Raw genomic sequence first — 45,929 nt, forward strand, 5'->3', positions numbered from 1 at the left:
AACCACTCCATCCAAGAGGAGGGGGATTAGTTTTTGGGTATAATAGGGTATTTGAAGTGGAGAATGTGATGTTTGTGCCCTATCCCTTTGAACGCCTGCGCGCTTTGCTGAAAGATTTAACTCCCCCGCATTGTTTAGACCTTTCCATTGGAGAGCCCCAACTACCCACCCCGCCCAGTATCCAAGAGAGTTTGAAAGCCCATACGGAGGAGTTGCGTTTTTACCCCAAGAATGCGGGCGAGTCTTTTTTAAAACAAGCCCAAATAGATTTTGTGCAAAGGCGTTTTGGTGTGCGCTTGCAAGCCAATCAACTAATCCCTACCTTTGGTTCTAAAGAGGTTTTGTTTAGCTTGCCTGTTTTTTATCTCCATGACAAAGAACACCCCAAGATTGCTTTTTGCAACCCATTTTACCAAGTCTATTTAGCCAGCGCGCAAGTGGCTAAGGCACAGGTGATTGAGATGGAACTTAGCAAAGATAACCACTTTACCCCCACTTTGGACCCCAAGCACAAGCCCCACATGGTGATCTTAAATTCCCCTAACAACCCCACGGGGCGCACACTTAGTCTAGGGGAATTAAAAGAATGGGTGCAAAAGGCCTTGGATCAAAATTTCTTACTGGTCAATGATGAATGCTATAGCAATATCTATAGCGCATCGCCCCCACCCTCGATCTTGCAAGCCTGCTTAGAGGTGGGCAATACAGAATTTAAAAATATCTTGGCGATCAACTCCATTTCTAAGGCTCTAAGTGCTCCCGGACTTAGAAGTGGCTATGTTGCTGGAGATGCACAAATCCTACAGGCTTACCAAGTCTTTAGAAGTTACACGGGTTGTGCCATCCCCCTACCCCTCCAGCATGCCAGTGCGGTCGGCTGGAGCGACACACACGCCCAAGAGCAAATCCGCCAAATTTATGCCCACAACCTCAACCTAGCCCAAGAAATTCTGCAAGTACCCATCTTCCCGTCTAGTTTTTATGTATGGCTAGAAGTGCCAGAGGGGCAACATTTTACGCGTTATCTTTATAGCAAAGGAGTCAAGGTCTTGCCCGGGGATTTCTTGGGGACTCAAGAGAGTGCGCAAACCAAAAACTTTGTGCGAGTCGCCCTAGTTTATCCGCCTGAAGTGCTCCAAGAGGCGTTGCACACGCTTAAAAATGCTCTTAGAAGCTACCAGAGTTGCGCATGCTAGATCGCCCCATCCACACTTATAAAATCCATTTAATCGGCATTGGGGGGATTGGCATCTCAGGGCTGGCTAAATATCTCAAGGCTCAAGGGGCTATTGTGAGTGGTTCAGACATCGTGGAAAGCTCCATCACACGCTATTTAAGAGAGTTGGGTATTCCTATCACCATCCCCCATGACCCCAGTGCCCTTAGCGATCAAGAAGTGGTGATTCACTCAGCTATTATCAAGGTGGATAATGTCGAGATCGTGGCGGCGATGGAGAAAAATTGCATCATTTTGTCGCGTAAAAAAGCCCTAGAATACATCTTGGGCGATAAACGGGTGTTTAGCGTGTGTGGGGCGCATGGCAAGAGTAGCACAAGTGCGATGCTCAGTGCCCTATTACCCCATTTTGGGGCAATCATCGGGGCGACTTCTAAGGCCTTTGGCTCCAATGTCAAAGAGAGCAGTAGTCATAGCTTGGTCTTTGAAGCCGATGAATCCGATCAGAGTTTTTTACATTCCAACCCCTATTGTTCTCTTGTTACCAATGCAGAGGTGGAGCATTTAGAGGGCTACAACTATGATTTGGAAGCCTTTTACAACGCCTATACCCAGTTTTTAAGCTTAGGACAAAAGCGCGTGATCAATGCCGCCGATCCCTTTTTAAAGGGTTTGGACTTGGAGGCTACCCACCTTGATCCCACCAAAGACATCAGCGACATCTCCTATTTTCTCAAAGACGATGAGCCCTATACCCGTTTTAAGTTTAAAGATTACGGCTTTTTTGAAGTTTGGGGCTTAGGGGAGCACACCGCTAGCAACGCCGCGCTGGCGATCTTGGCTGCTTTGGGTGAATTGCCCTTAGAAACCTTGCGGGCTAATTTGCTGGATTACAAGGGCATTAAAAAGCGTTTTGATATTTTGCAAAAAGACGCGCTTATTCTTATTGACGACTACGCCCACCACCCCACCGAAATTCGTGCCACCCTGCAAGCCCTGCAAACCTATGCTAACTTGACCCAGCAAGATAGAGCCATCGTGATTTGGCAACCCCATAAATTCTCGCGTTTATTAGACAATTTAACGGCCTTTCAGAGCTGTTTTACAAGCCCGTTAGTCAGCCAGCTTTATATTTTGCCTGTCTATCGTGCCGGTGAGCCCCCCCAAGAGGTCAATATGCCCCATCTTTTCAAGCACCTCCAGCCCACCTTTATTGATCGCATGTGGCGCACCCAAGAGGGCTTGGGGCTATATGTGGGCGATCGCCTCATTTGCACCCTCAATCAAGGGCTTGTCATTGGTTTTGGAGCAGGGGATATTACTTCTCAGCTAAGAGGAGAATTATAGTGGGTGCTTGGGCTGTCTTACTTTTGGTTTTAGTCCTGCTTTGGCTTTTATTAAGGGATTTTGGCTTGATTGGTTTGAAGCAAAAGATCAGTGCTATTATCCTCTTGGGGGCTTTGGGAGCTTTTTTGATGTTTTATACCTACAAGCAAGATCAGGAGAATCAAAACCAAATGGCTCTGCAACGCGCCTTTTTGCGTGGCGAGACTCTCATTTGTCGCCATGTCCATGTCAATAACAAAGAATTTAATTTTGTGGCGGGTACGCTGAGCTTTTTGGGCAAAAAAAACACCCCCAAGCAGGGCATGCTCTTGGATTTACAAACCTGCATGCTGGCTAAACCCTAATGTCTTTGATTGCCCAATTAGATTTAACACGCTTTATAGAACACTTTAGCACCTTTCTGGCCCGACCTAAAGATTTTGCCTTAAATCCGCTACCCCCTAACATTTGGGAACATTTGCAAGAATTGGAACACTTAGATTGCACACCTCCCCCTACGCTCATCTGTCTTAAAGACGCGCTCAAAGCTTTCAAAAAAGGGGGGTTGTGGCGTTTAGATACGCTGTTTGCTTTCGTGCAAATCGCGCGCTATTTTGCCTACCTCAAAGCCCTAGCCAACCCTAAACAACACCCGCATTTATATGCCTATTTAGATAATATCCACTTCCCCCCAGCCCTGCTAGAACTTGGCACGCACATGCAAGACACCCCCGCGCTTAAAAGCGGATTTTACCCCGATTTAGACGCATTGTCAGAGAGTCTAGCGCGCTTGCAAGCCCAGCAAAAAAAACTCTTGAATCAAATTTTAAGTAAGTCGGGCTTACAGCCCTATCTTGTGGATCGCCAAGTGCATTTTGTCAATGGCGCAGAAAGCTTATTGGTCAAGCCCGGTTTTAGTGTGGCGATCAAAGGGCAGGTGATTTTGCGATCCCACATGGGGTATTTTTACATTGAGCCCTTAGAAGCGCGCGATTTGAGCCGTAAAATCCAAGAGGTGCAGAATAAGATTGAGGAAAACCTAGCGCGCATTTGCGCACATTGGAGCGGACTTTTACGCCCCCATTTTTTATTTTTGCGCTTTATCAACCACGAGTTTGACTATGTTGATCACATCATCGCGCGGGTGCAATTTGCCAAAAGCGCAAATTTGAGTTTTATCAAGCCTAATGACCGCGGGGATTTTGCCTTAAGCCACTTTGCCCACCCTAACCTCAACAATCCTAAACCCATTTCTTTGCGCTTTGATCGATCTCTTCTGCTCATCACGGGAGTCAATACGGGGGGTAAAACGATGTTGCTCAAATCCATTTTAAGCGCGGTGTTTCTAGCGAAACATTTTTTGCCCTTTAAAATCCACGCCCCCACTTCTAGCATTCCCCACATTGAAAATATCCAAGCTATTATCAACGACCCCCAAAATAGCCAAAATGACATTTCTACCTTCGCCGGGCGCATGCTAGACTTCCAACGTGCCCTAAACACGCCCCAACTCCTGCTAGGAGTCGATGAAATCGAGCTAGGCACAGATGCCTCAGAAGCTAGCTGTCTTTACAAGGTGTTATTAGAAAAATTAATGGCACAGGGGGCCAAGATTGTGGTAACCACCCACCATAAGCACTTAGCCTTACTCTTAGCCAAAAACCACGCCGTCCAGCTCCTAGCCGCCCACTTTGACCCCCAAGCCCAGCTCCCCACCTACACCTTTAGCCCCGGGCTCATTGGTAAGAGTTACGCCTTTGAAAGTGCCTTGCGTTATGGCTTATCCCCAGAACTTATTGAGCAAGCCCGTGGGTTGTATGGAGCAGAACAAGAGAATTTAAACGCCTTGATTGAGCGCACCAGCGCGCTAGAACAAGAGCTAAGAGTCCAATACGCCCAGCTTGAAGAGGCTAAAAAGATCCATAGCCAACAAATCCAAGAGGAGCTAGAACAACTCCAAGCTAAGGCCCAAGCCCAGCAAGCCAAACAAAGCGCGCTGGAAAAGAGCTACCAGCAAGCCTTAAGAGCCTTGCAAGACACGCTTAAGGAATTTGAACGCACCCAAAATAAAAGCCACGCCCACCAGCAAATCCAAGTCATCAAGGCAAGCCTGACACAATCCAAGCCCACCCAAACCCTTAAGCCCCCTAAACCTCCAGCCCTCACGCAAGGCGCGTATGTACGCTACAAAAACCAGTTAGGCACAATTATGGGCCTTAATAAAGAGAGCTGTCTAGTGGCTTTAGACAATGGCTTGAAAATCAAGATCAACGCCCAAGAACTCACCTTAGCCACTCCCCCCAAGATTCCCACCCAAGTCAAGCTAGAGCGTAAGCCCACAGCGACAGCCTCCATGCGCTTAGATGTGCGCGCCCTAGAGGTGCTAGAAGCCTTGCAAGAAGCCCAAGACTTCTTAGCCAATGCGCTTTTGGCAGGCTTTGAAGAGGTCTTAATTGTGCATGGCAAGGGCAAGGGGATTTTACGCCAAGCCTTAAGAGAGTGGCTCAAAAAACACCCCAAAGTGATTGCCTTTGAGGACGCACCCTACAACTTGGGTGGCTCAGGCGCACAGGTGGTGAAAATTTAAGGGGGAGTTTATAAAAAAGCCACCTCCTTTCCTAACACTTTGGATACCCCCTCAAACAAACCTAAGGCTTCCTATGCTAGAATGCGCAACCAAGTAAAGCACAAGGGATAATTGATGGGGTATTGCGGGCATTAGTTTTACTGACCCTTCTGGTAGGCTATTCTAGGGCCTATGTTGAATTAGACGATGAAGGCAGAGGGTTGGAGTTAAGTTTTTCTAATTTATCAGTTTTGAGTATCGAGTCGATGATTGCCAGCAAAAAAGAAAGGCGTCTGTTCAATGCCATGGTCGATGCCTTGATTTTGGGAGACATGAATACTGCCATTCAAAGATTGACGGCTTATAAGGGGTTGGGCTTGCGATCGGGTGCGTACGATCGCTTTGTGAGCAAGTGCCAAAAGCATGTCAAAATCCACCTACCCGTTCTCACCAACGCCTCAAGCGTGTTGAGCGGTGCTTACCATGTCAGCTTCCATTGGCGTTTTTGAACTCTTGGTGATCACCCCCCCACCCAACACACAATCTCTTTGATAAACCACTAGGGCTTGTCCTAGTGCCACACCATAAACGGGCTCTTCAAAGTGTGCATAGATGATTCCATCTTTTAGGCTGATGTGTGCTTTTGTGGGCGTGCTCCTATAGCGCACCTTAACAAGATATGTGCCCTCTTGGAAGTCAATGGGTAGGGATTTATTTTGCGCTTCGATATAGCTAATGGCTAAGTCCTCTTTCTTGCCCACAATGATTTCATTTTGCGCCGGCGCAATGCCCATAACAAAATGTGGTTCATGCGCACCCTTGATGGTGAAACCCTTACGCTTACCAATGGTGTAATGCATGTAGCCCTTGTGCGTACCAATAACCTCCCCGCTGGCATTACGCACAAGCCCTGCGGTATCAACCTGCAGATGTTTTTTAAGCGTGTCAATGTAGGAAGTCTCCACAAAACAAATCTCTTGGGATTCTTTGTAAGTTTGCAAAGTCCCTAAAAAGGGCATGGCTTCTAGGGCTTTGGGCTTGATCTCCTCTTTGAGCAAATCGCCCAAGGGGAAGATAAGCGCATTAATCGCTCTTTGGGGCAGGGCATAGAGAAAATAACTCTGATCCTTGCTTAAATCGCGCGCCTCTTGAATGCGTAACACCCCCCGTACTTCTTGCAAGCGTGCATAATGCCCGGTGGCCATTTTTTCATAACCCCGATTGAGGGCAAATTCTAGACCCAGCCCAAACTTCATCAGGGGGTTACACAACGCACAAGGGTTAGGCGTTTGCCCCTGTTGGTAAGAATCGATAAAGACTTGATAGACTTGTTGCTTGAAGGCTTCTTGCAAATCCAGCACTTCAAAGGGGATTTTTAAAAACTGTGCTACTTCTTGGCAGTTTTTAATATAAATGGCGTGCTTTTCCTCTTTGTCATGCAATTTCAAATATAAACCCAAGAGATCATGCCCGGCTTGTTGTAACAAATACGCACTATAGGAGCTATCCACCCCCCCACTCATCAAAACAGCGATTTTCATTTAGGTTCTTTTAAGTTTGATGGGCAAGACTATATTTTTTTAGCTAAAAAAAGGCTTAACACCCAAAGACTCGCGTAAAAATCTTAGCGGTATTGGCTAAATAGTAGGGCAGATCAAAACACGCCTTGATGGCGTCCGGATCGACATGCTTTAAGCGCGTATCAGCTAAAAGATAGGTCAAAAATAAATCGGGCTCTCTACTCTGCCCTTGTTGCAAATGCGCCCAAACCTTTTGGGCACTCTCTTGCACAATGGCATAACTCTCCTGTTTGCTAAAGCCCAGTTTAGGCAATTCTAGCGACACCCGTTGGGAAAAGACCAACCCACCGGTTAAATGCAAGTTTTTCAGCATGTTCTCCGGATAGACCACCAAACTTTTTAATAGCGTGGTCAATCTATCCAACATAAAGTCAGTGGTGGTGAAAATATCGGGAAAAATAAAGCGTTCTACCGAGCTATGGCTAATATCGCGTTCATGCCAAAGGGCGACATTCTCCATCATCGGCACGGCATACCCCCTAATCATACGGCAAAGTCCGGTAATGTTTTCGCTCAAAACGGGGTTGCGTTTATGGGGCATGGCTGAGCTTCCCTTTTGACCCTTGCTAAAATATTCCTCCGCCTCATAAACTTCCGTGCGTTGGTAGTGGCGGATATTCACCGCAATTTTTTCACAACTGCTAGCCATTAGAGCCAAGGTATTGATCACACGAGCATGGCGATCGCGACCGATCACCTGATTGGTGATCTTGGCTACTTTAAGCCCCAAAATTTGGCAAGTGATTTCCTCTAGCTCCATAGGGACATGGGCTAAGTTTCCCATCGCCCCGCTCACCATACCAACGCCGATCTCTTCTAGGGCAATACGCAGGGCATCTAAATGGCGCTGCATCTCCTCATACCACAACGCCCACACCAGTCCAAAGCTCATTGGCTCACCATGGATGCCATGACTTCTGCCGACCATCAAGGTTTCTTGAAACTCATAAGCCCGGGTTTTGAGCACGGCTAGAAGTTCTTGTGTATCTGTAATAATGATCTGCAAACTCTCTTGGAGTAAGAGAGCTAGAGCGGTGTCAATGCAATCGCTAGAGGTGATCCCATAGTGGAAAAAGCGTCCCTCGGGTCCCAAATTCTCACACACTGCATTGACAAAGGCAATCACATCATGTTTGGTGGTCTGCTCGATAGCATCAATACGCTCCAGGCTAAAATAGGCTTTTTGAATCTTGGCACAATCCTCTTCGCTAACAAACCCCAAGGCATGCCAAGCTTGCACAACCGCCTTTTCCACACGCAAATACGCCTCGAATTTATTTTGCACGCTCCAAAGTTGCGCCATCGGCGCACGCGCATAGCGATCGAGCATTAAACTTTAGCTTCTTCGCGACGTTGCAGGTATTCCCAACGCGCATCCACATCTTTTTGCAGAGATTCAATGATATGTTCGTTTTCTTTCTTAAACAAGTGGGCAAAGCGTTTTTGCACACCCAAATAATCGCGCACGGGCAGGACATTGCGTGGGCGGTAGGTGATCTTGAGCTCCTTGCCATCAAAAATCTCAAAGAGGGGGAAGATCAGGCAATCTACCGCCAAGTCGGTCATTTCAATCGCCAAACTAGAATGGTATTTCCACTCAGTTGGGCATGGGCTAAGTGCGTTGATAAAACAAGGTCCCTCTGTGTCTAGGGCTGTTTTGATTTTTTTGTGCATATCCTTCCATTTGTTGGGGGCAAGCTGGGCGGTGTAGGGGATGCCATGGGCTGCCATGATGAGGGGCAAGTCTTTTTTGCGCTCTTTTTTGCCAAAGCTAACCTTGCCTGCTGGCGTGGTGCTGGTGCTCGCCCCCATAGGCGTGCTCCCACTGCGTTGCCCGCCGGTGTTGGCGTAGTTTTCATTGTCCAAGCAAATATAGGTCATGTCATGTCCGCGCTCCAAGCACCCGCTAATGAATTGGAATCCAATATCATAGCTCGCACCATCGCCCCCAAAGGCGACAAATTTGGGGCGTTGCCCCTTGTATTTGCCCTTGTTAGCTAGGGCTTTATACATGCTCTCCACCCCACTAATGGCTGTAGAGCCATTCTCAAAGCCCACATGAATCCAAGGCACATCCCAAGAAGTGTGGGGATAGACAGCCGAACACACTTCCAAACAGCCCGTAGAATTGCCCAAAACAATGGGCCCCTCAATGGCGTTTAGCACTTCTCTAACAATGATTCCATGCCCACACCCCGGGCAAAGTAGGTGCGAACCTTCAAATTTCTCAGCCGATTGGCTAAAACTCTTGAGTGTTTTGACTTCTCTAACCATATTTTACTCCTTAAAAAAAAGACAATTTAGGACCATTGAGTCCGATGAATTGTTGGGTGGGGTGGGTCAGCGTGCCTTTTTGTACATCCTGAACCAATTCGTCAAAAATGCCATCTAAATCTGCTTGGGTTAAGTCGCGTCCACCTAGCCCATAGATGTAATTACTCAGCACCGGATGCTTACACCCTTTTGCCTGATACAGACTGGCGGCCAACTCGTTAAACATCGCGCCCATCGCACCTGAAGGCGAACTTTTATCCATAATGGCTAAGGCTTTGGCGTTTTTGAGCACCTCGCCGACTTGCTCAAAGGGGAAAGGTCTGAGTAAATGCGTGGTGACCACGCCCGCTTTAATGCCCTTTTGTCTGGCTTTCTTGGCAGCCACAATAGCAGATTCGTAGGTCGTACCCAACGCAAAGATCAACACCTCTGCATCCTCTGCCATGAAAGATTCCACAATGTGGTAACGCCGGCCTGTGATCTTGGCAAAATCGCTAAATACGCTCTCTAAAACGGCTTTAGAGTGCATGATGGCATGGTGGAGTTTGGCTTTATGCTCAAAATGCCATTCTTCCTCAGCCTGTGCACCATAGCTTACTGGACGATCAAAATCGAGCATGGGATGCACGCCCACATAATCTCCTACAAATTCATAAGCCACCTCATCGCTTAAGGGGCGGACATTTTGTACGGTGTGGGAGGATAAAAACCCATCTTGATGCACCATGACCGGCACGCGCACTTCCGTGTGCTCAGCCAGCTTAAAAGCCATCAAGGTAAAGTCATAGACCTCTTGGGGATTGCAAGTGCATAGATGGATCCACCCACTATCGCGCCCCAAATACATATCTGAGTGATCGCAATGGATGTTCAAAGGTGAAGCCAGCGCACGGTTAGCCACATTTAAAACGATAGGCAAGCGCATCCCAGAAGCTTGGTAGAGCACTTCAATCATCAGGGCAAAACCTTGCGAGCTAGTGGCGGTGCTCACCCGCCCCCCAGCAGCAGCGGCACCCACACACGCACTCATGGCGGCATGTTCGGACTCCACGAGCACAAACTCACCATCAATGTAGCCATTATCCTTAAAAGAGCCGTAATTTTGGATAATGGGCGTGGAGGGAGTGATAGGGTAGGCAGCCACAACATCTACTTGGGCTTGCCTGAGCGCATGCGCACTAGCGGTACAACCATCCCATGCTTCCACTTCATTCATCGTGTAATTAGAAGCCATTGTAACCCCCCTCAGTGCGGTAGCTTTTCTTTTTAATCCCCTCAGCTTTGCTGGGCCACTTGGTCAGTGCTTCCTCTACGGGTTCTAAATTGTCAAACATCAACAAAGATTTGGGGTTAGTGGGGCAGACATCCACGCACACCCCGCAACCTTTGCAATGCTCATAGTCAATCCCACTCATCTTGCCCTCACGGGACAAAATAGAGGCATCGGGGCAATAGACCCAACAATTGAAACAGTTGATACAAACTTGTTCATTATGCACGGGTTTTTCCACACGCCAATGCGAAACACTCGCTTTAAAAGAACTCTCTTGAGTATAACTACGCTCGTTGTTGTGCTTGCTCAGCTCTTCTTGCCCTTGCTTTTCAAAGGGGAAGAGAACCGCTCCAATCTCAAAATCTTGCCAATTTTTCATGTGAATCCTTTATTTGACTTGTTCGTAAGCTTGATCGATGGCTAGCATGTTGGCATCAATCAAAGCTTGGGGCATTTTCTTACCCAACACTTCTTTAAAAGTGCTTTTAAAAAACTCCAACTCCAACATGCCAGAGACTTTCATCAAAGCCCCTAACATTGGTGTGTTGGGGATGGGGCGTTTGATGGTATCCATCGCGATTTTAATGCAATTTAGCGTGTAGAGTTTTTTATCTGCCAAATTGGGCTTTTTCTCCAGCAACTCCTCACGGCTCAGATGGGTGGTGATGATATAGGTGGTGTCCTCTTTTTCATTTTCGGTGATGTCGGTGATAAAAGTCAAACCCGGGTCGATCACCAACACATAATCTGGCTCCATGAATTTTTCATGGTTTAAAATGGGCTCGGAGTCGATGCGGTTATAAGCCGTCATGGCTGCTCCCCTTTTAGCCGAACCATAGACTGCAAAGCCCTGCACCTCTTTACCTGTCGTGGCCACCACATCGGCTAAACCCTTAGCACCTGTAACAGCACCCTGCCCAGCTCTAGCATGCCATCTAATTTGCAACATCGCTTCTCCTTTGATTAATCATTTTAGTTGTGTTTTGGGATTATACAAGATTCTAGGTAAAATATAGCGATCTTATTGCGGACTAAAGTTTGGTCGTTTCAAAAAAGCGCACTTTTTAAAGAACTCAGAAGAATTTTTAGGGGAGTGGGAAGAACTTAAAACCCACTTGGGGAGCATAATTTTCGGGTCTCAAAAGATCATAAGCGAACAGCTTTGCCACCCCCTGATCAACCTCCCTTGATAGAGGGTTACTTTTTACCAGCTGTGCTAGACCCTTCGTATTCATAAATAAAGGGCACGCCTTTAACCAGCTTGGTATCCAAAACTTGTTTGGTTACCTTTTCGACTTCTTGGAGTTTATCATCGAGTACATCAGAGGGCGAAACTTTATAAGCAGTGGCATAGACCTTGTTGAGCAAATCAATTTTAGCCTCTGTGCTGTGTTTATTTTTGATTTGGCTCAAAATATGAGCTGCTTTGAAATTAGATTCCTTGCCCAAGAATCCAACAAGCACCATATGCACGTTAGCATTTTTAAGCCTCTCATGGACATTGCCCAACTCATTACGGCAATGCGGGCAAGAGGGGTCAGAAATGATGTAAAGGTCTTTTTTGACACCCTTAGTGCTGGATTTGAGCGTGATCACATAATCTTTGGGGATTGCTTGGAATAATTTATTGAGGGCCACACTATGTTGTTGCCTAAAATTATGGACTTGAGAGTCATGGAAAATGCCATCCACCAAGTCCAAATCATCCTTATTCCCACTAAAAAACATACCGGTCAAGCCGACTGCCAAAGAACCACTCCGATTCACCAAAAAAGGGATGTGGTATTTGGTGTCTGGATCTTGGACCACCACTACTTGGAACTCTTTATTGGATTTTAAGGGGAAGGTTTCTAGCACCTCCACTTTCTTATTGATCTGCTTGTTGATGAGTTGCACCACACTTGTAGCCAACTTGCTATCCACACTTGCTTTTGCCCCCATTAAGCTGGCACACACCGCTAACACATACAAGACCTTTTGCATATATCCTCTTTTCAAAAATTTCCGCGCATTCTAACACCAAAAGGCTAACACGCATATTAAAATCTCTACGCTATAATGCAGGTATGTTAGATTGGTTGGCTTATTTAAGCGATCAGAGGGTAGAGGCGTTTTTATTGCTATTTTTACGCCTAAGTAGCGTGGTAGCCCTCTTTCCCTTTTTTGATAACAATTTGATCCCGCTCTCCATTAGGGGGGCTTTGGGTTTCTTTTTGACGTTGGTTTTTTACCCCAATTTGCCCCATACAGCCCTCAATTTGAGTCCGGAAATCTTTTTGATCGCCTGCATCTCTGAAGTGTTGCTAGGCTTATGTGCCTCTTTTTTCTTGCATGTGGTCTTCAATGCGATCGCCTTTGCGACCGATACCATTAGCTTTTCAATGGGCTTGACCATGGCCAGTGCTTACGATCCGCTCTCAGGAGCGCAAAAGGCGGTTGTAGGGCAGGTGGTCTTGCTCTTGGCCATTTTGATCATGCTCCAAACCTCCATGCATCATTACATTATTCTATGGGTGCAACACAGCCTAGAGCAGGTGCCCTTGGGAGGATTTGTGTTGAGCAACCACATGGTGCAAGCTAGTGTAAAAGCCTTAGCCCACCTCTTTATCGTGGGCTTTAGCATGGCCTTTCCAATCTTGGCGATGGTGATGTTAAGCGATGTGATCTTTGGGATGATCATGAAAACCCACCCCCAATTTAACCTTTTGGCTGTAGGCTTCCCCCTTAAAATCGCCATCGCCTTTATTGGACTAATCTTGATTTTGGTCTCCATCATCGATCGCTTCAAAAGCGAGATGTTACACGCCTTCCAAGCGATCAAGAGTCTTTTTTAGACATATAAATTTTGGATATTGTAGAGTCCGGGTTGTTGGGATACTAGCCACTTGGCTGCTTGCAGAGCACCCTTGGCAAAGATGTTGCGATCGGTGGCAATGTGGGTGAGTTCCAAATACTCCCCATCTAAGTAAAAACCCACAGTGTGTTTCCCCACCACATCGCCTCCACGCAGACTCACAAACCCGATCTCGTCTGTTTGGCGTTGATTTTCCCGTTTGGTTTGGGAGACTTGATCAAAAACCAAATCCCGAGCTTGCGCGCAGGTTTGTCCTAAAATCAAGGCACTCCCACTAGGGGCATCTTTTTTGTAGCGGTGGTGCATCTCGGTAATTTCAATATCAGCTTCTTGTAAGTCCTTAGCCACCGATCCCACAATCTTATTTAAAACTGCCATGCCAATGGACATATTAGGCGTGTGCAAGACAGGAACCACTTGACTTAATTTTCTAATAGCCTGCCAAGTTTGCTCCTCAAGCCCTGTTGTCCCCGAAACTAAGGGTTTGGGTGTTTGGAGCAAAAACTCAATGAGTTTAGAAGAAGCCTTGGGTAAGGAAAAGTCAATCACCAAATCGCAATGGGCTAAAAACTGCTCCAGGTCATTGGTAACAAAAGCATCTTCGGGGAGCACTTGGGCTAAATGCATGCTCAGGTTTTGGCGCACAAATACACTTGTTAAACAAAGGTCGCTGTGTTTTTGGATTTCGCGCACCAGCAAGCCCCCCACCTTGCCACTCGCCCCAAATACGCCGATGTTGAGCATCAGTGGTGTGAATCCAAATAGGCAATACAAGAAAGTGCTGCAGTGGCACCATCTCCAGCTGCACACACCACTTGTTTAGGTGCGTTCGTGCGGATATCCCCGGCAGCAAAAAAGCCCGGCAAATTGGTTTTCATGTTCAAATCCACCAATACAGAGCCATAAGAATCACACGCACACAACATGCTCCCGTCCTCTTGCTTTAAAACCTCGTTATTGACATCATAGCCCACAAAGACAAAGATAACGGGCACGACTAATTCTTGGATTGTCCCGGTTTGGGTGTTTTTCAACACCACCGCATTCACCCCGTTACCATCACCCTTAATTTCCTCCACCACGGCAGGTGTGATGAACTCGATTTTGGGGTTGTTTCTAGCGTGTTCTATGGTAACAGGGGCTGCCCTAAAACCATCGCGCCGGTGGATGAGGTAAACCTTGCTACACATTTTGGTTAAAAAAAGTGCCTCTTCTAGGGCTGTATCCCCGCCACCCAAAACCGCCACTTCTTTATTTTTGTAAAAAAACCCATCACAGGTTGCACAGGTGCTAACACCCTTGCCAAAGAACTCATTTTCCCCCTTGATACCTGCCCTCTTGGGCCGCCCACCGGTGGCCAAGATCACGCTTCTAGCCGGCGTAACCTTGCCATCATCAGTGTGAATCAAGTAATGTTTATCTTGGGTGCTGATCTTGCTCACCGCGACCATTTCTTGCTTGAGACCAAAGCGGAAACATTGTTCTTGCCAGGGTTGCATAAAATCAATACCACTGAGCACCTCTTTAATGCCCGGATAATTTTCAATCTCGCTACTAGTGGTGATTTGGCCTCCGGGCATACCCTTTTCAAACAAGATCACATCTTTAACACCGCCCCTAGTGGCGTACAAACCCGCACTCAGACCAGCTGGACCTCCGCCCACAATCGCTAAATCAATCATGAGAGACTAGAGCAACTTATCAATGTTGTCTTTGAGGGCCTGTTTGGAGAGCGCGCCCACGGTTTGATTCATCACCTGACCATCCTTCATGTAAAGCACGGTGGGGATGCTTCTAATACCATATTTAGCAGACAATTCATCTTGCTCGTCTGTATTGACTTTGCAAATCTTGGCTTTACCTTCGTATTCGCTGGCTAGCTCATCAATGATGGGAGAGAGCATTTTGCAAGGACCACACCAAGGTGCCCAAAAATCTACAACAACCGCCCCACTATTGGTAACACTTTCAAAATTCTCATGCGTCAATTCAATATAATGTGCCATTTTTAACTCCTAATTTTTTGTTTGGATTTGAATTTTATTCAAGCTTCCCTTTATATCCGCTAAAACCCGATGTTTTCTAGCCACTCTAGGGTATGTCTGCCTAAAGCCCCCCTGATGACAAGTGCATCGATACAAAAATCATAAGGCATGGGATTTTCTTGCAAAAACACCTGGATACTTTGGTGGATTTTGCCCAGTTTAACGGGCGTGATCGCATAGAGTGGCTCGGCGTGCGTGTGGCTCTTGACCTCCACAAAATGCAACACCTCCTCTTTAAGCGCGATGATGTCAATTTCGCCATAACGGCAATAAAAATTACGCTTGAGGATGGCACACCCATGCGCGCTCAAAAAAGCACAAGCAATCTCTTCGGCTAAGAGCCCCTTGGCATAGCTCATGGATACAAACGCATGGCATAAATGCCTTGCAACTCCGGGATTTGTCGGCATAGCAAAAGAGCTTGCTGGATATGGGCTTGAGTGGCAATCTCTGTGATCACAATGCAGGTTTTATCCTCTTGGAAGTAGGCACAAATTTTAATGTGGCATTCTTCTAGCACAGGGGAGATTAAGGAGAGTGGATTGTTATACTGGCTTAAATCCACGCGCAAATAATAAGCACTTTGGATTTCTTGAGGAGTTTTTAGGGTGTGTGGGGTTGGGCTAGTGGGATAAAATTTTTTATTCAAAACACCCATTAAATCGCCTACCACCGCGCTAGCTGTCGCTAATCCACCCGCTCCTGCTCCATAATAAAAGCTCTCACCCAAACAATCCCCTAGCACACAAACACCATTCATCACCCCCTCCACACGGGCTAAAACGTGGTTTTGATCCAGCAAGACTGGGCACACACTCAAAGCAATTTTATCCCCTTGCTTGTGGGCTAAGGCTAGGTGCTTGATGGTGCGTTCCAATCTCTTAGCGTAGTGCATGTCTATGAGTTTAATCCGCTCAATGCCCTCTATGAACATTTCATCCAAGCTAGGTTGGATATGAAAAGCCAAAAAGGTTAAAATCAACAGCTTGTGTGCGCTGTCCAGCCCGCTAATATCTAGATGGGCGTTGGCCTCTGCATACCCCAAAGCTTGGGCTTGTTGCAAGGCACTTGCAAAATCCTGTCCTTGCTCCATTTGGCTTAGAATAAAATTAGTCGTGCCATTTAAAATCCCTTGAATACCCAACACTTCATTAGCCCCCAACCCCTCTTGAAGTGCGTTGAGAATGGGAAGCCCCCCACACACACTGGCTTCAAAGCCCATCGCCCCTAAATTCTGCAAGCTGTAGTAATGTTGGGCGAGCATGGCTTTATTAGCCGTTACAAACCCCTTCTTTTGCTTTAAAGCCCTTTGCGCCACTTGGAAGGCTTGTTCCACCCCCCCCATTAACTCCACCACCACATCAATACTAGGATCCTCTAAAATATCCTCAAGACGATCACTCAAGGGGAAATCCACCGCCCTTTTTTTGCTTAAATCCTGCACCACGCCCCTTGTGATGACCAATTCATGCCCGCATCTCTTGGCAATGAGCGCGCGGTTTTTCTTTAAAATCTCTACCACACCCATGCCCACACAGCCCAGCCCGATAATGCCGATATTCAAAATTCCCATTGACCTACCACCACTTTATACTACCGATTATTCTAACACAATTAACTCTTGACTTCCTCTTTGCTAGCCGTTTGGGATGGACGTTTATGGGTGAGAAAATCTGCTAAAGCATCTAAGTACTTCAGCATAAAGGGCGTAACCAACATGGAAAACACGATCATCAAAACCAAGAATTGCTGGATGTCTGTAGAAACCACTTGAATAATGCCTTTTTCGCGTAAAAAAACCAATAATCCTTCGTGCTTTTGCAAGGTCAAGAGGTGGTGCTTGCTGGCACTCAAAAACACCACCAGTGCAAACTCGCCAATCTGGGCGAGTGAGAGAGCGGCTCTAATGGCACTTTTGGCATCTCTAAAGATACGCAAAATCCCATAGAGCAACCCCACTTTTAAAGACATGGTCAAGCCCAGCAACAGCACCACCGCAAAGAAGTTGGCGATCAAAAAATTTAGGCGGATTTGCATCCCCACGGTAACAAAAAAAAGCCCCAAGAAAATATTTTTCAAAGGCGCAAAATCCTCTTGAACGCGGATTCGGTAACGCGATTTAGAAATGGCCATGCCCGCCACAAAAGCCCCTAACGACATGGAAAAGCCAAAAAAATGGCTCAGACTTGCTGCTCCAAAGACGATTAGCAAGATTGTCCCCATAAAGAGCTCGGGCAAACGGCTTTCAGCTGCCAAGTTTAAAATCTTGGTGGCGACCTGTCTGCCGGGCAATAATAAGAGCAATAAAATAATGGTGGCTGATATGGCGGTTTTGATCAAGAGATTAGCAAAATTCGCATTCTCATCGCCCATGAGCATTAAAATCAGCAACATGGGGATGGCTGCGATGTCTTGGAAGATCAAAATCCCCACGACAATTTTACCAGTGGTAGTATTAAGCTGTTTACTCTCCTCGAAGAATTTTAACACAATGGCAGTTGAAGAGAGAGAAAAACCCATGCCCACCACCAAAGAAAAACCCCAAGAAGACCCCATCACAAAGTAGCCAAAGAACAGCAAAAGCAAGGAAGTCGCAATCACTTGTAGTCCGCCAAATAATAGGACCTCTTGTTTCATGCTCTTGAGCTTGTCAAAGTTAAATTCAATGCCAATCATGAACATCAAAAATACAATGCCAAAGTCAGCGATCTCAGAGAGAGATTCAAAATCCTCAATATGGAATAAAAGGGCGATCACCAATCCGGTTAGAATATAGCCAATAATAACGGGCATCTCGATTTTTTTGAGGAGCAAGCCACTCACTACACTCAAACCCAACCCCACCACGACCACATACAAAGCATGTGTTTCCATGAAAAGCCCTTAATTTTATTCGATCCCTTGATGGCACTTTAAAAAAATACCGATCTTGCAAAGCAATTATTAAAAGTGCCTATTATATAATAAGTTGAATAAACAATAAGGGGTCTAGTGGCGTGGAAAAGACGATTGCGCTGGCAAGTATTTACGAATTGCAGGGGCTTAAAGAGCAGGCACTAGAGATTTACAAGAGCGTTTTAACCCACAACCCCCAGCATAAAGAAGCCTTGCAAGGGGCTAGACGCCTCGAGTCTCTTGTGCCTCATAAAAGACCCAGCACACCACAAACACAGACCCTCACTTTAGAAAAAAAGGCCACGCTGACCCAATACGCTCCCTTGCAACATTTTCAGGTACAAAACATGCGGACTTTCTTTATCCAAGCGACCAGCCAGGCCGAGTTACAAGCCATTGAGGAGTGGCTAGAACGATGGAATTAAAAAATATTATCTCCCAAACTCTCAACGAAATTGATCGGGTGCAAAAAGTCCCTAAGCCTAGCAGTCCCACCCCGCCCAAAGCCCCCAAAGAAGCCAGCTCTAAACAGACCATCTCGCCCATTTCTCAAGAGGAGAGAGAGTTTTTAAAGGACTTGGAGCAAAAAACCCTCGTTTTGTTTGAAGGACTCAAATCCCCCCAAACTAAGAATTTACCCGCTAAATTGGATTTGGTAGTTAATTACTTGCAATACCAGCTTTACATGGTGCAAGAGAGACTGAAAAACTACCAAGAGTGAATTTATCAGATTTGTGTTAAGATTAATGGCAAGTTAATAAAGAGGTGTTGATGGTTAAAGTGTTGATGATTGAAGATGATGTGGAGTTGGCGGAAATTTTAAGCGAGTTTTTAAACCAACATGGTATTGAGGTGATGAATTACGATGAACCCTACACGGGGATCAGCGCAGCCACCACGCAACATTACGATTTATTGTTGTTAGATTTGACCTTGCCCAACTTAGATGGGTTGGAGGTTTGCAAGAAAATTTCCAAGCAAAAGGACATCCCCATCATCATCTCTTCAGCTAGAAATGATATTAACGACAAGGTCGAAGCCCTAGAGTGTGGTGCTGATGATTATATCCCCAAACCCTATGACCCCAAAGAGCTTTTGGCGCGGATTCAATCCCTCCTCAGACGTTATAACAAAAAACCCCTGGTAGAGGGGGTCGCCCAGCCTAAAAACAACCTTTTTAGAATTGACAAGGATTCGCGTGAGGTCTATATGAAAAATAAAAAGTTGGAGCTCACACGCGCAGAATATGAGATCTTAACCTTGTTGATTAGCAAAAAGGGGTATGTGTTTTCTAGGGAGTCGATTGCCATTGAATCGGAGTCGATTAACCCCGAGAGTTCCAATAAAAGCATTGATGTGATCATTGGGCGTTTGCGCTCCAAGATTGAAAAAGACCCCAAAAAACCCAAACATATCATTTCTGTGCGAGGAGTGGGCTATAAGCTAGAGTTTTAGGTTAAGATGTCCTTTTCTATCTTTAGCAAGATTGTTTTTTTGTTTGTGATCTCTTTGGTGAGCTTTGCCGCCTTTTCTTACTACTTCATCCGCTCCCAAATTGATCATGAAAATTTCCAAACCCAAATCCGCCACCAGCAATTCATCACCACCATTAACCAAGTTTTAGCCGATCGCAGTAACCGCTACTCTGCTGAGGTGTATTTGCATGAATTGGGTTTTCAAGAGGTCAATCAAAACGAATTAAACGAGGTTCTAGCCCAGCACAAAGACATGGTGGAACATAGCGAAAACCCTCTAGCCAAAATCATCAAGGTGGGTAATAAAATTTTTATCTCGCTCAAAAATCAGGGCGATACGGTGCTTTACAAAGAGATTCACAAAACTTCTTACCGCAACTACTACTTTGCCATCTCAGTAGGGGCTTTTTTGATTATTGTCATTTTCATGTTCATGTTGCAGGGCTTTATCCCCATCAATGAGTTACGCAAAAAGGTGCATCTATTTTCCAATGGAGAGATGGATATTGAATGTAAGATCGATCAAAAAGATGAGATTGGCGATCTGGCTCTAGCCTTTGATAATGCCATTAAAAAGATCAAGGGCATGAACGAATCACGTATTTTATTCTTGCGCGCCATCATGCACGAGCTTAGAACCCCCATCGCTAAGGGCATGATTGTTGCCGAAATGGTGGATAATGCTTTGCAAAAAGAGAGACTCCTAGCCACCTTTAAACGACTCAACTCCTTAATCGAGCAATTTGCCCGCATCGAACAACTCTCCTCTAAGAACTACAAAGTAACCAAAGAGATTTTTTACATGGACAAGCTCTTAGAACATGTCAAAAGCATGCTCTTATTGGAGCGGGGCAATACTTGTATCCGCTTTGAGGGTCCCAATGGGGCTTTTGAAACGGACTTCCAGCTATTTGCTTTGGCGGTTAAAAATCTCTTGGATAATGCGCTCAAATACAGCGTTGATAAACGGGCACATATTGAGGTCGCCGGCGCAGATGTGATCATCTCCAACCGCGCTCCAGCCCTCAAAGAAGACCTTATGCATTACTTCAAGCCCTATTTCCACCATGAAAATCCCAACGATGGGCATGGCTTTGGGCTGGGCATGTATATCATTAAAAGTGCCCTAGATACTTTGGAGCTACGCTTGAGCTACACCCATCAAGATGGGATCAACTTCTTTATGATCCATGGCTGTATCTTGCAAAAATTCACCCCGCTTTTTTCTAAGCATGGCTAGTTGGCATTAAAAATTAGCGTAAATAATACCGATGTAGGAATTTACCCCGCCATGATTTGTCTAGGACATGGTGTTAGTGAAAATTAAATATAAAAAGGATTTACAATGGGTTATTGGAAGCATTCTTATTATCGAGGGATTAAATTGAGCCGATCGGAGGCACGAATTGGCGTGAAGTTGTTTGAGCATGGTCTTAATTATCTCAGTGCCAAGCAAGAGGAAGAGCAAAGAAGGGTTCAGCTGGAAAGGGAATATGAGCATGAGGTGAATTTGCAACACCACTATGATGAGTTGGGGACTATGATTAAGGATATAAAAAACACGCTTGTTAGCCAAAATACCAAAAATAGTCAAGTCGTCCAGCCTACAGAAGTGGTTACTTTTGATACCATAATCGAGAATATTATGAGCAACCCAACGGTTATCAGTCTTGCTAATGAGTTTCTCTTTAGTTTGCAATCTTTGACCACTTCTATCAACAACTCAATCGAGCAATCTCGCCAAGAGACTAGTGAAGGGGTCAAAGCTCTTAGTAATGTCCTTGACAAGATGCAAGAAAACCAAGCCAAATCTGACGAAAAGTTTAACCAACTGCTCAACGAGATGAGGGAGGACAGAAAACAGTTCCAACAAACACTCGTTGCCAATGCTAATCCAAATGCAGTTAGTGGGGATGATCTATACGAAGTGAAGGAAATCCAAAAAGTAATTATAACGACTTGCAGGATATAAAAGCAACGGTTCTTGCTATGCTTGATAGAAAAACTAGAGATAAAGACGAAAAAGCCAAGTTGTTACCGACCTTAGGACCAGTCCTAAAACTTTAAGAGTCTTTAGCTTGGAGGGGGACTCAAAACCCTCATAAAATCTGCTTTTTGATGCAAAAATCAGTCTCCCATGCGGATCGCTTGGAAACCCAATAGCGGGGCAGGGCTCACCTCTGTAGGTGGCTTGACTAAAAATTGTGTGCGTGCTTTAGGTTAGTAGTTGATGAACAAACGCGCATATAGACTCTCTGTCTTATTAGCCTTTTGGGCGGGCATTAGGCTTTAATTGCCCTATTTGCCCTCCATGAATCAAGCCATGTTAGAATAAAAACCTACATTTTGATCGGAGGTTTTTATGGCAAGTAAGTTAGAAATGAGCACTTTACAAATGGATATTTTAGACTATCTGTCTAAAAATAAATTTGTGGTGCCAGAGTATCAAAGGGATTATGCGTGGGAGTTAAAAGAGTGTTCGCAGTTGTGGGAGGACATCACGGCGTTTTTTGAGGGGGGGGGGGGGGGTGAGCTTGATCAAAACCCCTACTTCTTGGGATCGGTTGTCATTTACCCCATTAAGGATCAAAAGCACATCGTGGATGGGCAACAGCGCACCACGACTTTAATGCTGTTACTCAAAGCCATGCACGCCAAACTCACCCGTGAAAACAATGGCAAAATGCAACGCTTGTTAGACAATCTTGCCTCTTGTCTGTGGGAGATTGATGGTGTTACAGGTGAGCCAAACCCCGCTAAGCCCCACTTAGTCAGCCACGCCATCAGTGGGGACAAGCACCAAATCTTGCAAAACATCTTAGAAAAGGGGCTAGAGCAAGATGAGGAGCAAGATAGCTCAAACTATGAAAAAAACTACCGCTATTTTTGCGCCCGCTTAGATGAGTTTGCCACAGAGCACCCCACGACTTTCCACAATCTATGTTTATGTGTGTTGCACTCTTGTATTGTGCTCTCTGTAGAGTGTGGGGGGTCAGCCAGTGAAGATGAACGCTTAGAATACGCCTTAAGGGTCTTTAACACGCTCAACACGAGGGGACTCCCTTTAAATGACACAGACATTTTTAAAAGCGTGATTTTTTCTAGCAGGAGTGGGCAAGAGAGAGAGGCATTTATTGCGCAGTGGCAAGAGTTAGAGCAATTAAAATACAACAAAGAAGAAGACGGACTCCCTTTTCTCTTTAGACTTGGTATGCACAACTTGCGGGCGCGCCATGGGGATAAAAGTCGCGAAATTGGCTTGCGCCCTTTCTTTTTGAACAAGCACCGCAACCTACTCAAAGATGGCTCGATCATGCAAGAAATTGCAAAAATGCGGGAGTATTGGTATGGCAATGGAGGGACACGCAATTACAGCCTTAAATCACACCATCTTTATGATGTCCTTTGCGCTTTAGAGAATGGGTATTGGCAATTCTTGGATGGAGCTTACTATGTGTATTGTCTAGAGAATGGCAAGGACTATCTTAAAGGGCATGAGGAACTTTTAATGCGGACATGCGCGCACTTTTTGGTCTATACCATCAGTCGGCACTCCGGGCAGATTAAAGACCTGATCTACCATGCCTACACTTCACTTTACAAAACAGGCACCATAGACTTTAAAGCGGGGAGTCAAGATATTTTAGAGGGCGTGGTTACTACCCAGAGGAGCGAATACACTTTCCGCACTTTCTTTGAAGCGGCGCAAACAAAGAGACTCACAAAATCCCTTTTGGCTCTCAACATGTGTTTAAAATACCCCGAGCAACCCACAGGGGTTTGTGAAAAACCCGAGATCGAGCACATTTTCCCCAAAAAGTGGCAGACAAATTATGTCAAGCTTAGCCCAAAAGAGGCAAATGCTTTAGTCGAGTCTATTGGCAACAAGATCCTTTTAGAAAAACCGCTTAACATCAAGGCGAGCAATGGTTATTTTGATGCCAAAAAGAGCAAGTATGCCAAATCCAAGTTCTTAGAGGCGCAGGACTTAGCCAAATTCCCCAAAAGCGATTGGCTGCTAGAGGACATCAAAGCCCGCACAGAGGAGATTTACCAGCGTCTGTATGCGTTTTTCAAAGAATATGCGGTGTAGGGAGGTATGCGGTGATCGAGCGGGTGGGTTTAGAGTTTGCAGAGCGTCAAAGGCTTGAGGGTAACTTTGCAGAGTTTGCAAAGAGTTCTTATAAAGGACACTACCCACGCTCAAAAGACATTACCAAAGATTTAAATCAATGTTTGGAAAAGATCGGGTGGGTGTGTGCGCTTTACAAAACGCCTTTTAAGCTTTTAGGTCCTAAAGGCGTGCAAAGCGTGGAGAGCATGCTCATTTTTGCCCCCCAGTCTATCTTGCAAGAGGATTTGGTCAATACAGCCAAGTTAGAGAGGGCACATGGGTTTTATGTGTGTTGGGCAAATTTAGATGATGACAACGGACATATTTGGTTGATCACTTGTGGGGCGCAAAATCTCAAAGAAGCCCAAAACACCCCCGCCTTTACCAAACTCTTTAAAAACAGCAGGGGCACATGCCATGCCCAATACCACTTTGATACTTACCGCTATGCCCTTGATTTTTTAAGACTGGTGGCGTTGTTTGATGATCTGCCCGTGCAGGACTTTAAAGCGGGGGGTGAGGGTTCTAACCAAGCCTTCCCTAGAAAGGTAGATGTTTATTTTTTAAGAGCCCTCCGAGCAGACAACCATAGATATTTTCAAAAAGCCATCAGATACTATGAAAAGAGTGCGGAGTTGGGCGATGTGGAGGGTTTTTATCAAATCGGTGAGATCTATCACCATTATAGACCAACAGGGATTACAGAATGCCCTAACTTTGCCAAAGCTCTAGAATATTTTAAAAAAGCGGGAGAAATGGGGGATTTTAGGGCTTATGAAATGTTAGGGCGTTTTTACGCTAGGGGTAATGGGGTGGCTGTGGATATCCAACAAAGCTTAGGATACCTGAATTTAGCAGCGGATATGGGTTCTGAAATCGCTTGTTTTAATTTGGCAGACATATATCTTTATAATGAGGGGGTTAAAGACCCTGAAAAAGCCCAGGCATATTACAATAAAGCCATCAAAATGGGCAAGAGCAAGCTAGAGAGGGCGCGCATTTGCCACAGAGTGGCTAAGAGATACTTAGAGCATAGCCAGGGGGCGGGCTTAGATAAGGAAGACAAAAAGGCGGTGTTTTATTATCAAAAAGCAGCCATATTGGCTACAGAGGTCTTTGGTGCAGAGGCATATAACCGGATGGCGTATTGGGGCAAAAAATACTATAGCTATGCACAAACTCTAGAGTGGTGTCTCCAAGCCATTGAGCTAGGCAACACGAAGCTTTATACCTATGTGGGGCGGAGCTATTACGAGGGCAGGGGGTGCGTGCAAAACTACCAAAAAGCCCTAGAATACTTCCAAAAGGCAATCGCAATCAAAGAGGACTACGAAGCCTATTTTGCGTTGGCCGAGATGTATTTTAATGGCGAGGGGGTGCCACAAGACTATTCTAAGGCACTTGCCTATTACACAAAGGCACTTGGAGGAAGGTATGAAAAACAAGAGGTTTTCCGCCGATTAAGCCAAATCTACGACAAGGGCTTGGGTGTAGAACCCGATTTAAAGAAGGCGTTTGAATACCTCAAAAAGTCTTGTGGGATGTGGGATTAAGAGGTTTAATATGCCATTTTACAAGGTGTGGTATGCGGCATTATTTGCGAATCATCATTTTATTAGCCCTCTCTAGTTTTTGCTTGGGGGTAGCCGAATTCATTGTCTCTGGAATTTTAACCCCCTTGAGTGCTTATTATGGAGTGTCTGATAGTCAGGTGGGCAATCTAGCCACGCTTTATGCTTTAGGGGTGGTGGTGGGCGCGCCCATTGTGAGCGTGCTCATCTCCTCTTTTAATTACAGAAACCAGCTCATTTTCACCCTCGCCATCTTCTCTCTCTCCAATGCGATCATGTTTGTCAGTTCTAGCCTTTGGATCGCGCTAGTGGCGCGCTTTATTGGGGGATTAATGCATGGGCTCTTCTTTGTGATCGCCACCATCATTAGCATTAAGGTTGCGCCCAAGTCCAAAACCACCATGGCGTTAAGTTTGATGGTCAGCGGGCTAACCATCGCGTTAGTTACCGGCGTCCCCATAGGCATTCTAGTATCCAAACATTATGGACTCTTAGCCCCCTTTTTGCTGATCGCTTGTGTGAGCTGTTTAGTCGCCCTCTGCGCCCTATTCATCATGCCCAAACTCAGTAGCAAGCAAGCAAGTTTTAAAAATCTATGGATAGCTTTTGGTTTTGCGCCCGTGTGGCAGGGCTTTTTGGTAACCGCCTTTTCTTGTGGTTCCATGTTTGTGGTCTATATTTATTTGCGCGTGCTCTTAGAACAACACGGCTTTAGTTCGATAAGCATTGCCAATGCCTATTTATTCTTTGGCATTGCCGCCATAGTGGGGAATCTCTTTGGGGGCAAACTAGCAGATTTAAGGGGCTCTTTTGCCTCTTTAGGCTTTTTGCTCACCATGCAGATTTTGACCTTAAGCGCAATGAGTTTTAGCTACTACCTACCCAAGTGGGTTTTAATCGCCAATGTCATGGGCTTTGGCTTTTTTGGCTTTGCTTGCATCGCCCCGCTTAAAATGTTGTGTAACCATCTAGCCCGCGTTTTTACCCCAAACACCCAAAATGACACCATCGCGCTCAATGAAGCCTCTTTTAATGTGGGGATCACTTTTGCCTCTCTGGCTGGTGGGTTGGTGGCGCATTTAAATGTCAATTTTAACGGGCTGTGCGCGGCTCTCTTTGCTTTAAGTGCCTTGAGTATCTTAAATTTTGGCATTAAAAAGGCAAGTTTTCATGTAAAGTAGTTATACTTGAGTTAAAAACTTTAGGATCACCATGTTACAAGCCACACAAGTTAGCATGCGCTATGCCACTAAAAAGCTCTTTGAAAATGTCAATCTCAAATTAGACGCACACAAACGCTACGGGCTGATTGGGGCCAATGGTGCAGGCAAGAGCACCTTTTTAAAGATTTTAGCCGGGGAGATCGAGCCTAGCAGCGGGGAGATTAGCGTGGGTTCTGGGCTTAAAGTAGGGGTTTTAGGCCAAGACCAATACGCCTTTGAAGAGTTTAGCTTAAAAGACGCGGTACTCATGGGCAATAAAACCCTCTATGACGCGCTCAAAGAAAAAGAAAAACTCTACAGCCAAGCGGATTTGAGCGATGACAAGGTCAATGCCCGTTTGGCCGAACTAGAGATGATTTGCGTGCAAGAAGACCCACTTTATGAATGCGAGGTGGTGGTAGAGAAAATCTTAGAGGATTTGGGCATTCCAGCTAGTCGGCATAATGACTTAATGCAAAGTTTGCCTAGTAGCGACAAATTTAAGATTCTGCTCGCTCAAGTGCTCTTCCCCAAGCCTGATATTTTGCTACTAGATGAACCCACTAACAACCTAGATTTAAACGCGATCGCTTGGCTAGAGGAGAACTTGAAACGCCATGAAGGCACAATGGTCATCATCAGCCACGATCGCCACTTTTTAAACGCCGTTTGCACGCATATTTTAGATTTGGATTTTAACACGCTCAGAGAGTTTAGCGGCAATTACGATGATTGGTACATCGCCTCTACTTTAATTGCCAAACAAAAAGAAGCCGAACGCAATAAAAAGCTCAAGGAAAAAGAGGAGCTAGAACGCTTTATCGCGCGCTTTTCAGCCAATGCGAGCAAGGCGCGCCAAGCCACTAGCCGCCAAAAGCAATTAGATAAACTGGATATTCAAAGCATTGAGGTCTCTAGTCGGCGCGATCCTAGCATTGTCTTTAAACCTCAGCGCACCATTGGCAACGAAGCTTTAGAATGTAGCCAGATTTCTAAGTCTTATGGGGATTTGGTGGTGCTGAAAAATGTCAGCCTAAAAATCGCCCCCAAAGATAAGATCGCCTTGATTGGGCCTAATGGCGTGGGCAAGAGCACGCTGTGTAAAATCCTAGTAGAGGAGTTGGCTCCAGATAGTGGGAGTGTAAAATGGGGCGCGACTGTGCTAAGGGGCTATTTTCCCCAAGATGTGAGCGAGAGCATTCAGGGGGAGGAAAGCCTGTATCAATGGCTTTTTAACTTCAATAAAAAGATTGAGAGTGGTGAGGTGCGCAACGCTTTAGGGCGCATGCTCTTTAGCGGGGCAGAGCAAGAAAAAAGCATTAATGCGCTGAGTGGGGGGGAGAAACACCGCATGGTTTTAAGCAAGCTGATGCTTGAAAAGGGCAATTTTTTAGTGCTGGACGAGCCCACTAACCATCTAGACCTAGAGGCGATCATCGCTTTAGGCGAGGCGTTGTATAAATTTGAGGGGGCGTTGATTTGTGTCAGCCACGATCGCGAACTCATTAGCGCGTATGCGAATCGCATTATTGAACTTGTGCCTAGCAACAAGGGCGCAAAGGTGATCGATTTTAGGGGGAGTTATGAGGAGTATTTGGCGAGCAAGGGGACATAATTTACAGGTTAGGGGCAAGTTATGTGTAAAGTGGATTTTATGAGGGCTTTTAGAATGTTTTTAGAAAAGCTTAAGGAACAGATTTGCCAGCCCGATCACCAATGGAAAATCAAGGGGTTTATCGATAGTGAAAGGCGTTTGTTTTCTCTATCAAATGACACAAAAGTGGTTTCTAAGATTCTCGAGATTCACATGTTTCCCTATATCCTAGAATTTGCTGAAGATTGTGGTTTTGATGTGGTCTTGCCTAGCCATCAAAACTATTACCCAGATTTATCGTTTGTGTCTAAGGCAAATCCAGCACTAAAATACGCCATTGATTTAAAAACAACCTACCGCAACGCAAAAAATCCGAATTTATGCAATGGCTTCACTCTAGGTTCGCATGGGGAATATTTTAGAAACAGAGAATCGTGTAAAAATATCCAATTCCCTTACAAGAGTTACAAAGGGCATTTCTGTCTAGGGATCATTTATGACCGCGTCAAAGTCAATGAATTGGAGCGTTATGGTTTGCAAGATTTGCAGTGTATCCCATCAGTGATTAAAAATCTCACATTGTTTTTTGTCGAAAAATATAAAATAGCCAGCGATACAAGTGGGAGTGGGAACACCGCTAATATTGGGAGCATTAAAGTGATTGCGGATATTTTACACGAAAGGGGAGTTTTTGCAAAATTAGGCGAAGAGATTTTTGACGATTACTGGATGAACTATGGGTATATCAATATTACAGACCCTACGGGGATTCAAAAGCCCATCCGCAACCTTGATGCATATCTACGCTACCGAGGCATTAAGCCATGCTAGAATCCCAAAAAGTAAGGATTCCTCCCTTGAAGATTCAAGGGATTAAAACTAAAATTGTCCCCTATATTCAAGAAGTTTTTAAGACTTTAGATGTTGGTGTTTATTATGAACCCTTTATGGGAAGTGGCGTAGTTGGGCTTAATTTAATGCCCAAAGTGGCGGTTTTTAGTGATAATAACCCCCATATCATTAATTTTTACAATGCAATTAAAGAAGGCACACTTACTGAGGATTCGGTGCGTGCGTTTTTAATCCAAGAGGGTCAAAAACTAGAACAAGAAGGGCAGGCACATTATTTAAAAATACGGCAGAGATTTAATAAGAACCAAGACTCTCATGATTTTTTATTTCTTAACCGCAGTTGTTTTAATGGATTGATGCGTTTCAATTCTAGGGGGGATTTCAATGTCCCCTATTGCAAGAAAGATCGCCGTTTTGCCCCTGCTTACATTACAAAAATCACAAATCAAGTTAAATGGGTCAGTGAGCGTATAGCTCAAAACGACTACACATTTCTCTGCTGTAATTTTATGCAAATTTTTAAACAGGCACAAAAGGGTGACTTGATTTACTGCGATCCCCCCTACATTGGCAGACATGCTGACTATTTTAGTCTGTGGAGTCCTAAGTACGAGGAAACACTCTATGACTTGCTTGAACACACACAAGCTAGTTTTTTGCTTTCTACTTGGCATAGCAACACATACAGAACCAATCCATATCTTCACCGCTATCAAGAACATCAGATAGAGCTATTAGATCATTTCTACCATCTAGGGGGCAAAGAAAAGAATCGTAACGCCATCAAAGAGGCTTTAGTGCAAGACTTTAAAAACAGTTAAGCGGGATATTTGCCCAACAAGGAGATGGACACCCCTATTAATCTTTTCTGCCCTCTCTTCTTTGCTTAAGGAAAAAGAGGAGATTAGCATGGTAAAACTTGCCCCTATGAGCATAACAACTTTTACTCTAATTTTTCTTTTTGTCTTCTTTTGCATGAACTTCTTTAGCTATCTGAGGCTAAGGAAGTCTGCCTATCCTCTTCTGCGTTTTCTGCCTATTTGTCTGTATGCTTTAAACATTCTCTATCGAATCGTGCAGATGAAAGTTTTTGCCCATTTGGAGACATTACATACCTTCTTGTATGCCCTAGGCGGGATGAGCATGGCCGCAAGTTTTATTCTCTTCTGCCTGCTATTATTGCACTCCATCGCGCTTAAAACACTGCACCAAAGCACAGATACGCACAGACGCCAAAGCCTTAAAAAACTCTTGGATATAGGTCTACTAGGGGTTTTCTTTACCTCTATGGCAAAGGGCTTTTACAATTCAACCAATCTTGTGATCACAAGGCGCAGTGTAAAGCTAAAAAATTTAAAAGAAGCGTGCCACCTTGTGATGATCAGCGATGTGCATATAGGGGCGTATCTTAAAAAAGATTACTTGCAAAAGATTGTCGATCGTATTAACGCGCTTGATCCGGATATCGTCGTGATTGTGGGGGACTTGGCGGATTTGAAGGCTCAGTTGGTACAAAAGGATTTAACCCCGCTTAAAAGTATCCAATCTAAATATGGCGTGTATTGTGTGCTGGGCAACCATGAATATTACCACGGGGTGGATGCGCTTGTTAAAGTGTTTCAAAAGAATCATTTACGCGTATTGCAAAATGAGAGTGTCCAAGTTGCAGGGCTTAATCTAATGGGTGTAAATGACCTGATAGGGTATCGCTTTAAGCGTTTTGAACCCGATTTTAAGACTATCTTTACCCAAGCCAACCCCAATCTGCCCAGTGTTTTACTCTCCCACCAACCCAAATCCTTAACACATTTAGAACAAAAACCCGACTTGATTTTGTGCGGGCACACCCATGCTGGGCAAATATTCCCCTTTAGCCTCTTGGTGTGGCTGGATCAAAAATACATCTATGGGCATTATCATTTAAAAGACTGCCAAATGATTGTGAGTAGCGGTTGTGGCTTTTGGGGACCCCCTGTGCGCATCTTCACCAAGAGCGAAATCGTATCCATCCACTTAGAGCCTGAAAATCAAGCCTAAAGGCTTGACATATAAGCCAAAAAGGATTAGCATTGCATTGTTTTTTTATTATCACTTTATTCTAGTTTTTAAGGGGTTTTTTGGTATGGTAGTAGCACAGCACAGCACAGCACAGCACAGCACAGCACAGCTTTAAGTGTTCTCTTTTAAGAGCAACGGCTTTAGGTCTTTTTTCTCTTGTTTCTTTAAGCGCAGAAAAAAACGGTGCATTCATCGAGGGCGGGTTCCAGTATTCTAATTTTGAGCGTTCTAATAAGACGAGTGGTGCTAACGCATTGCCATTTTTTAATGGTTATACGAGCGTGGCTGCTGGTAGCTCGGGCAAGTTTAATGGCAACCTCTTTGGGGCAGATATCCAGTTTGGTTACAAGCAATTCTTTGGGCAGAAAAAACACTGGGGTTTGCGTTATTATGGGTTTTTCAGCGGACAGGGTGGGAATTATCCTTATGAATATCAAGTTTTTGATGACACGACCATGACATTCTTAACCAAGAAAAGTAGCCAGCCCTCGGCTAATCTCTTTTATGGCGTGGGGATCGATGCGCTCTATAACTTCTATGAAAAAAATAACCAAACTTACGGGTTCTTTGTGGGTGTGATGATTGGGGGGAGTAGCTGGCTAGAGGGCGGAGGTAAGGCTAATGGGCAATGCCGTTATGCAAATCCTAATCCCAATAGCAATAGCACCGCTTGCATCAGCATGAATGACTATTATGCAGACTTTGCAAGCTTGATAGACAAGAATAAAGAGATTAGTAAGCTTTTGCAAGCCAGTGTCTCGCCTACTTTCGTGCAATTCATCTTTAACATCGGGTTTAGGGCTAATTTGACTAAACATCAGGGCTTTGAAGTGGGTATCCGCATCCCCACCATTGATGACCCTTACTTCAAAATGAAGACATTGCAACAGATGCAACAGATATATGGCAATGTTGCCAAAGGGGCACAAGGCACGATGGTTTTCAGACGCAATATCGCTGTCTTTGCCAACTATGTTTATAACTTCTAGACTCTAGCCCTTTAAATCCCCCCAGTTAGTGGCTAAGTTGGCATGGCAACTTAGAGGCACGCTTAGGGGGTAGATATTTTCCATTAGCTCTTTTAAATCTCGGGCGATCTGGGGGGCTTGCTCTTGGGGTACTTCTAAGATGATCTCATCATGCACTTGCACGAGCATTTTAATTTGGGGGTGTTGCTTGGTATATTCTTGGATTTTGAGCATGGCAAGCTTGACTAGATCGCTGGCACTGCCTTGAAAAAGGGTATTAACCCCCTCACGCAAATAATCCGCCCTCAGCTTGGGGCTGGCATGGCTAAAATCAAAATGCCGTTTGTGCCCTAAAAGGGTGGTGATCTCCCCCTCTTGTTCGATGCGGGCTTTGAGTTGCTCTAGGAAATCTTGGATCGTGGGGAAGGTGTTAAAATAGTGTTGGGTGTATTCTTTGGCTTGTTCTAGGCTGATTTTGAGCGATTGGCTCAAACGTTTAGGCCCCATGCCATAAATCAAGGCAAAATTAATGCTCTTGGCAATGGCGCGTTTTTCTAAAGCTTGATCGCCAAAGAGGGCTTGGGCGGTGTTTAAATGGATGTCTTGATCTTGTTTAAAGGCTGTAATCAAGTGGGCATCTTGGCTAAAATGGGCTAAAAGACGCAATTCAATTTGGGAGTAATCAATGCCTAGTAACAACATGTGAGGGCTGGCGATAAAACCTTGCGCGATCTTCTTGCCTAGAGGTGTGCGGATGGGGATATTTTGTAAATTGGGGTGGGCGGAGCTAAGCCTTGAGGAGGCGGTGGTGTTTTGGTAAAAGGTGGTGTGGATTTTGCCCGCTGTGTACTGATCTAAAATGGGCTGCAGGTAGGTGGATTGGAGCTTGAAAATCTCGCGGTATTCTAGGAGTTTGCCTAAAAGAGTATGGACATCGATTCCTTGCACGCTTTGGGGGGCATTTTCTTGCAAGGTTTTTAAACTCATCTCATCGGTAGAAAAACCCGTTTTGTTTTTCTTGATCCCCTTAGTGGGTAGGGCTAATTGTTCGTATAGCAATTGCGCCCATTGTTTGCTAGAATTGATATTAATAGCCCCCACCATCTCTTGGATACTCTTTTGCAAGTCCTCTAAATCTCTCACAAACTGGGTATAGAGGGCTTGGAAATATTCTCGATCAATGCTAAAGCCATGCCCTTCCATCTCAAAAAGAGTTTCTAAAAGCGGGTATTCCAGATCGTGAGCGATTTGCCACAGATCAGGGCTTAGGGTGTTTTGGTAATGGCTGTAGGCTTGCGCGATAAGACGGGTATTATCTAGTGCCAAACCAGCAAGGGTATTGAGATTGATCTCTTTTATGGCGTGCAAGGGGTGGGCTTGGCTTTTAAAAACTTGGGCTAATGCGCTAATGGTGGGTTCTAGGCTAGAGTGTACCAGCCATGCTAAAAGGGCAATGTCATCATAGTGCTTGGGTAGGGGGATTTTTGTAGCCCTAAAGGCATTAAAAACATCTTTGAGTTGGTAGCCAATGATGTGGCGTTGGTAGAGGGCGTGCAAAAAAGGTGTAAAGTCTTGGCGTATATCCACAAAAATAAAGGCTTGTGTATCGGGTTTTCCAGTAATTGCTAAAATGCCAAGACCTAGCACCTCATTAGATGTTTTGACTAGCTGGATAGCACACCGATCAAAAGGGGTTAGCCACTCTGTGGCTTGCTTGGGGGTGCAAATGGCAAGCTTGGGGGTGGGGGGCGTGCTCTCAAAAAGTGTGGTGGGTGTGATCTGCTTGAGCAGGGCAAACATTTCGTATTTTTTGAGCTCATGGCTAATGCGCAAAAGGGGGTTTTGTGTGGGGAAGAGGGCTGGGGGGGTGCTTGTAAAAAGATTAGTCTGTAAGGTGGCTAGTTGCCTGCTTAAAAAAGCTTGATTTTTATCTCTAATGAGGGCATCTAAGAGTTTGGGGGGTAGCATGCTGGCAAGCTTGGGGGAATTGATTGGATCATAGAGATTTTCTAAGTTTTCAAAGGCATTTAATAATTTGATCGCATAGGCAGGCCCGATTCCCTCCACGCCCTTATACCCATCGCTACTATCACCCACCAAACCTTGATAATCCCTAAATTGGTGGGGGGGTATTTTGTATTTTTCAAGGCAAAATGCCACGCCCCGATCGGTGTTGCCCGCAAAGTCATGCACGCACACAGAGGGGCTAACCAGCTGGTAAAAATCCTTATCATTGCTTAAAATGCGCACTTGGTAACCCTGTTGGCTAAAAAGTGTGCTAAGACTGGCAATCACATCATCGCTTTCATAACCCTCCACACTCAAAGCGCATAAATCCATTTGCTTGATCCAATCAAAAATAATGGGGAGTTGTTCCTCTAGATGGGGGGGGCTTAGGCGTTTGGCTTTATAATCCGGATAAAGGGTTTTGCGCTGGCTTTTAGGGCTCTCTAGAGCAAAGATCAGAGCATTAGCTTTGAATTTATAGACCTTCTGGATCACATGGGCAAAGGCACTCAGCCATGCGGTGTTAAAGCCTGCTGAAGTGTGCCAATCTCTAAAGGGGTAGTAGAATTTAAAAAGGAGGTTGAAGGTATCCACCAAATGGATGGTTTTCATGCTTGTTGGGCTACTTTGTGGATACAATCCTCAAAGAGGTATTGGTGCTCGCTGGGCAAGGCTTCATAAAGCTTGAGGGCTAAAAGGCGGATTTCCCAAAGGGCTTTGTTGTGCGTGCGTAAGCTCAAAAAGTTTTGCAAACTGCGGGCATTGATGCTAAAGGCTAGACTGGTTTTATAACTCTCAGGCATGGCAAACTTAGCATAATCATTTTTCACATGCCCCACAATCAAGAGCCGTAAATTTTCTAGGGCTTGCACGCTAGCATGATCGACAGCCTCCACTCCCGTAAAGACCAAAAACTCTTGGGCGCGCTGGAGATTTGGCTCTTCAAGGGGTAAAAAGCTCTCTTGGGCTTGGAGCTCTTTGAGGGTGTAACGGCTGGATTTGACTGAAAAGCTAGCCATGCGGTGGCGGGCTAACTCTTGCAAACAAGCGCGGCTAATGCCTTGAATATCAAAATTATAAAAGAGATGTTCTAGGGTGGAGTTATGGCGGTATTTGTTGGCAACGCGATCGATGAGTTCTAAATCTTTACGCCCGCCTCCATCGCTATTGGCAAAACTCTGGTAACAAGTGCGGATCGCTTCGTAGCAACAAGACAAGGGAGTGGCATGCTTTAAAATCACTAACATATTAGGGCTTTACAAGGAGGGTTTGGACTGGTGGGGGCGTATCTTGTGCGCTAGACTGGGGGGTTGGGGCAATCCCTTCGGGGGCAAAGCCCAAATTCTTAGGAGTATAGATGGTGTTGGTGTAGATAATTTGCCGATCCTGCAGAGGCTCGCTAAAATCGGGCTTGAAGTTGGCATAAAATCGCGTGAGCATGTGATCCAAACTATCCAAACTAGCATAACTCACCCAATCATATTGCAAGTCTGTATTGAGAATGGAGGCATATTGGCTAAGATAGGGGCTAGTTTTGCCAATCGCACTGGTGAGGTAAAAGTTAGTGCGATCCCTAGGCTGGGTGAGCATGAACATGGATAAATTGAAGTTGATCTGGGAGGAGAGCATCATTTTGGGGCGGTCGGCTTTGGGCAGACGGCTAATTTGGGAGAGCAAGAGCCCGGTTTTGACAATGGGTGTGTTAAAAAAGACCACCGCATTTTTTAAGTATTTGGCCTGTCCCTTAAGCTCCCTAGAAAAAGTGCTCGCCTTTTTAAAGGTGATGGTGTCCTCCAAGATGATTTGCGCGCCCAAGTCCTTTAAACTCTTGCCCAACATGGCACCCCGAAAACTATCATCATTATAGACCACTAGGGGGTTATATTGCCCCAAATCCAAAAGTGCATGGACTTGCTGGATAAAGTCAATCCCGCCAAAGAGCAAAGAGGCAGGCAAATTAGTTAATTTTTCAAGCTGGTTTTTATGCACCGTGGGGATGATGGTTGGCAGATTCAAGGGTGTTTGGGCGATCAAATTCTCCACGCCACTTTGGGTTAAAAGGGCGATGACAAAAGGAAAGTCTTCTTTTTCAATGGCCTGATAGGTTTGTTTTAAACTCTCGGGATCTTCTTGTTGGCTATCAAAGACTTTAAAGATAAAATCGTGGTTTTTATAAGAGAGATAAGCCAAAATGGCATTAATGGCGGCATTGCTATAACGCCCGATTACCTTTTTGGGCACTAGGAGTGCCACATGGTAAGGGGTGTCTGGGGAAAATTGTTGTTCGGTGAAAACCTCTTGCAAGGCGGGTGGGTTGAGCCAGTTATTGATGATTTGGTAATCATCGCGTAGTTGGGGGTGCTTGATGCCCTCTGAAAAATACGCCATAAAGGAAAAGACCTGCCCTTCCTCATAGAGCTTTTGCAAACAAGCTTCATCGCAAGGCTCTTCAAGTTGCACCACAACTTGCTTGGCTGGGGGCAGGGGCAATAAATCCCGTTTGTGGGGAGCCTTGGCGCAGAGCAACGCCCCACAGAGCATGCCTAAAATTAAAAATTTAGACAATAGCTAGTCCTTGTGCTTTTTAAAGACATGGGGACTTAGCATGTTGGCTGGTTGGAAAATCTCATCTAATTGTTCTTGGGTGAGCAACTGGCGTTCCAGCACGATCTGATGGACTGATTTACCCGTATCCAAGGCTTCTTTAGCAATGGAAGCGGATTTTTCATAGCCAATGTGTGGGTTGAGCGCGGTAACAATGCCAATGCTATTAAAAACATAATCATGACAAATTTTTTCGTTAGCCGTGATGCCATTGATACACTTTTCAACCAAGGTGCGGATCGCGCGGTTGAGCATTAGGAAAGAATGGAAGAGTTTATAGGCGATCACAGGTTCAAAAACATTGAGTTGGAGTTGCCCACCCTCAGCTGCCATCGCGACAGCTAGGTCATTGCCAATGACCGAAAAGCACACTTGATTCACCACTTCAGGGATGACCGGATTGACTTTACCGGGCATAATGGAGCTACCCGGTTGCATTTTGGGTAGATTAATTTCATTTAAGCCCGCACGCGGTCCTGAGCTTAGCAAGCGCAGATCGTTACAGATTTTAGAGAGTTTGATGGCAATCCTTTTGAGTGCCCCGCTGACTTGCACATAAGCCCCCGTGCTTTGGCTAGCCTCAATCAAATCGCTAGCAATGGTGAAGGGGCGACCGGTCACTTCTTGGATTTTCTTTTCCACGATGCGTTTATAATCTGGGTGGGAGTTGATCCCCGTGCCAATAGCCGTCCCGCCTAAATTCAGGACGCGAGTCCATTCTCTAGCATCAAAGACATGCTGGATGTCCTTTTTCACCATAGAAACAAAGGTTTCAAATTCCTGTCCCAAAGTCATAGGCACAGCATCTTGAAGCTGGGTACGCCCCATTTTGAGGATATGGGCGAACTCCTTAGATTTCTTGGCAAAGGCATCTTTAAGGATTTTAAGGATTTGGGTTAGGTGATCCAAGCGTTCATAAATGGCGATCTTGAGTGCTGAAGGATAGACATCGTTTGTGCTTTGGGAACGATTGACATGGTCATTGGGGTGGCAGTATTGGTACTCGCCCTTTTTATGCCCCAAATACTCCAATGCCATGTTGGCGATGACCTCATTGACATTCATGTTGGTGCTTGTGCCCGCCCCGCCTTGAATCATATCCACGACAAATTGATCATGGTGCTCACCATCAATGATTTTATCGCAAGCATGGCAGATCGCATCTTTGATCTTAACCTCAATGAGCCCTAAATCAGCATTGGCTAAAGCAGCGGCTTTTTTGACTTGTGCAAAGGATCGGATAAAGATGGGGTAGTTATAAAGTCGATCGTGCGTGATGTTGAAGTTTTCCACTGCCCGCAAAGTTTGAATACCATAATATAGGCTATCATCAATCTCCATCTCGCCAATAAAATCATGTTCTTTTCTAGTTGCCATGAAACTCTCCTGCATAAAATGATGGACATTCTACCGATTTAAAATTAATATTAAATTTTAACGGCATAATCCCAAAGCAATTTGAGAATCGTAACACCCACGACCCCTAAAAAAATCGTGCGGATGAACTTGACCTCTTTAACCATCACCAAGTGGGAGCCCACAAAAGCCCCCAACATTTGCCCTAGCCCCATTAAAAGTCCGACACTCCATAAGATTGGCGATCCCAGTATAAAAACACCCAAGCTCACGATATTACTAGTGAAATTTAAAACTTTTGTACGCGCCACTGACTTTTTCATGGGCAAGCCTAGTAGGGCGAGCATTAAAAAAGTCCAAAAAGAGCCCGTCCCGGGTCCAAAGAAGCCATCATAAAACCCCAAGATAAACCCAAAGACCCCATAAAAAATGGCGGGTTTGAGCTTGGGCTGGCTTTCTTGTTCGCCAATTTTGGGGCTAAAAAGAGTGTATAAAAAAATTACGCTCAAGAAAATCGGGATTAACAGACGCAACAAATTTGCCTGCAAGAGCAAGATTACATAAGTCCCCAAGCATGCACCCACAAATACAAAAACAATGCCTAGCCAAATTTCTTGGAGTGAGACTAGCCCTTTGCGCCAAAAATTAAAAGCCGCGCTAAAGCTACCAAAGCTACTTTGTAATTTATTGGTGGCTAGCACCATATGCACAGGCACGCCCATTGCCATGAGGGTTGGCACGCTAATCAACCCCCCGCCCCCCGCAATGGAATCAATCAAGCCCGCACAAAATGCCGCCACAAAAAAGATCGCATAATCAAAAAACCCAAAATCCATGCCATCCTCAAAAATAATTTTTGCTTTAAAATATAGCATGGCGATTTTACTTAGGAGCTTTAAAAACACGTTTTTTGCTAAGTGCTACTCATTTACACCCCAAATCAACCCGCCATTTTTGCCTAAAAGGCTAACTCAAGCCCCATTTAGCCTTTTTCGTTAGAGTCTTCTTGATTTCTGTGTGTATCAGAAACAAATTTCCAACTCATTTAAAATCCTTAAGGAGGCAATATGGTTTTAGTCGCATTGTCAGCAGAATTGGGGGCATCTAGGCGGGGGAGCAATAAGGGAGTAGAATGTTTGAGGCAGGCGTTGATTCAAAGATGCCCAGAAGTCGCCAAACACGCCGTTTTTATCAAGGAAGAACAGTGCGTGTTAGACACTTCCTTTAAACATGCCAAACGCTTTGAAGATTACTATCTGTTTTGCAGAGATGCCCTGATCCCGGGCATGCAAAAGGTCTTTGCAGAGCACCAATTCCCCATTATTTTAAGCTCAGAACACTCTAATGCCTTTGGCATTATCCAAGCCTTGCGTAGCCAACACCCTAAAGAAAAAATTGGGATTTTATACTTAGACGCGCATGCCGATATCCACACCGCTCATGACAGTCACTCAGGCAATATCCATGGCATGCCCTTAGGTATGGTGCTCAACAAAGTGCATGCTGGTCCTAATGATTTGAGCGTACAAGAAAAAGAATATTGGCAAGATTTATGTTCTTTGGGGCTTGAAAAAGGGGTTGTGCCTTTTGATCCCGCTTACTTAGTGTATTTTGGCGTGCGCAGCACGGAGCGCAGTGAAGATGAGGTGATCGCTGAATACAATATCCCTCTTTTCAGTGTGGCGCAAATTAGAGAGGACATGTTTGGCGTGGTACAAAGGGCTAAAGAACACCTCAAGGGTATCCACACGATTTATTTAAGTCTTGATGTTGATGTGATGGATGGGGGGATTTTCACTTCTACGGGTGTGCGTGAAAAACGCGGTCTATACCCCCATGAATTGCAAGATTTATTACAACTATTGCTGGATACTTTTGGCGATCGCTTAGCGGCTATTGAGATCACCGAATACAACCCTGACATGCACAGAGGTGGGCGCGATGATCAACAAGATGTGTTAGAACTCTTGATGAGCGCGACCCGGTATGCCTTGCAACGCAGGAAACACCCCCACAAAACCCATTCAAGAGACCATGCATGATCGCCATTGGCTTGCCCAAAGAGAGCATGGATGCGGAGTTCCGCGTAGCCCTAGTGCCCGAAGATGTGGCGGTGTTGGTGCAAAATGCCAATTGCCAAATTTTTGTTGAAGAAAATGCGGGCTTGAATAGCGGTTATACCAACCAGCAATACCAGCAAGCCGGGGCACAGATTGTCCCCACCAAGCAGGCCTGGGATCAGCCCATGATCTTAAAGTGCAAAGAGCCCTTAGAGCATGAATATGCCTTACTCAAAGAGGGGGCGACTCTCTTTAGCTATTTGGATTTGGCTTATAATACCTCTTTAGCGCACATGCTGGTGGATAAAAAGATTTTGTCTATTTGCACCGAGACCATCACCGGACCTAAGGGCAATTACCCGATCTTGGCCCCCATGAGTGTGGTTGCGGGCAATTTAGCCGCCCATTTTATCCAGCATTACTTGTTAGCCCTAGAACATTTGCCGGGTGTCTTTGGGCGGGGGGTGTTGTTGCGTGGTTTGGCGGGCGAACCTCAGGCAAAAGTCGTTGTTGTGGGCGGGGGCGTGGTGGGCTTAGAGGCGGCTAGGACTCTTAGCGTGATGGGCGCACGGGTGGTGATCTTAGAGCTGGATTTTGCCAAATTACAAGATCACCCCTACACCCACCTTTATCATTTAGAAGTGTTGGGTGTGAATGAAACTAATATTATCTATGCCCTAGAGGGCGCGCTAGGCTTAGTGGGGGCGGTGTTGCAAACCGCCACGGCTACGCCCAAAGTGATCTTAAGACGGCATTTAAAGCACATGCAAAAAAGAGGGGTGATTGTGGATGTGGCATGCGATCTAGGCGGGTGCATTGAAAGCATCCACCAAACCAGCACCTCCGCACCCATTTACTTAGAGGAGGATTTGTTCCACTATGGCGTGCCCAACATGCCCGGGATTGTGGCTAAAACAAGCTCGATTGCTTATAGCCATGCAAGTTTGCCCTATGTGTTGTATTTTTTACAACATGGACTCAAAGGCTTTTTACAAGCAAAAGATAAGGTGGTTGCCCAGACTTTGGGGGGTTTGAGTGCTTATCAGGGCTATCTCACCCAAGAGGGAATCGCTAGGGCGTTTGACTTGCCCTATAAAGACCCTCAAGAGGTGTTAGCCCAGCTTTAAGCGCGTGGCTTGTAGGGTGATTTGGAATCCAAAGAGTTAAAATAGAAAAGGCGGAGCCCCCAAGGGGGCTAGGGGGCAGAGGTGTTAGCGCAAGCTTGTTATTTGAGGGGGAGCACTTGCACGCTAAGGGAGTTGGGGAGGCTACGGACAAAAATGATATTGTTTTTATTGCCACAGAACTGGTTGGCTGTTGGTTTTGTGGTGTCATTACAAGCAATCGCTTGAAAATTTTGTTTTAAGTGATCCACATTGACAGCAAAGTTATGGGTTTCATCATTATCAAAGCGCGCCACATAGACCGTTTTAGGGAAAATATTAGAACCTCTAATATCAGCTGCCGTAGTGGCTTTATTCACCATGCTCATAATCCCCCCAACAGCCATCATAGCCATTCCAGCATCGCCACCTGTCGCAGCTCCAGCTGTTTGTAAGCCCTTGCCCGCAGCTGTTTTTAAGATTGCTGAACTAATGGCGCGGGTTTTGATGGCAGGCAAGGTAACTTTATATTCTGTTTGCACCACCGCATCAAAGTGGGAGAGAACCTCAAAATCTTGTGCCTTACCATTTGCGACCAACCGGAAAGTGCTGTGGAAGTCTTTGCCATCCTTTAAAGTGGGGATCGCAAAATTAAGCTCAGTGATTTTATATTCTTTCAAAGTGGGTTGCACCCCATCTTCTAAAACCACCCAAGTTCTTTTGTGTGTGCTGTGGTGTTCAAAATTCTTGATATCTTGAGCAACAAGGGGGATTTTGCTCACCGCATAGGCCTCTTTGAGATCGTCAATACCCTTGCTGTCTCCATCGATGGTATAAAATAACCCAGCAACATAGCTAATCCAAGGGTTGATAAAGCCATCATAGGCAGCCATGTATTTTAAATTTGAGTAGCGTTGTTCCAATTCTTGATCAAAATTGCCAAGTCTAGCTGTGAATTTAGCAAGTTTGCCCGGATTTTTATTCTTGGCTTCCTCTTCCATTTGGGTATGTGCTTTTTGGATTGCCTTGCTGTAAAACTCTTTCAAGCGTCTTTGGCGCTCAATGGTGCGGTTAAACTCCACGCGTGCCTCTTGCATATTGCCTAAAAGCGCATAATCTAAGGCTTTGTAATAGTTGGTCAAAGCCCATTCATACATATGTCCCTCATAAGGTTTATTGGTTTCATTCCCAAAGGTCGCACCCCCAACTTTAGAGAGGGTTTTTTCCAAGTTCTTATAGTTGGTATCAAAAACCTTATCGGCTTTGTCCAACATCTCCAAAGAAGGCTTATAAGAGCCCATCATAAAGGCATTCACGCCGTTTTGCAACTCCCATAAAGGCGCATCTTTTTGTTTTTTGTCTTGATCAATGAACTTTTTGGAAAGTTTATCTGCCTGTGGGTTTTGTTTGGCATAGTAAGCTTGCTGGAATTGTGCGAGTTGTGCGCGACTCTCTGTGTGCGCACACCCCAAAAACACTAAACCACTGACCAAAATCCCGTAAAATTTCCAACTCAAACCAATCTGCATCTACAACCCCTTGCCAAAAAATAAGTGCCGATTGTAACAAAAGTTAATTAACCAAATACCCACGCAAGGATAATGGGGGTCTAAATCCCCCTAGAAGTTATAGACATAGTTGGCATAAAGGACGATCACGCGTCTAAAAGAAAAAGTGTTGGTTTGACCCGTTGAATATGCGCTGTAATAGGGGTTGTTAATAGCTGGGACTCTAAAGCCCACCTCCACGCCATTATGCGCTCTAAAATTAGCACGTACTCCGAAGTTAAACATCCATTGCACAAAAGTAGCCGAAAAGGTGGCGTTGTTATTGCCAATTGCACTTTTAAGAAACCAGTCATTATAGCTCACACAATAGGCATTATTGACCGTGGTTTGGCACACGCCATTAGCCTTGCCTGCCCCCAAGGTCCAAGTGCTCCCCCCCACAGCCATGCCCACAAAAGCCCCAATATCATAGCCCTTAGCACGGAAAAAATTCCACAACGCGTCAATCCCCACCCCATAAAAATAATTCCCCAAAGACCCTTGAGTGGGGTATTTATTGTCTGTTTTTTCTGAAAAGCCCCCACCTTGCAAGCTAATCAAACCATAGTAACGCACGCCCCAATGCCGTTTTTTACCAAAGAATTGTTTATAGCCCCCCTGAAAATCCACACCCCCTAGATCGCCAGAAAAGGGGTAAGTCGTGGTCGAATTGGGAGTTTTATACGCACGCGACCCAGCCGCATGGGAGTATTGCACCCCCACTTGGGCAAACCATCCATCTTTAGCCGCTTCTAAAGGCAAACCCAAGAGTCCAACAAATCCCATCCCTAAAAACACCCGTTTAACCATATAAAACTCCTTCTTGGCCAATAATAGCGATTCTAGCAAGTTTTAAAGCCAATTGCAAGAACTTAAATCTTTTTAAGTTTTTAACACGCATAAATGACAAGGAACAAATTGTATTAACCACTTCCAGCACTTCTTACAGAACAGCGCATAGCACAACTTGGGGGATATAAGATCTTTTGGTTTTTTTAGGAGTTTTTCATTAGAATGCGCAGATGCGTTTTATCGATCTCTTTGCCGGAATTGGAGGCATTAGACTAGCTTTTGAGCAGGCTGGGGCTCATTGTGTATTTTCTTCTGAGATTGATCTGCATGCTAGAGAAACTTACAAGGCTAATTTTAAAGACACCCCCGCAGGGGACATTACCCAAATCCTAAGCCAAGACATTCCCCCCTTTGATATTCTGTGCGCGGGTTTTCCTTGCCAAGCTTTTAGCATTATGGGGGCTCAAGGGGGCTTAGATGACCCACGAGGGGCGTTATTCTTTGAGATTGTGCGCATACTCTCTTACCACAAACCCCGCGCCTTTTTGTTAGAGAATGTCAAGCAATTAGCCACTCACAGCCAAGGGCGCACGCTAGGGGTGATTTTGCAAAGTTTGCAAGATTTAGGCTACTGCGTGCGCTTTCAAGTGCTCAACGCCCTAGACTTTGGTATCCCTCAAAAGCGCGAACGGCTATTTTTAATCGGCTTTTTAGATTCGCGCTTGGCTCAAGCCTTTAACTTTGATTTTGTTAAAATTCCCTATCATCTTAATTCTATTCTAGAGCCTAACCCCCCTAACTCTGCCCTAGCCTCCGCATATATCCGCGCCAAGAGATTGGCCAGCGTGCAAAACAAACAAGTGTTTAGCCCCTCTATTTGGCATGAAAACAAGAGCGGGAATATCAGTATCCTAGATCACGCCTGCGCGCTTAGGGCGAGTGCTTCGTACAATTACCAGCTAGTCAATGGAATACGCCACTTCACCCCAAGAGAGCTTTTAAACCTCATGGGCTTCCCCAAAGACTTTAAAATTGTGGTGAGCCCTAGCCACCTACACGCCCAGTGTGGTAATTCTGTCTGTATCCCTGTGATTAGCGCGCTAGCTAAGCGTTTAATGGATTTGCTTTAGTGCCCAATGCGCCTAAGCTTAGAGATGCGCGCCCCAAAAGGGAGCTAAACACCTTTTCTAAAAACTTCATTGTAGAGTTAGGCGCGCATTTGATCTATTGGATCGCGCTTAAAAGAGAAATTAGCGGAGATGACTTTGTGCGCGCTTTAGGAGGGGCTTTTAAGAGCGATATATGCTTATCCCCTTTGGGTTTGCTGGATTTAGAACATGGAGGTATTGGCTATAGCGCGAAAACTATCAAACTAAAACCCCCTTCAAGCTGGAGATGGCACGCCTGATTATTGGGCGCGCTAGCCCCTTGTATTCCTACCAAATGCAATGGCAAGAAAATTTAGCCAAAACCGGGCAGGCTTTGATTAACATCTATAACGAGCGTATTAAAATCGCTTTGCATTCTTGCCAGCAATTAAGATTAATCGTGTTAGTGCGCGCGCTAGATTTAAAAGATTTTGTTTTGTTCGAAGAAGAGATTAAGTCCCTTGAAAATACCTACTCTTGGGAGCTCAACGCGCGGGGGAATTTAATCGGGTTCAATGCACAGGGGCAACACTGCTTTACTTGGCAACCCCATGGCGCACAACTCACTAAAATAACCCCCATTCCTGCTAACGCCCTAAAATTTAGCCTTCAAAGCCCCCCACCCTTGAGCCCCCAAACTCTCTTAGAACAAATGGGCTTTAAGGGTTCTTGGGTGCAAATCCTTTAAAATCAACCTCCGCCACTGGGGCTTTTGCCTTTCACCTTTTTATGGGTTTGCGGTATGACCCTTAAAACGCTAAAACGTTTGCAAAAGCAGAACTTTTGCTCATTTGCTAGTCTTGTTGATTACATTCTCCTTGCAAGGGCAACCAAACGCTTTATGAATGGGTATGTACAGGTGGCCCAAAAAGCCCTCAATAAAGTCTATACCCCCGAGCAAGAACAGGTTTAGTTTGCTAAGCACTTTGGAGGGAGTGCTAGTCTCAATGCCGGGCAAACAGGCTAAAAGCTAAGCCTTCTTCAAACACTTAAAACACGCTCAAAGAGGGCACATTTAAAAGCCAAGTAACACAGAATTTTATCAAAATCACACAAGGCTTTGATCGCCTCTTTTAAAGACATTAACACCAAGGCCAGTGCTTGTTGCTTTAAGATACCACATCAAAGTCACTTTGAACAAGCCTACCAGCTTGCAGGACTTTAAAATGCAACTCAACCATCTAATCCAAAGAGAGGACTTTGACAACGCCACCAAAACGTTGATTAGAGAGATTGAGGGCGGATTACCTCCCGATGAGTCGCCAAAGACTAGGTTAGACATTGAAGTATTAACCAAACGCCAAGAGGAGGGGAGTGATTTAAAAATGGAGCAACGCATTAAGGCAATGATTGATGAATATTTACCCCCATTAAAACTAGATGAAAAGTAAGACCTAAGGTGTGCAAAAGGAAACTAAGGAATGGCACCAAAATTCAGTGTCCTTGCAGGGGTGCTTGCTGGTTACGTGCAAGCCCTAGATTAGCATT

Annotated in this window: 45 protein-coding genes; 25 read left to right on the forward strand and 20 right to left on the reverse strand. The window is 45.2% G+C overall.

The genetic code is table 11. From position 1 onward, the window contains the following. The first annotated feature begins 68 nt into the window (after positions 1–68). From EAO36_RS05280 to EAO36_RS05300, 5 genes are all read left to right on the forward strand, one after another. A complete protein-coding gene (locus EAO36_RS05280; RefSeq protein WP_120948485.1) occupies positions 69–1,196 on the forward strand; it encodes a succinyldiaminopimelate transaminase in 1,128 nt (375 codons plus the stop codon). Then, entirely contained in the window at positions 1,190–2,524 is a 1,335-nt protein-coding gene (gene murC, locus EAO36_RS05285) for a UDP-N-acetylmuramate--L-alanine ligase (RefSeq protein WP_120948484.1), read from the forward strand. The genes EAO36_RS05280 and murC overlap by 7 nt, the downstream gene beginning before the upstream one ends. Beyond that, the gene (locus tag EAO36_RS05290; protein WP_120948483.1) at positions 2,524–2,868 is read left to right on the forward strand and encodes a hypothetical protein; all 345 of its coding nucleotides are present in this window, start codon (positions 2,524–2,526) and stop codon (positions 2,866–2,868) included. Before murC ends, EAO36_RS05290 begins: the two co-directional genes overlap by 1 nt. Next, positions 2,868–5,090 carry an endonuclease MutS2 gene (locus EAO36_RS05295; protein WP_120948482.1) on the forward strand — a complete coding sequence of 741 codons (2,223 nt, stop codon included), beginning with the start codon at positions 2,868–2,870 and terminating at the stop codon, positions 5,088–5,090. Before EAO36_RS05290 ends, EAO36_RS05295 begins: the two co-directional genes overlap by 1 nt. Before the next feature lie 122 nt (positions 5,091–5,212). Next, a complete protein-coding gene (locus tag EAO36_RS05300) occupies positions 5,213–5,578 on the forward strand; it encodes a hypothetical protein (RefSeq protein ID WP_143928409.1) in 366 nt (121 codons plus the stop codon). Here EAO36_RS05300 and mnmA read toward each other — a convergent pair. The 7 genes from mnmA to EAO36_RS05335 form a co-directional block, all read right to left on the reverse strand. Continuing rightward, complete coding sequence (mnmA, locus tag EAO36_RS05305) at positions 5,528–6,610, reverse strand: tRNA 2-thiouridine(34) synthase MnmA (protein WP_120948481.1); 1,083 nt, start codon at positions 6,608–6,610, stop codon at positions 5,528–5,530. The two genes, EAO36_RS05300 and mnmA, sit on opposite strands and share 51 nt — an antisense overlap. A gap of 55 nt (positions 6,611–6,665) precedes the next feature. After that, positions 6,666–7,979 (reverse strand): adenylosuccinate lyase, encoded by a 1,314-nt coding sequence (gene purB / locus EAO36_RS05310; RefSeq protein ID WP_120955801.1) that lies wholly within the window; start codon positions 7,977–7,979, stop codon positions 6,666–6,668. Beyond that, complete coding sequence (locus EAO36_RS05315) at positions 7,979–8,923, reverse strand: thiamine pyrophosphate-dependent enzyme (protein WP_120955802.1); 945 nt, start codon at positions 8,921–8,923, stop codon at positions 7,979–7,981. Before EAO36_RS05315 ends, purB begins: the two co-directional genes overlap by 1 nt. Positions 8,924–8,933: 10 nt before the next feature. After that, positions 8,934–10,157: a 2-oxoacid:ferredoxin oxidoreductase subunit alpha gene (locus EAO36_RS05320; protein ID WP_120948479.1), complete on the reverse strand. Its 1,224-nt coding sequence runs from the start codon at positions 10,155–10,157 to the stop codon at positions 8,934–8,936. Further along, entirely contained in the window at positions 10,147–10,575 is a 429-nt protein-coding gene (locus tag EAO36_RS05325) for a 4Fe-4S dicluster domain-containing protein (RefSeq protein ID WP_120948478.1), read from the reverse strand. The genes EAO36_RS05320 and EAO36_RS05325 overlap by 11 nt, the downstream gene beginning before the upstream one ends. A 9-nt stretch (positions 10,576–10,584) precedes the next feature. Continuing rightward, complete coding sequence (locus tag EAO36_RS05330; protein WP_104759839.1) at positions 10,585–11,145, reverse strand: pyruvate flavodoxin oxidoreductase subunit gamma; 561 nt, start codon at positions 11,143–11,145, stop codon at positions 10,585–10,587. A 248-nt stretch (positions 11,146–11,393) separates the two neighbouring features. Further along, positions 11,394–12,179 (reverse strand): DsbA family protein, encoded by a 786-nt coding sequence (locus tag EAO36_RS05335; RefSeq protein ID WP_120948477.1) that lies wholly within the window; start codon positions 12,177–12,179, stop codon positions 11,394–11,396. An 83-nt stretch (positions 12,180–12,262) separates the two neighbouring features. Between EAO36_RS05335 and fliR the strand changes: the two genes are divergently transcribed. Next, entirely contained in the window at positions 12,263–13,030 is a 768-nt protein-coding gene (fliR, locus tag EAO36_RS05340) for a flagellar biosynthetic protein FliR (RefSeq protein ID WP_120948476.1), read from the forward strand. Here fliR and dapB read toward each other — a convergent pair. From dapB to EAO36_RS05370, 6 genes are read right to left on the reverse strand one after another with little or no spacing between them, the layout of a single operon-like run. Next, positions 13,027–13,794, reverse strand: a complete 768-nt coding sequence (gene dapB / locus EAO36_RS05345; RefSeq protein WP_120948475.1) for a 4-hydroxy-tetrahydrodipicolinate reductase — start codon at positions 13,792–13,794, stop codon at positions 13,027–13,029. The two genes, fliR and dapB, sit on opposite strands and share 4 nt — an antisense overlap. Continuing rightward, complete coding sequence (trxB, locus tag EAO36_RS05350; RefSeq protein WP_120948474.1) at positions 13,794–14,732, reverse strand: thioredoxin-disulfide reductase; 939 nt, start codon at positions 14,730–14,732, stop codon at positions 13,794–13,796. Before trxB ends, dapB begins: the two co-directional genes overlap by 1 nt. Before the next feature lie 6 nt (positions 14,733–14,738). Then, the gene (gene trxA / locus EAO36_RS05355; protein WP_120948473.1) at positions 14,739–15,056 is read right to left on the reverse strand and encodes a thioredoxin; all 318 of its coding nucleotides are present in this window, start codon (positions 15,054–15,056) and stop codon (positions 14,739–14,741) included. 59 nt (positions 15,057–15,115) lie between these two features. After that, positions 15,116–15,454, reverse strand: a complete 339-nt coding sequence (locus EAO36_RS05360) for a YraN family protein (RefSeq protein ID WP_120948472.1) — start codon at positions 15,452–15,454, stop codon at positions 15,116–15,118. Continuing rightward, on the reverse strand, positions 15,451–16,668 hold the full coding sequence (locus tag EAO36_RS05365) for a homoserine dehydrogenase (protein WP_120948471.1): 1,218 nt from the start codon (positions 16,666–16,668) through the stop codon (positions 15,451–15,453). Before EAO36_RS05365 ends, EAO36_RS05360 begins: the two co-directional genes overlap by 4 nt. Before the next feature lie 41 nt (positions 16,669–16,709). Beyond that, positions 16,710–17,969, reverse strand: coding sequence for a cation:proton antiporter domain-containing protein (locus EAO36_RS05370; RefSeq protein WP_120948470.1), 1,260 nt, complete (start codon positions 17,967–17,969; stop codon positions 16,710–16,712). Positions 17,970–18,091: 122 nt separating this feature from the next. Between EAO36_RS05370 and EAO36_RS05375 the strand changes: the two genes are divergently transcribed. The 13 genes from EAO36_RS05375 to EAO36_RS05435 all read left to right on the forward strand — a co-directional run bounded on the left by EAO36_RS05375 (position 18,092) and on the right by EAO36_RS05435 (position 31,845). Then, the gene (locus EAO36_RS05375; RefSeq protein ID WP_120948469.1) at positions 18,092–18,415 is read left to right on the forward strand and encodes a hypothetical protein; all 324 of its coding nucleotides are present in this window, start codon (positions 18,092–18,094) and stop codon (positions 18,413–18,415) included. After that, positions 18,406–18,711: a CiaD-like domain-containing protein gene (locus tag EAO36_RS05380; protein WP_120948468.1), complete on the forward strand. Its 306-nt coding sequence runs from the start codon at positions 18,406–18,408 to the stop codon at positions 18,709–18,711. Before EAO36_RS05375 ends, EAO36_RS05380 begins: the two co-directional genes overlap by 10 nt. A gap of 50 nt (positions 18,712–18,761) precedes the next feature. Next, a complete protein-coding gene (arsR, locus tag EAO36_RS05385) occupies positions 18,762–19,445 on the forward strand; it encodes an acid response regulator transcription factor ArsR (RefSeq protein WP_120948467.1) in 684 nt (227 codons plus the stop codon). Positions 19,446–19,451: 6 nt separating this feature from the next. After that, positions 19,452–20,705, forward strand: coding sequence for an ArsS family sensor histidine kinase (locus tag EAO36_RS05390; protein WP_120955803.1), 1,254 nt, complete (start codon positions 19,452–19,454; stop codon positions 20,703–20,705). Positions 20,706–20,810: 105 nt separating this feature from the next. Then, complete coding sequence (locus EAO36_RS05395; protein ID WP_120955804.1) at positions 20,811–21,437, forward strand: hypothetical protein; 627 nt, start codon at positions 20,811–20,813, stop codon at positions 21,435–21,437. Positions 21,438–21,827: 390 nt separating this feature from the next. Further along, positions 21,828–23,558 carry a DUF262 domain-containing protein gene (locus tag EAO36_RS05400; RefSeq protein ID WP_120948464.1) on the forward strand — a complete coding sequence of 577 codons (1,731 nt, stop codon included), beginning with the start codon at positions 21,828–21,830 and terminating at the stop codon, positions 23,556–23,558. Between the two features lie 11 nt (positions 23,559–23,569). Continuing rightward, entirely contained in the window at positions 23,570–25,132 is a 1,563-nt protein-coding gene (locus EAO36_RS05405; protein ID WP_120955805.1) for a tetratricopeptide repeat protein, read from the forward strand. A 32-nt stretch (positions 25,133–25,164) separates the two neighbouring features. Continuing rightward, the gene (locus EAO36_RS05410; RefSeq protein WP_120955806.1) at positions 25,165–26,331 is read left to right on the forward strand and encodes an MFS transporter; all 1,167 of its coding nucleotides are present in this window, start codon (positions 25,165–25,167) and stop codon (positions 26,329–26,331) included. A 31-nt stretch (positions 26,332–26,362) separates the two neighbouring features. Next, complete coding sequence (locus EAO36_RS05415; protein ID WP_120955807.1) at positions 26,363–27,967, forward strand: ABC-F family ATP-binding cassette domain-containing protein; 1,605 nt, start codon at positions 26,363–26,365, stop codon at positions 27,965–27,967. 21 nt (positions 27,968–27,988) lie between these two features. Beyond that, entirely contained in the window at positions 27,989–28,777 is a 789-nt protein-coding gene (locus tag EAO36_RS05420) for a type II restriction endonuclease (protein WP_120955808.1), read from the forward strand. A 26-nt stretch (positions 28,778–28,803) separates the two neighbouring features. Beyond that, a complete protein-coding gene (locus tag EAO36_RS05425; RefSeq protein WP_235852380.1) occupies positions 28,804–29,619 on the forward strand; it encodes a DNA adenine methylase in 816 nt (271 codons plus the stop codon). 259 nt (positions 29,620–29,878) lie between these two features. Continuing rightward, positions 29,879–30,835, forward strand: a complete 957-nt coding sequence (locus EAO36_RS05430) for a metallophosphoesterase (protein WP_235852381.1) — start codon at positions 29,879–29,881, stop codon at positions 30,833–30,835. 275 nt (positions 30,836–31,110) lie between these two features. Continuing rightward, positions 31,111–31,845 (forward strand): outer membrane protein, encoded by a 735-nt coding sequence (locus EAO36_RS05435; RefSeq protein WP_235852382.1) that lies wholly within the window; start codon positions 31,111–31,113, stop codon positions 31,843–31,845. A 3-nt stretch (positions 31,846–31,848) separates the two neighbouring features. On the opposite strand, the gene polA is transcribed toward EAO36_RS05435, so the two are convergent. The 5 genes from polA to EAO36_RS05460 are packed head-to-tail and all read right to left on the reverse strand — an operon-like array spanning position 31,849 to position 38,627. After that, the gene (gene polA / locus EAO36_RS05440; protein WP_120955811.1) at positions 31,849–34,443 is read right to left on the reverse strand and encodes a DNA polymerase I; all 2,595 of its coding nucleotides are present in this window, start codon (positions 34,441–34,443) and stop codon (positions 31,849–31,851) included. Then, the gene (gene thyX, locus EAO36_RS05445) at positions 34,440–35,078 is read right to left on the reverse strand and encodes an FAD-dependent thymidylate synthase (RefSeq protein WP_120948457.1); all 639 of its coding nucleotides are present in this window, start codon (positions 35,076–35,078) and stop codon (positions 34,440–34,442) included. Before thyX ends, polA begins: the two co-directional genes overlap by 4 nt. 1 nt (position 35,079) lies before the next feature. After that, positions 35,080–36,396, reverse strand: coding sequence for a transposase (locus EAO36_RS05450; RefSeq protein ID WP_205586161.1), 1,317 nt, complete (start codon positions 36,394–36,396; stop codon positions 35,080–35,082). Between the two features lie 3 nt (positions 36,397–36,399). Next, entirely contained in the window at positions 36,400–37,812 is a 1,413-nt protein-coding gene (gene aspA, locus EAO36_RS05455) for an aspartate ammonia-lyase (RefSeq protein WP_120948456.1), read from the reverse strand. Between the two features lie 50 nt (positions 37,813–37,862). Further along, on the reverse strand, positions 37,863–38,627 hold the full coding sequence (locus EAO36_RS05460; protein WP_120948486.1) for a TSUP family transporter: 765 nt from the start codon (positions 38,625–38,627) through the stop codon (positions 37,863–37,865). Between the two features lie 231 nt (positions 38,628–38,858). On the opposite strand from EAO36_RS05460, the gene rocF reads away from it, so the two are divergent. Together rocF and EAO36_RS05470 are read left to right on the forward strand one after the other, a co-directional pair. Continuing rightward, positions 38,859–39,833 (forward strand): arginase, encoded by a 975-nt coding sequence (rocF, locus tag EAO36_RS05465; protein WP_120948455.1) that lies wholly within the window; start codon positions 38,859–38,861, stop codon positions 39,831–39,833. Further along, positions 39,833–40,978, forward strand: a complete 1,146-nt coding sequence (locus EAO36_RS05470; protein ID WP_205586162.1) for an alanine dehydrogenase — start codon at positions 39,833–39,835, stop codon at positions 40,976–40,978. The genes rocF and EAO36_RS05470 overlap by 1 nt, the downstream gene beginning before the upstream one ends. Before the next feature lie 98 nt (positions 40,979–41,076). Here EAO36_RS05470 and EAO36_RS05475 read toward each other — a convergent pair whose 3' ends face one another. Both EAO36_RS05475 and EAO36_RS05480 read right to left on the reverse strand, forming a co-directional pair. Further along, positions 41,077–42,483, reverse strand: a complete 1,407-nt coding sequence (locus EAO36_RS05475) for a COG3014 family protein (protein ID WP_120948453.1) — start codon at positions 42,481–42,483, stop codon at positions 41,077–41,079. Positions 42,484–42,573: 90 nt separating this feature from the next. After that, on the reverse strand, positions 42,574–43,311 hold the full coding sequence (locus EAO36_RS05480; RefSeq protein WP_120955813.1) for an outer membrane protein: 738 nt from the start codon (positions 43,309–43,311) through the stop codon (positions 42,574–42,576). Between the two features lie 212 nt (positions 43,312–43,523). On the opposite strand from EAO36_RS05480, the gene dcm reads away from it, so the two are divergent. The 4 genes from dcm to EAO36_RS05495 all read left to right on the forward strand — a co-directional run bounded on the left by dcm (position 43,524) and on the right by EAO36_RS05495 (position 45,832). Further along, positions 43,524–44,423: a DNA (cytosine-5-)-methyltransferase gene (gene dcm / locus EAO36_RS05485; RefSeq protein ID WP_120955814.1), complete on the forward strand. Its 900-nt coding sequence runs from the start codon at positions 43,524–43,526 to the stop codon at positions 44,421–44,423. Then, positions 44,423–44,701 (forward strand): hypothetical protein, encoded by a 279-nt coding sequence (locus EAO36_RS08475; RefSeq protein ID WP_162983091.1) that lies wholly within the window; start codon positions 44,423–44,425, stop codon positions 44,699–44,701. The genes dcm and EAO36_RS08475 overlap by 1 nt, the downstream gene beginning before the upstream one ends. Next, positions 44,689–45,129, forward strand: coding sequence for a hypothetical protein (locus EAO36_RS08735; RefSeq protein WP_235852275.1), 441 nt, complete (start codon positions 44,689–44,691; stop codon positions 45,127–45,129). The genes EAO36_RS08475 and EAO36_RS08735 overlap by 13 nt, the downstream gene beginning before the upstream one ends. Before the next feature lie 409 nt (positions 45,130–45,538). Further along, complete coding sequence (locus tag EAO36_RS05495) at positions 45,539–45,832, forward strand: hypothetical protein (protein ID WP_120955815.1); 294 nt, start codon at positions 45,539–45,541, stop codon at positions 45,830–45,832. The last annotated feature ends 97 nt before the right edge of the window (positions 45,833–45,929 follow it).

It is taken from the genome of Helicobacter mehlei (assembly GCF_003660265.1).
GTDB lineage: Bacteria > Campylobacterota > Campylobacteria > Campylobacterales > Helicobacteraceae > Helicobacter > Helicobacter mehlei.

Coding starts and splice junctions, on each gene's coding strand:
- EAO36_RS05410 (WP_120955806.1), top strand. CDS start 25,165: ATGCGGCATTATTTGCGAATCATCATTTTATTAGCCCTCTCTAGTTTT.
- EAO36_RS05315 (WP_120955802.1), bottom strand. CDS start 8,923: ATGGTTAGAGAAGTCAAAACACTCAAGAGTTTTAGCCAATCGGCTGAG.
- trxB (WP_120948474.1), bottom strand. CDS start 14,732: ATGATTGATTTAGCGATTGTGGGCGGAGGTCCAGCTGGTCTGAGTGCG.
- murC (WP_120948484.1), top strand. CDS start 1,190: ATGCTAGATCGCCCCATCCACACTTATAAAATCCATTTAATCGGCATT.
- fliR (WP_120948476.1), top strand. CDS start 12,263: ATGTTAGATTGGTTGGCTTATTTAAGCGATCAGAGGGTAGAGGCGTTT.
- EAO36_RS05365 (WP_120948471.1), bottom strand. CDS start 16,668: ATGGGAATTTTGAATATCGGCATTATCGGGCTGGGCTGTGTGGGCATG.
- EAO36_RS05475 (WP_120948453.1), bottom strand. CDS start 42,483: ATGCAGATTGGTTTGAGTTGGAAATTTTACGGGATTTTGGTCAGTGGT.
- trxA (WP_120948473.1), bottom strand. CDS start 15,056: ATGGCACATTATATTGAATTGACGCATGAGAATTTTGAAAGTGTTACC.
- polA (WP_120955811.1), bottom strand. CDS start 34,443: ATGAAAACCATCCATTTGGTGGATACCTTCAACCTCCTTTTTAAATTC.
- EAO36_RS05320 (WP_120948479.1), bottom strand. CDS start 10,157: ATGGCTTCTAATTACACGATGAATGAAGTGGAAGCATGGGATGGTTGT.
- dcm (WP_120955814.1), top strand. CDS start 43,524: ATGCGTTTTATCGATCTCTTTGCCGGAATTGGAGGCATTAGACTAGCT.
- EAO36_RS05460 (WP_120948486.1), bottom strand. CDS start 38,627: ATGGATTTTGGGTTTTTTGATTATGCGATCTTTTTTGTGGCGGCATTT.
- EAO36_RS05295 (WP_120948482.1), top strand. CDS start 2,868: ATGTCTTTGATTGCCCAATTAGATTTAACACGCTTTATAGAACACTTT.
- dapB (WP_120948475.1), bottom strand. CDS start 13,794: ATGCTCAACATCGGCGTATTTGGGGCGAGTGGCAAGGTGGGGGGCTTG.
- EAO36_RS05325 (WP_120948478.1), bottom strand. CDS start 10,575: ATGAAAAATTGGCAAGATTTTGAGATTGGAGCGGTTCTCTTCCCCTTT.
- EAO36_RS05280 (WP_120948485.1), top strand. CDS start 69: ATGTTTGTGCCCTATCCCTTTGAACGCCTGCGCGCTTTGCTGAAAGAT.
- aspA (WP_120948456.1), bottom strand. CDS start 37,812: ATGGCAACTAGAAAAGAACATGATTTTATTGGCGAGATGGAGATTGAT.
- EAO36_RS05415 (WP_120955807.1), top strand. CDS start 26,363: ATGTTACAAGCCACACAAGTTAGCATGCGCTATGCCACTAAAAAGCTC.
- EAO36_RS05360 (WP_120948472.1), bottom strand. CDS start 15,454: ATGAGCTATGCCAAGGGGCTCTTAGCCGAAGAGATTGCTTGTGCTTTT.
- EAO36_RS05330 (WP_104759839.1), bottom strand. CDS start 11,145: ATGTTGCAAATTAGATGGCATGCTAGAGCTGGGCAGGGTGCTGTTACA.
- rocF (WP_120948455.1), top strand. CDS start 38,859: ATGGTTTTAGTCGCATTGTCAGCAGAATTGGGGGCATCTAGGCGGGGG.
- EAO36_RS05430 (WP_235852381.1), top strand. CDS start 29,879: ATGAAAGTTTTTGCCCATTTGGAGACATTACATACCTTCTTGTATGCC.
- EAO36_RS05480 (WP_120955813.1), bottom strand. CDS start 43,311: ATGGTTAAACGGGTGTTTTTAGGGATGGGATTTGTTGGACTCTTGGGT.
- EAO36_RS05335 (WP_120948477.1), bottom strand. CDS start 12,179: ATGCAAAAGGTCTTGTATGTGTTAGCGGTGTGTGCCAGCTTAATGGGG.
- thyX (WP_120948457.1), bottom strand. CDS start 35,078: ATGTTAGTGATTTTAAAGCATGCCACTCCCTTGTCTTGTTGCTACGAA.
- EAO36_RS05380 (WP_120948468.1), top strand. CDS start 18,406: ATGGAATTAAAAAATATTATCTCCCAAACTCTCAACGAAATTGATCGG.
- EAO36_RS05370 (WP_120948470.1), bottom strand. CDS start 17,969: ATGGAAACACATGCTTTGTATGTGGTCGTGGTGGGGTTGGGTTTGAGT.
- EAO36_RS05395 (WP_120955804.1), top strand. CDS start 20,811: ATGGGTTATTGGAAGCATTCTTATTATCGAGGGATTAAATTGAGCCGA.
- mnmA (WP_120948481.1), bottom strand. CDS start 6,610: ATGAAAATCGCTGTTTTGATGAGTGGGGGGGTGGATAGCTCCTATAGT.
- EAO36_RS05420 (WP_120955808.1), top strand. CDS start 27,989: ATGTGTAAAGTGGATTTTATGAGGGCTTTTAGAATGTTTTTAGAAAAG.
- arsR (WP_120948467.1), top strand. CDS start 18,762: ATGGTTAAAGTGTTGATGATTGAAGATGATGTGGAGTTGGCGGAAATT.
- EAO36_RS08735 (WP_235852275.1), top strand. CDS start 44,689: ATGGCACGCCTGATTATTGGGCGCGCTAGCCCCTTGTATTCCTACCAA.
- purB (WP_120955801.1), bottom strand. CDS start 7,979: ATGCTCGATCGCTATGCGCGTGCGCCGATGGCGCAACTTTGGAGCGTG.
- EAO36_RS05390 (WP_120955803.1), top strand. CDS start 19,452: ATGTCCTTTTCTATCTTTAGCAAGATTGTTTTTTTGTTTGTGATCTCT.
- EAO36_RS05400 (WP_120948464.1), top strand. CDS start 21,828: ATGGCAAGTAAGTTAGAAATGAGCACTTTACAAATGGATATTTTAGAC.